A 57,671-nucleotide genomic window follows, 5' to 3' on the forward strand; every position below is an offset into this window, starting at 1 on the left:
CAACGACGCCCCAACCAAACCCGACGAAGGCCCAACGAAGGATTATTCGCCGCAGTGCAGCAATACCGCGTGCACGCACGCGTTGTGTGCCCGATTGCACACGATTGGTGATTCTCCTGATATTCGGGACCCGCGATTTCTAGTCAGATACGGCGCTGGCAAGCACCCGCGCGGACTTGCTGCCACGAGGCCTGGAGGCGCAAAGCGTACAAGTTGGCACGCTTTTCGCGACGGGTCACGCACAGGATCGGTCGACGCCCGGAACATACAAGTCCGGACCGTCAACCGAACAAGCCTGAAACTCCGCCAACCAGGCCGGAATACATGAAGAGTGCGCAGCGCGGGGCAGCGCACCAGAGATAGCTTCGCTGAGGTGAAACATGATGCTTTTCGACGATTTGAGAGACAACGAATGGGCGCTGGTCGAGTCGCTGTTCTGCGCGGAATCCGCACGGAGCGAACGACGCGGGCGGCCTCGCGTCGAAGCACGGGCAGTGGTCAATGCTGTGCTGTGGGTCCTGTCGACCGGTGAAGGCTGGTCGAAGCTGCCGGGCCGCTATCCGTCGCCACCCACCTGCCGCCGCCGGTTCGACGAGTGGCAAGCCGACGGCACGCTCGCCGAAATCGTCAAGCGCCTCGGTACGAGTGGCCGCGAAATTTCGCTACGCGGCCGCATCGGGGCGACGGCGACCAAGCCGCCCGCGCCGCCGAGCCGCGACCGCCTGCGCGGCGCGTTCTGGACCAATCCGGAGTCGTGGCGCGCGCCCGTCAAGATGGCCTGAGTTCCGGGCCACATCCATTGCAGTGTCACTGGCCGGGCGCCGCACGCGCCCGGTGATGCGTCCCGCCCCGCAGCCCGCTGCCCGAGGTGCGCTCGCGCCCTCGCCTGTCAGTTTCCCGCGCGGGTTTTCCGGGCTGACAGGCGAAACATCTCATTACCAATATTCACAACACCCGTTGGCGGCCAACGTTAGGGTGTGAGCATGTCCATCAACGTCGACAACCCGGGTTGACGGGAGGCCGCCATGAAACCCATGACGCTGCTCGCCCGGGGCATCATGGTTTCGCTGCCCACCCTCGCACTGCTTGCCTCGCTCGCGCCGTCCGGCGCGCTCGCGCAGCCGCCGCGCGCAGGCGCCGCAGGCTGGCCCATGCCCCGCGTCGCGAATCAACAACCGAACGAAGCGCATTTGCCGCGCGGCGAGAATGCGGCCGTGCCGCGTGGCAACCTGCGCGGCGATATCGTCGATAACGCGCGTCAGCGCGCCGCCACACAGCCGCGGCCGGAACCGCCGGCGCAGCGGCGCCGCTGAATCTACTCGCCTCCTCGCTGCCTCGCCTCGCTCAACGCCCAGGTTTTCCGGCATGGCTCGCCTGCCACACGTCCATCCGATCGCTCGAACGTTGCCGTGACGCAAACCCGGCGTTTTAGCCGCACAGATTGCGGGAACCACCGCGCACGGCCGCCGGTCTACCGTTAGCCATTAAGCACAGCGTGGCAGCAGTAATTCCGGTAAGCCCGTATCGTCCGATACGGGCTTTTTTTTGGTTTTTCGCAGAGAGACGCGGATCCGCCCGGCGTGGCAACAGCGTGACAGCGGCGTGGCCGCGGAGTGGTAGTGGAGCGGCTTACTGGCGGGTTTCGAGGCCGACCTGCGGCACGCGTGCAAGCGCGTAGCTGGCGACACGGTGGTCGGCCCACTGAAGCGTGCGCTCGTCGCGCGCGAGCCGCGCAAATTCGGCGCGGCCGCGGTCAGTCAAAACGGCGATGTCGACCGGTGCGTGGAAACCGGGCGCGGGTGCGACCGTGCGCTGCCTCACCGTGTCCATCAGGCCAAGATCGCGCAGGTATTGGAAGACTTCGGGACGCCGCGCCCAGGGGACCTGCCGGTACTGCACCCGCCGCAACGCTTCGAGCACTGCTTCGTTGGAATACGTGGTCATCTCACTTCTTTCTTAAAATACGGCCTTCGAACGGTTGTGCCCGACAACGCCAGCCAGCGGAGCGCGCAGCCCGCCGTGACCGGCCGTCGATATGCGTCCGCCGCGAGGCGGGCACTGCAAGCTCTCCGGGCCCCGGCAAGCGTGGTGAGCCACCCGGCTCACCACCGGCGCCGCGCCACGATTACGGTGCGTGAGCGCGTGGGACCATTCCCCGAAAACACTACGTTACCTCATTCGCATTGATTCTATTTGTTTTCTTTGTGTCATTTATTGCGCTGATCGTGCTGAAACGCCGCCCACGAACAGCGTCGCGGCGCCATGACCTGCGCCGCATTCCCCTGCTCGCGTCGGGGTGCCTGACCGCGATTCGGCGCGATCGGGACCAGCCCGCGATGTATCGCACTCCCTAAGACCATACGAATGCACGGCTTATGCTGTTCGGCCTGCAGACGGTCATCGTCGTCCTTCCGGGGCCGCGAACGCGCACGCGTAACAGCGTGTTCCGGCTCCGGCAGCGCTGAACACATCCCGTGCCCGCCGTCTCGGGCATACGTCGTGCGCAGCCTCGCTTGTGCCCGCGCCATTCCCATCTTTACAACGTCCAGACGGAACTCCGCGACTCGATCGGCATGGGCCAATTTCATGTCTACGGAATGATCGGAGGGTTCGGGAGGCCTGCCACGTCGCCACAAGCGTAACCAGATGTAACGCCGCACAGCCAGCATCACGCGTTATCATCTGGAGCGTATATTGTTCTTTGGTATGACGTGTCCATTCGGCCTGGACAGGCAACGGCTGGGTCCATAAACCGCTTCTACGGAGGTAGAGATGAAAAAAGTGCCCCTCGCAGTCCTGATTTCGCTTTGCGCCCTGACGAGCGCCGCCTATGCGCAAACAGAAGGCGGCGTCACCATGAGCACCGACCAGCAGAAAGCAGCGGATGTCTTGCAGCGCGCGCAGGATCTGCAGTCGCGGCAGTCGGCCGCTCAATCGGCGCAAATGCCGATGCAGATGCCAATGCACCAGCACCACAACATGCACAATCGCCACGGAAAGTCCGGGATGTGTTGCCATAAGGGACACCACGCGCCGCAGTAAGCGACGCGCCGCGGCGCGGTCGTCTTGACCGGCCACAATCGCAAAAAGGCCGATGCCGCAATCGCAGGCATCGGCCTTTTTTTGTCGCCGGCGCGCGCCATCGCCGCCCGGACGGACGACACCGCGCAGTATGCTAAAGTCGCGCACCTCGACCCGACCCACACACTGTGCGCCACTCGCGCGGAGAACAGAATGAGCAACATCCAGCTCGATATCGAATGGACCGAAGCGGCGTCCCGCAAGATCGAAAAATTGATGCCGCGCGGCAATCAGGACGCGTTCCTCGCCCTGCCCCCGGTCGAATGCCTGCCGATGGAAGGCGACGTGCTGTTTCTCGGCCCCCAGGGCAAGCAGCAGCCGTTCATCGTCGCCGAGCGTCAGTATCACCACGAAGGGGACGCCGACTGGACCATCATCCTGATCCTCGACGTGCCCAATACCGAGCACTGAGCCGTACACAGAACCCCGCGCGGCGCCAGTCGACGACACGCCGCCGCGCCGCCTTCACCTCGCCTTGGCGCGTCTTGCTGTCGAGGCGGCGCAGCTTCGAGGCGCGGGTGGGCCGCGTCGGCACGCGCGCCTTGCGCGTCGCGCTCACGCTGTCGATCAATTCGTCGAGGCGCGCGAGCGCAGCCGCGCGGTTCTGCTCCTGAGTGCGGTACTCCTGCGACTTGATGACGACCACGCCCTCGCGCGTGATGCGCCGGTCGGGCAGCGCGAGCAACCGCATTTTCAGCACCTCGGGCAGCGACGAGTTCCGGATGTCGAAGCGCAGATGAATCGCACTCGACACCTTGTTCACGTTCTGCCCGCCCGCGCCTTGCGCACGAACGGCGACCAGTTCGACTTCATCTGCGGCAACGGGATGGTGGGCGGTCATGACGGGCAAGCGGTTCCAGGCGGGATGCAACAGCGCATGCGCGAGTGTCGCACACGCAACGCATCGCGGATATTGCGCGAGGCACGCCCGATGCGGATCACGAAAGGGTCCGCGGCAACGCCGATTGCCGATCGTTGCTCCGTCGACCATACTTTGCGCAACCAAACAGGAGCACGCGCCCCATGAAGCTGCGCCCAGCCTTTGTCGCCGAACTGGCGGTCAATCTGCTCCTGCCCTGGGTCGCCTGGCGTCTCGCTTACCCGCATTACGGCGAGGTCGGCGGGCTGGTCGCCTCAGCGGTGCCGCCGGTCGTCTGGAGCATCGTCGAACTCGCGCGCTTCCGGCGCATCGATGCGCTTTCCGCGATCGTGCTGCTCGGTATCGTGCTCTCGCTCGGCGCGATGGCCTTAGGCGGCGGGCCGCGCATGCTGCTGATGCGCGAAAGCCTCGCCTCGGGCGCCATCGGCGTCACCTTTCTCGCATCGCTTTTCGCGCACCGGCCGCTCGTGTTCTACCTTGCGCGTGCAACCGTCGCACGCGAAACGCCCGAAGGCGCCGCGCGCTTCGAACTGCTCTGGGCCGAGCACCGCGAATTCGCTTCGGCGATGCGCATGCTGACCATCGTGTGGGGCCTCGGCCTGACCGGCGACGCGGCGCTGCGCACCTGGCTCGCCGCGACCTGGCCCATCGAGCGCTTCCTCCTCGTCTCGCCGATCTTCGGCTACGGCCTGTTCGGCGGCCTGCTCGCCTGGACCTTCTGGTATCGCACGCGCATGCGGCGCATCGGCGGCACTCGCGGACTGCTCCGCGATCCGGCCGCATAAGGCACATAAGGCGCGGCGCATTTCCCTTCCTTGCAAACCAGGCTCATCGGAGCGCCGCGAAAATCAGTTAGACTCACCGGCAGCCTGCGGCGTCCTGCCGCTCCCGAACTTCACCGGCAGTCGATGCGCTACTCGGTAGAAATACGCAAATTCCTCTATAGCCAGTACTTCTACGGCGGCCTGCGCATCGCGATCGGCATTTCGCTTCCCGCCGTCCTGTGCCTGCTCGTCTTCCACAAGAGCGACCTCGCCTTCACCATCTCGACCGGCGCGCTCGGCGCATGCGTGGTCGATATGCCCGGCCCGCTCAAGTACAAGCGCAACGAAATGCTCGCGTGCAGCGTGATCGGTTTTCTGTCCGCTTACGCCACCGGCCTCGCGACCGTCAATCCGGTCGCGCTCTGGGCCACCGTCGTGCCGCTCACCTTCGTACTCTCGCTGATCGTCGTCTACGGCAACCGCTGGCCGCAGATCAGCTTCGCGACGCTCTTCATGATGGTGATGACGCTCGACGAGCACTTCGGCCCGCATCAGGCGCTCGTCAACGCGCTGTGGATCCTCGTGGGCGGCCTGTGGTACACGGGCTGGTCCACGCTCGTGAGCCGGTTGATGCTCGATCGCATCGAGCAACAGGCGCTCGCCGAAAGCGTGTTCGCCTGCGCCGACTATCTGATTGCGCGCGCGCAGTTCTACGATCTCGACAACGATCTCGACGAGTGCTATCGCAATCTCGTCGCGAAGCAGATCGCCGCCGTCGAACGCCAGGACGCCGCGCGTGACATCGTGCTGCGCAATCTGCCGAAGCTCAGGCGCGGCAAGCTCGATGCGCGGCGTGCGATGCACTTCAACCTGTTCATCAATACGGTCGATCTGCACGAGCTGTTCGTGGGCGCGCACACCGACTATCCGCTCGTGCGCAACACCTTCGGCGGCTCCGATCTGCTTGTGTTCTACCGCGACCTGATCCGCAAGGCGGCCGCCGATCTCGAAGATATCGGCCTCGGCGTGCTGCAAAACCACGCACCGCGCGCGAGCGTCAACGTGAAAGCCGAGCTGCGCGCGATCGAATACGAACTCGAACTGCTCAAGAAAAACAATCTGCCCGCGACGGACCCCGAAGCCTATGCGGCGATTTCGGCGTCGTTCCGGCGTATCTGGAGCGCGACACGCCTGACCGAGCGCATGCGCCGCAACCTCACGAGCGAGGCGCCGATCACGCAAACCGAACTGCGCATCGACGAAGCATTGCAGCGCTTCGTGACGAGCCGCCGCGTGCCGCTCATGCAGATCTTCTCGAACCTCACGATGGACTCGCCGAGCTTTCGCCACGCGCTGCGCGTGACGGTCGCCGTGGCCGTGGGGTTCTGGCTCGGACGGCTCTTGCCGCTCACGAACGCGTACTGGATCGTGATGACGAGCATCATCATTCTGAAGCCCGGCTATTCGCTCACGCGCCAGCGCAACGCGCAGCGTATTGTCGGCACGCTGATCGGCTGCGCCGCGAGCGTCGTGCTGATCCTGCTCGTGAAGCAGCCGCTCGTGCTGATCGTTTCGATGTTCGCCGCGATGATCATGAGCTACAGCCTGCTGCTGTTCAATTACACGGCAAGCGTGGTGTTCACCTCGGCCTATGTGCTGCTGATGTTCCATCTGCTCGCGCCGGGTAATTTGCGCATCATCGGCGAGCGCGCGATCGACACCGTGGTCGGCTGCATGATCGCAATCGCCGCGAGTCATCTGTTCCCGTACTGGGAATACCGGTTCATGGGCAAGCTCGTGAACGACATGATCGCCGCGACGCGACAGTATCTCGACGCAAGCTGGTGGCGGGGAGCGGCGCGCGGCGGATCCGCCGTGGCGAGTGCACGGCCAGGCGCAACCGCGAGCGTGCGGCCGGGCCAGCCCGTGGGCGCGGTGGGCGCAAAAGTGAACGCGCAGGCGAACGCGTCGTCGCAGTCGCTCGACCGCGACATGCGCTACCGCCTTGCGCGCAAGAATGTGCATATCGCGTTCGCGAACCTCGGGCAGGCGTTCCAGCGCATGATGCTCGAACCGAAACTCGCGCAGAAATTCGTCGCCGAACTAAACGATCTGCTGATCCGCAGCCACGTGCTCGCGTCGCAGATCACGGCAAGCGCACCGCTTCTCGCCAGCGCCACGAAGCCCGGCCAGGCCGTGCCGCTCGACGCGCTCGATTCCGCGCTTTCGTGCGTGCGCGAGAACCTCGTCGCCGCCGAAGCCGGCAAGTCTGCCCCCACCGACCAGATCGACACGACCAGGCGCCTCACGCGCGAACTCGACGCGATGGTGGTCGGCGCGGAGCGCACACTCGGGCCGTCCGCGGAAGTCTCACAGGAATTGAAGTTGCTCGCGCATCAATGCAAGCAGATGATTTCGGCGTCCTGGATCATCCGCAAGGACGCGAGCGTGATCCGGCTCCCGGATGCATAACGCACATGAGGCGCGTGACGTGCATGACGCGCCGCCCGCTACTTCGCGGGCGCGCTCGCGGGTGCTGCGCTCACAGCTTCGCCGGATGTTTGCGGCGGGAAGGCTTCATCGTGTTCGCGCTTGCCTCGAATGGCATTGAAGAGCACGGTCCCGATCACGAGCACCACCACCACCACAATGAACACGACTACGCCGAACGCGGATGACGGCTTGCGCGGATCGTTCATGGCTCGCAGAAAAGAAATGGGGGGAGCGGGCATTCTACGCCGCGCAGCCTTGCAGACGGCTTGCGGCGCAGGCGCGCCGCGCTGCGCCGCCGCTCTATTCCCGCCCTATTCCGTTTGCGCGTTGCGCACCGGCAGCGCCGTCGAATACTTGAGCATTTCCATCGCGAAGCTCGAACTGACGTCGGAAAGCGGCACGGCGCGAATCAACTGCTTGTAGACGCGGTCGTAATCGTCGATATCCGCAACCACGATACGCAGCAGATAGTCCGTCTCGCCGCTCATGCGGTACGCCTCGACGATCTGTGGAATGTCCTGCACCGCGCGCGTGAAGGCCTGCGCCCACGCCTCGGTGTGCTGGTTCGTGCGCACCGTGACGAACACCGTCGTCCCCACACCGAGCTTTTTCGGATCGCACAACGCCACCTGCGCGCGGATCACGCCGGTCTCCTTCAGGCGTTGAACGCGCTTCCAGCAGGGCGTCTGCGAGAGATTCACCCGTTGCGCCAGTTCGGCGACCGGCATCGTGGCGTCCTGCTGCAGCAGCTCGATGAGCTTTATGTCGATGACATCCATTCCCGCTCTTTCCCTTGTGTAGATATTTATTCTATTCAGAGTCAGCACCGGGAAATTATAGGGAAACGCCTTCTCAAAGCAAGCCGCAAAAAAAGCCGGCGCGCAACAGCTTCGGCAGGCGCCGGACGGGCGCAATCGCTCCCACTGCCCACCACGTCCGTTTAGCCGCACAGCGCGGGGTTGGTTGCGCCCGCAACCTGGCGCGTCGCTTCACATCGCGCCACGGTGGGGTACGCGCCGCTAGCTGCGTTTCGCCGAGCCGCCCGCCGTTGGAATCTGCGGCGGCGAGGCGTCCGAGCCCGCCGTGGGCGGCGGGGCGGGCCGCGGCTCGTGCGAGGCGTCGCGCGTCGCACGCCCGTGTGTCGCGCCCCTTTTTGCCCGCTCGTGCGGCGGTGCGAGGTCGTCGGCGTGCGGCGCGGCATCCTCGCCGCGCGAAGACATGTGCACCTCCATCTGCGGCACCGGCATGTCGATGCCCGCTTCGTCCATGCGCCGTTTCAGGCGCGCGTTGAATGCGCGCGCAACGCTCCACTGCTGCAACGGCCGCGTCTTGATCTGACCTTTGAACACCATCCAGTTCGGCTCGAAGCGGTCGAGCCCCCAGACTTCGATGGGCCCGAGAATTTCGCGCCGGTAGCGAAAATCGGCAGCCAGTTCAGCGCCCGCCTCACGAATCAGCCGCGTGACCGTGTCGAGTTCCACTGAAAACGGTACGCGGGCTTCGAACACCGCAAACGCAAAGTCGCGCGAGAGGTTTTTCACGATCTTGATCTGCGAGAACGGAATCGCGTGGATCGCGCCCTGCCCGTCGCGCAGGCGCACCGTGCGGATCGACAGATGCTCGACGGTGCCCGCGTGACCGTTGTCGATATCGATCCAGTCGCCCACCGATATGGTTTCCTCAATGATGATGAAAAGGCCCGTAATGAGATCGCTCACGAGCGACTGCGCGCCGAAGCCGATCGCGAGACCGATCACGCCCGCGCCCGCGAGCAGCGGCGTCACGTTGATGCCGAGATTGGCCGCCGTGACGATTCCGGCAATCGCGAGAATCGTCACGAGCAGTGCATTGCGCATGAGCGGCAGCATGGTGCGCGCACGCGTGCTGGGCGCGCGCCCCTTGCCGCGCGGGCCGCTCGGATTAAGCGCTTCGAGAAACGCGGTATCGAGGATGATCCAGACCAGCCACGCGAGAAACACCGTCACACCGATCGCGAAGAAAGCATGCGCGATGCCGCGCGCGGCCACGCTCGCCTCGACGATGCGCGCGAGCGAAATGTCCCACAGGCGCGCGCACAACTCGAAATAGGCGAGCCAGATGAAGACCGTGGTCAGCGAGCCCGCGAAACGCAGGAGCCGCCGCAGATACGGCGAGCGCCGCCGCACGCGCGCGGGGTCCGGACGCGTGATGCGCCGCACGATTGCAGAAAGGAAGAACGCGAGCACGAGCAATAGCGCGGTGACGACCGAGATCTGCAGCACGTTCTCGCTGCTGCCGATGCCGCCGATGGTCGCGATGATCGAAGCGGTCGCGAGCAGCAGCATCGGAACGTGCCAGAGCGACGCGAGCACGTCGAAGATTTCGGTGAGCGCCCTGTGGTCGTGGCGCAGTTCGTAGCCGCGATTGCGGATCAGATGCGCGACGGGCCGCCTGAACCCGATGGCGAAGGTAGCGGTCAGCACGGCGGCGGTCATGTTCGCGGCCGTGGAGACCAGCGCGGCGAGGTTCATGCCGAGCTGACGCGCGACTTCGTAGTTGGTCGCCGCATCGCCGAGCGCGCTGAGTACGCCGATGGCGAAAAGCGGGCGCCTCGCGCGCGCGATCAGCACGCGCACGGCGGCGCGCCGGTGCCCCGAGCCGAACAGCGAGAACATGATCAGGCAGATCGACGAGAACACGGCGCCCGCGACGATCACGTAAGCGATCACGAGCCCGATCGTGCGGCCGACGGCTTCCGGCAGCGCCCGCTCGACAACCAGCGCGCCAAAAAACGCGGCGATGAACGGACCGACCCGGTGCAGCACGAAGACGGCCAGTTCGAGGGTAGTCGGATTGGGCAGCAGGCCCGTATCGACCGATAAGCGCCGCAGCGTCCGGCGCAACAGCCAGGTGAGCGCCGCAGCGCCTGCGCCCCACCCTGCCAGCATCGCGAACATGTCGAGCACGAGGTGGCCCGCGCTCTCGTCGCCCTCGCCCGCCGCAAGCGCGACAAGCTCGCCGCCTGCCGCCGTAAAGCGCCCGGCCCAGTAATGCAGCGGGCTGCTGCCGCGGCGAGCATCGGCCTCGACGGACGAGAGCCCCGAAGCAATCACGCCGAGCAGCCCCGACGTCACGGCAGCCCCGGAAGCGGGCGCAGGCGCGACGTGGTGCGAGGCTTCGCGCAGCTTTTTGAGCTGTGCCACAAGCGCTTCGCGCTGACGTTCGTTGTCGAGCGTGGCGATCACGCTGTCGAGCGAGCGGGCGAATTCAGCCTCGCTGGCGGGGTTCGGCGCGGACGCAGCCTCGGGCGCCGAGGCGCCGGAAGCCGGCGTGGGCTGACCCGTGATGATGCTCTTCAACGCGGGCAGCACAGGCACCGGCGTAATCGGCGCAGGCGGGCCAGCCTTGGCGGCCGGCGGAAGCTGGGCCACGGCGGGCGGCACGCACAACAAGGCAGCCGCCAGCCACGCAAGCGTCATCAGTACGTGGCGCACGAGCCGCCGCACCAGGCGCGCAGTGCGCTCGGCGTACTCGGTGCGCGCGGTGCGCAAGCCGGAGACGGAACCGGACGCAGGCGGTCTCGCATGCTGCTGCGTCGCGCCCGCATCGACCCGTCCGGAGCATGAATTCATGGCGAAAGGGGCGAAATCAGGACATTCCAGTTTAGCCGCACTCCGTCAGACTGCGCGCCAGGCGTGAGTAACAGAATGCAAGCGAGAATGTCGGCGGGATTGTGAGCGAAGCCGTCATTGCGCACGGCATACAAGTGTCAAACACGCTGAGGTAGACTGCCCGAGCGATCGATGTGTTCCAGCCTATCCAACCGAGGAGTCATGCGATGGCAGTCAAGAAGATTCTTTTCCTCACCGGCGACTTTGCCGAGGACTATGAAACGATGGTGCCGTTCCAGGCACTGCAGGCCGTCGGCCACCGCGTCGATGCCGTGTGCCCCGGCAAGAAAGCCGGCGAGCGCATCAAGACCGCCATTCACGATTTCGAGGGCGACCAGACTTACACCGAAAAACCCGGCCACCAGTTCACGCTCAACGCCACCTTCGACGAAATCGAACTGGCCAGCTACGACGCCCTCGCCATCGCGGGCGGCCGCGCGCCCGAGTACCTGCGGCTCGATCCGAAGGTGATCGACGTCGTGCGCCACTTCGCCCGCGCGAACAAGCCGATCGCGGCGATCTGCCATGCGGCGCAACTGCTCGCCGCCGCCGAGGTGATCCGCGGCAAGCGCATCTCCGCGTACCCGGCCTGCGCGCCCGAAGTGCGGCTGGCGGGCGGCGAGTATGCCGAGATTCCGATCGACGGCGCCGTCACCGACGCGCCCTTTGTCACCGCCCCGGCCTGGCCCGCGCATCCGGAATGGCTGCGGCAGTTTCTCGTGCTCCTCGGCACCCGCATCGAGCCGTAACGCGCACGGCGTCACAGCACGCTCGCCGATAACAGACTGTTCGGCGGCGGCTAGACGCTTTCCGGTGGTCCTCCCGTCTGCCGCAGCGCGGCGGCGGGACCAGGCGGCGGTACGGCACGTTCGGCGCGCTCATCGTCTGCCTGGTTTCCCGGCGCGCCGCCCTCCGCAGCGGCTTGCCACGTCGCTGCGCCATCTGCCGCAAGCTCCGCAGTCGCAGCAAGCTGCGCCGCCTCGCCGGGCGCGGGCGTCACGAACGCCCGCGCATCGGGCAGCGATAAATAGAATGTCGTGCCTTCCCCTTCTCGCGACTCCACCCAGACACGCCCGCCATGGCGCTCGACCACGCGCCGCACGAGCGCAAGCCCGATACCCTCGCCGGGCACGGCGTTGCCGTGCATGCGCTGAAACGCCTGAAAAAGCCGCGGCAGCGCGACTTCGGGAATGCCGAGCCCGTTGTCGCGCACGTAGAAGATCTGCAGCGACTCGACGCCGGGCGGCGAAGGCGCCGTGCCGATCTCGATGCGCCCGTCGCGCGCGGGATCCAGGTAGTTGAGCGCGTTGCCGACCAGATTCCCGAAGACCTGTTCGAGCGCAGTCGGATCGCCCCATACGTCCGGCAGCGTGCGCACGCTCACCTGCGCGCCGCGGGCGCGGATCGAGCCGTGCATCGCATCGACCACGCGCTGCACCAGTTCCTGCACGTTGACGCACTGACGCCGGTACTCGACGCGCCCCACGCGCGCGAGGCGCAGCAGCGCGTCGATGATGTGCGACGCGCGCAGCACGGCGGTCTGCAGATAATGCAGCGCCTCGCCGATGTCCTCGTTGATCAGGCGCTCGACGTGCTCGCGCGCCTGCGGCTCGAGCGACGAACGCACAACGAGGGCGCGCAGGTCATCGCAGGCGTGGTTCAGTTCGCGCGAGAAGCCCTGGAGGTTCACGAGCGGCGCGCGCAGGTCGTGCGACACGCTATGGATGAACATCTCGTTTTCCTGGGTCTGCTGGCGCAGGGTTTCGTTGATGCGCGCGAGCTGGTCCGCGCGGCGCGCAAGATCCGCCTGAAAACCGAGGCGCATGCGCTCGGCCTCGATCAGACGCTGGCTGATCCGATGCAGCGAGAGATCGAGATGCGCGATTTCGTCGTTGCCGCCGGAGAGCGGCGCAAGCGGTTCGTTGCCCGCGAGACGGCTCGCATTGTCGGAAAGCGCGTCGAGGCGGCCGCGCACGCCCCGCGTGAAAAGCCATACCGAAAGCGCGACCAGCATGATCGAGCCCACCACCGCCGCCATCACGAGTGTCTGCTGCTGGGCGCGCGCGACCTCGGCCTCCGTCACGCGCATTACATCGAGCCGCCGCTCCTCGGTCTGGAACGACGTCACCTGCGCGCGCACGCGATCGAGCACGTCGGCGGCCGTAAGCTCGCGAAAGTACTCGGTCAGATCGCCGTGCCGCCGCGAATGCAGCAGATCCTGAATACGGTCCGACCATTGCCGGTAGTTCTGCACTGCCTGGCGGATCTGCACGGCGCGTTCGACCTGGCCAGGATTGTCTGCGACGAGTTCGACGAGACGGTCGATGCGCCGGTCGACCTCCATCCACGTGGAAACCGGCGTCGTGAACGCGGTGTCGCCCGCCGCCACCGCCCCGCGCAGCCGCACCGATTCGGTGAGGACCGGATCGAGCACGCGCGCCGCCTGCGCGAGCACGTTCTGGCTGTGCTGACTCCAGCGATCCGCGGCTTCCGCATCCGCTTCGGCCTTCACGATGCCCGATAGCAGCGTCAGCTCGAATACAGCGGGAATCGCGATCAGCAGGAATCCTTTTGTCGTGAGTCGCATGCCATGAGCCGGTTTGGAGCTTCCGGACGACGGGAAGACTGGGTTCGTCCATTATGTCGGCGTTTGCACCCCATGTGCATTCGGCGCGGCCCACACATTCCGTGCGCTTTACGTTCGCATCGGTCGTCATCACCCGCGCCGCGACGCGAATATTGCGATTTCCCGACAATCGGCCCATCGAGAAAGGGAAATGGAATAGATCGCCCCGATCTGGCGCATGACCTCCCCATCTTCGATCGTCGGCACTGGAATTGTGCCGACGCGCGCCGCACACGGCAGCCGCTGCGCACCAGGCTGGAATCCGGCGCGGTGCACGCGCGCACCGCTGTAATACCATGCACCACGGGCCAATTCACCGGATTCACCGCTTTGGCACAGACCTGGCCCACATCTTGCTCAGAATGCGCTCTTTTTGGGCAACCGCAGGACGCAAGGATGGACAATCTCAAGAATGGCGCCGACACGCTCTTTCTGCTGCTCGGCGCCGCCATGGTGTTCGCGATGCACGCGGGTTTCGCGTTCCTCGAACTCGGCACCGTGCGCAAGAAGAACCAGGTCAACGCACTCGTGAAGATCCTCGTCGATTTTTCGGTTTCGACGATTGCCTACTTCTTCATCGGCTACACGATCGCCTACGGTGTGCAGTTCTTCGCGCATGCGAACGTGCTCGCCGCGCATAACGGCTACGCCCTCGTGCGGTTCTTCTTCCTGCTCACCTTCGCGGCGGCCATTCCCGCGATCGTCTCGGGCGGCATCGCCGAACGCTCGAAGTTCAATCCGCAGCTTTTCGCGACTTTCGTGATCGTCGGATTCATTTATCCGTTCTTCGAGGGCATCGTCTGGAACGGACGGTTCGGCGTGCAGGATATGCTCGCGCATCTGTTCGGCGAGCAGTTTCACGATTTCGCCGGATCGGTGGTCGTGCATGCGTTCGGCGGCTGGGTGGCCTTGCCGGCCGTGATCATGCTCGGCGCGCGCCACGGACGCTATACGCGCGACGGACGCATCGCCGCGCACCCGCCTTCAAATATCCCGTTTCTCGCGCTCGGCGCGTGGGTGCTCACGGTGGGCTGGTTTGGCTTCAACGTGATGAGTTCCCAGAGCATCGACAAGATCAGCGGGCTCGTCGCCGTCAATTCGCTCATGGCGATGGTGGGCGGCACGCTCGCCGCGTGGATGGCGGGCCGCAACGATCCGGGCTTCACCTACAACGGGCCGCTCGCGGGGCTCGTGGCCGTCTGCGCCGGTTCGGACCTCATGCATCCGTTGGGGGCGCTCGCCACGGGCGCGGTTGCGGGCGTGCTGTTCGTCTACATGTTCACGTGCGTGCAGAACCGCTGGCGCATCGACGACGTGCTCGGCGTGTGGCCGCTGCACGGGCTGTGCGGCGCATGGGGCGGCATTGCGGCGGGAATCTTCGGCAAGCACTGGCTCGGCGGCATGGGCGGCGTGTCGTTCTGGGCCCAGGTGGTGGGAACGGTCGGCGGGATCGTCGTGGCGACGCTCGGCGGCACGATCGTCTATGGCGCGCTCAAGCGGACGGTCGGGCTGCGCATCGATCGCGAAGAGGAGTTCAGCGGCACCGATCTGTCCATCCACAAGATCACGGCGACGCCGGAGCGCGAATCCGTTTTCTGACGTAGCAGTCACCGGCATGCGGGTGAACCGCCGCGGCACGGCGCGGCGGTTCGCTGTTCTCGCACTTCATCGCGCATCTCACCGTGCATCTCACTGCGCTTTTGCCCCGCGCTTTTCACCTCGCCTCACCTCGCGGTGCGTCCATTACGCACCGGGCACCGGATTGCCCGCCGCCCTGATTCCGCGCCCGTTTTCCTGCCCCACCGTTTTGATCGCGCTTTTATTGCGTTTTTGTTGCGCGCTTATTGCGTTCCTATTGCGCGTTTGTTTCACGCTTGTTGCATGTCTATTACATATCTGTCGCTTCCGGATCTCGTTTTCGAATATGACCAGAATCAACGGCGGTGCTTTTGATAATCCTTGCATCGCGCGTGCAAAATGACGGCAATTAGGACAGCAAGATCAGGAAATAAGCGCCACTTAGACTACCTTGGGCACGACAGGGAATAAAAAAAGCGTCACGCGTTAGCGTGACGCACCTAAAAGTTCTAGCCATTCCGAGGGCCGTGCTAGAACCTGAGAGACGATATTCGGCGCCCGCCCGGCCATGCTCCGCTCAATGCAGTCGTTCGATCCCCAGCATCAATCGATGCGAATTGCATACCTCGCGGCACATTAAAACCCCGCGTGTTGCGGGGCTTCGCCGAAATAATATTCCATTTTTTACTGATCGACGGACCAAGTCAAGCGGATTCTCGCCTGATGGCACGATCTATGAAGCGCGATCAGCCCGTTACAATTGCCTGACGAAATACCTCACAATATGACTCACCTTTCATCGGCGCCCGCCGTCTCGCCCACTGTCTCGCCCGCAGGCCGGACCGGGCAGCGAGATTGCAAATCGAAACGCCGTTTCAAAAAAACGCAGGCTCACCTGGCATGACTTCCCATATCGCCCCGCAAGCGCGCACCGAAACGATGCGCGACAAAGACAATGCAGCCGACGAAGTCACAGCGCTTGCGCGCGGCCTCGCCGTGATGCGCTGCATTGCCGCCGCCGACGCACCGCTCAGCAACCGCGAGCTGACCGAACTGACCGGCATCCCCAAACCCACGCTCTCGCGCCTCACCGGCACGCTCGTGAGTACAGGCTTTCTCGCGCGGCTGCCCGACAGCGAGCGCTTCGTGCTCGCCGCCGCCGTGCTTGAGCTGAGCAACGGTTTCCTGCGCAATTCCGACATCCGCAGCCGCGCGCGACCCTTCCTCACCCAATTCGCCGAACGCACCGCGCTGTCCGTGCACCTCACCGTGCGCGACCGGCTCGACATGGTCGTCATCGACGCGGTCCGGCCGCGTTCCGCCGTGCTCGTCTCGCGGCTCGAAGTCGGCTCGCGCATCGACATGAGCCGCACTGCCGTTGGCCGCGCGTACCTCGCGTCGCTGCCCCCCCGCGAGCGCGACGCGCTGATCGCCGCCCTACAGGCCGCAGCCGGCAACGACTGGGGGTTCTTCGGCAGCCGTCTCGACGCGGCCGTCGCCGAAACGGCCGCGCAGGGCTACAGCATCGCCATCGGCGAGTGGTACGAAGGTCTGAGCGCAATCGCGTGCACCTTCACAGGGCCGGACGGCGAGCGCTACGCGGTCAATTGCGTCGGCGCTTCGCAGCAGTGTCCGCGCGAGTGGCTCGTCACCCACGCCGTGCCGACGATGCAGGAGTGCATTGCCCGCATCGTCGCCGAAATCGGCGGCTCGGCATCCCCGGCATCCCCGCTATCCCCGCTATCCGTTATGGATCGAGCCTGACGAACCTCCCCTTACACTGCGGCTACAACAGGTGTAACCGCCGTAACGTCCTGAAAGATAGGCGACTGGACGCTGAAGGAGGCGCCGACTAGCATCATGCTTTTACAGCGCGGCCACCCCGGCCCGCGCACCGCCTGCCCCCCACTGCGGTTGCCTTTCGTCCGCCACGCGAGGCGCGCGCATCAAGTGCCCTTCAAGCGCGCGTCATCGCCGCCGCGCCTGACATTAACCTTACGCGCACTTCGCGTAGCATCGGCACACCGCAGCGGCGCATGCATGTGCGGCGCCGCACAAAACACCCGCTCAACCCGTCTGCACCGTACCGACCTGCCCGATGGATCACCAAGACAAGCACCCGGAACCGCCCCGTCGAGAAACGCCGTCCCCGTCAACTACCGCCTCTCCCGCCCCCCGCGGCCGTCGCGGCAAGCTCATCGTGATCGCCGTCGCCCTCGTCGTCGCCGGAATCGTGCTGGTGCGCTGGCAGCCGTGGAACAAGGCGCCGTCCGGCGCGGGCGGGGGCGCGGCCAGCAGCGCGCGCACGCGCCACGGCGGACCAGGCGCGATGGCGAACATGGCGCAGCCCGTGAGCGTGGCGAGCGCCGCGAACGGCGATATGCCGATCGTCATCACGGCGCTCGGCACGGTCACGCCGCTCGCGGGCATCACGGTGCGCACCCAGCTTTCCGGCACGCTGCAAGCCGTGAACTTCCAGGAAGGCCAGATGGTGAAACAGGGCGACGTGCTCGCCCAGATCGACCCGCGCCCGTACCAGATCTCGCTCGCGAACGCCGAAGGCCAGCTCGCGCGCGACCAGGCGCTGCTCGCCACCGCGAGGCTCGACCTGAAGCGCTATCAGACCCTGCTCGCGCAGGACTCGATCGCGAGCCAGCAGGTCGATACCCAGGCGTCGCTCGTGAAGCAGTACGAAGGCACCGTCAAGTCCGATCAGGCGAACATCGACACCTTCAAGCTCGATCTCACCTACGCACGCATCATCGCGCCGACGTCGGGCCGCGTCGGTCTGCGTCAGGTCGATGCGGGCAACTACGTGACGCCCGGCGACACGAACGGCATCGTCGTTCTCACGCAACTGCAGCCGATCAGCGTGATCTTCACGACCTCGGAAGACAACCTGCCGTCCATCCTCAAACAGCTCCACGCGGGCAAGAAGATGCCGGTCACCGCGTACGACCGCAGCAACACGACGCAGCTCGAAAACGGCTATCTGCAAACCATCGACAACCAGATCGACACCACCACGGGCACGGTCAAGCTGCGCGCGAATTTCCAGAACCCGGACCAGATGCTGTTTCCGAACCAGTTCGTGAACGCGCGCCTGCTCGTCGACACGATCCACAACGCGGTGATCGTGCCGACCTCGGCGGTGCTCAACGGCTCGCAGGGGCGCTACGTGTTCGTCGTGAAGCCCGATAACACCGTGACCGTGCGCGTCGTGAAGGTCGGCCCAGTCGACGGCGAGCGCACCAGCATCGCGTCGGGGCTCGCAGCGGGCGAGCGCATCGTGACGGACGGCTCGGACCGCCTGCGCGAAGGCTCGAAGATCACGATTCCCGCCGAGCATCCGAAGCATGCGAGCGGCGCGAGTGGTGCAAGCGGCGCGAAGGGCGCGTCCGGAGCAGCCGAAACCACCGCCGCCTCGGGCGCACACCGCGGCGACCACGCATCGCAAGCACAGGCGCAGTAAGCAAGCATGAATCCTTCCCGCGCCTTTATCCTGCGCCCGGTCGGCACCGCCCTCCTGATGGCGGCGATCATGCTGGTCGGCCTCGTCGCGCTGCGTTTTCTGCCGCTGTCCGCCCTGCCCGAAGTCGACTACCCGACGATCCAGGTGCAGACCTTCTACCCGGGCGCGAGTCCCGAAGTGATGACTTCGTCGGTGACCGCGCCGCTCGAGCGGCAATTCGGGCAGATGCCGTCGCTCAACCAGATGTCGTCGCAGAGTTCGGCGGGCTCGTCGGTGATCACGCTGCAGTTCAGCCTTGATCTGCCGCTCGACATCGCCGAGCAGGAAGTGCAGGCCGCCATCAACGCAGCCGGCAACCTGCTGCCCTCCGACCTGCCCGCGCCGCCGATCTACGCGAAAGTGAATCCCGCCGACGCGCCGATCCTCACGCTCGCGATCACCTCGAAAACATTGCCGCTCACCGGGATCCAGGATCTCGCCGATACGCGCCTCGCGCAGAAGATTTCGCAGGTGGCGGGCGTGGGCCTCGTGAGCCTCTCGGGCGGCCAGCGCCCGGCCGTGCGCATCCAGGCGAATCCGCGCGCGCTCGCGGCCTACGGCCTGAATCTCGACGATCTGCGCACGTCCATCTCGAACCTGAACGTCAACACGCCGAAGGGCAATTTCGACGGCCCGACGCGCGCCTACACGATCAACGCGAACGACCAGCTCACCGACGCCAACGCCTACCAGAACGCCGTCATCGCCTACCGCAACGGCCGCCCCGTCATGCTCACGGATGTCGCGAAGATCGTGCCGGGCGCGGAAAACACGAAGCTCGGCGCCTGGGTCAACAGCACGCCCGCGATCATCCTGAACGTGCAGCGCCAGCCGGGCGCGAACGTGATCCAGGTCGTGGACAACATCAAGGCGATCCTGCCGCAACTGCAGGAATCGCTGCCCGCGGCGCTCGACGTGCAGATCGTCACCGACCGTACGACGACCATTCGCGCCTCCGTGCGCGACGTGCAGTTCGAGCTGCTGATGTCCGTCGTGCTGGTAGTGCTCGTGATGTACCTGTTCCTCGCGACCATCTACGCGACCGTGATTCCGAGCCTCTCGGTGCCGCTCTCGCTGATCGGCACGCTCGCGGTGATGTATCTGTTCGGCTTCTCGCTCGATAACCTGTCGCTCATGGCGCTCACGATCGCGACCGGCTTCGTCGTCGACGACGCCATCGTCATGATCGAGAACATCGCGCGCTACGTGGAGGAAGGCGACAGCCCGCTCGAAGCGGCGCTGAAGGGTTCGAAGCAGATCGGCTTCACGATCATCTCGCTGACGGTTTCGCTGATCGCGGTGCTGATCCCGCTGCTCTTCATGGGCGACGTGGTGGGACGCCTGTTCCACGAATTCGCGATCACGCTCGCGGTGACCATCGTGATTTCGGCCATCGTGTCGCTCACGCTCGTGCCGATGCTGTGCGCGAAGATGCTGCGCCACACGCCGCCAGGAGAAACCCGCCGCTTCGAGGCGGGCGTGCACCGTTTCTTCGATTACGTGATCGGCCGCTACGGCGTCGCGCTTCAATGGGTGCTGAACCACCAGCGCATGACGCTCGTGGTCGCCGTGTTCACGCTCGTGCTCACGGCGCTGCTCTATGTCGTCGTGCCGAAGGGCTTTTTCCCCGTGCAGGACACCGGCGTGATCCAGGCGATCACACAGGCGCCGCAGTCGGTCTCGTACGCCTCGATGGCCGGGCGCCAGCAGGCGCTCGCCGCCGAGATCCTCAAAGACGACAACGTGGAGAGCCTCACCTCGTTCATCGGCGTGGACGGCACGAACATCACGCTCAACGGCGGGCGCATGCTGATCAACCTGAAGCCGCGCGACGACCGCAGCGAGACGGCCAGCGAAATCATCCGCACGCTGCAGGCGCGCGTGGCGCACATTCCGGGCGCGACGCTCTACATGCAGCCGGTGCAGGATCTCACGATCGACTCGACGGTGAGCCCGACGCAGTATCAGTTCATGCTCACCACGCCGAATATCGCCGACTTCACGACGTGGGTGCCGAAGCTCGTGCGCCGCCTCCAGCAGGTGCCCGAACTCGCCGACGTCGCGACCGACCTGCAGGACCAGGGCCAGTCGGTGTTCATCGAAATCGACCGTGCGAGCGCGGCGCGCTACGGCATCACGCCCGCCACCGTCGACAACGCGCTCTACGATGCGTTCGGCCAGCGCATCATTTCGACGATCTTCACGCAGTCGAACCAGTACCGCGTGATCCTCGAAGCCGATCCGCAATTGCAGCACTACACCGACGCGCTCAACGCGATCTATCTGCCCTCCTCGACCTCGACCACGGGCCAGGTGCCGCTCTCGGCCATCGCGAAGTTCCACGAGCGTTCCGCGCCGCTGCTCGTCACGCATCTCTCGCAGTTCCCGGCCACGACGATATCGTTCAACCTCGCGCCCGGCGCCTCGCTCGGCGCGGCCGTGAAGGCGATCCAGCAGGCCGAGCAGGACATCGGCCTGCCGGCCTCGTTCCAGACGCGCTTCCAGGGCGCGGCGCTCGCCTTCCAGGCATCGCTGTCGAACGAACTGTTCCTGATTCTCGCGGCCATCGTGACGATGTACATCGTGCTCGGCGTGCTGTACGAGAGCTTCATCCATCCGATCACGATTCTCTCGACGCTGCCCTCGGCCGGCATCGGCGCGCTGCTCGCGCTGATCCTCACGGGCCACGATCTCGACATCATCGGGATCATCGGCATCGTGCTGCTGATCGGCATCGTGAAGAAGAACGCGATCATGATGATCGACTTCGCACTCGAAGCCGAACGCCAGGAAGGCAAGCCGCCGCGCGAGGCGATCTATCAGGCGTGTCTGTTGCGCTTTCGCCCGATCATGATGACGACGATGGCGGCGCTCCTCGGCGCGCTGCCGCTCATCATCGGCAGCGGCGCGGGCTCGGAGCTGCGCCGGCCGCTCGGCATCGCGATTGCGGGCGGCCTGATCGTGAGCCAGGCGCTCACGCTCTTCACGACGCCCGTGATCTACCTCGCGTTCGACTCGATCGCTCGGCGCCTGCGGAACCGCTTCGGCGGCTCATCGGGGTCGCACGGGTCGCCAGCAGCGCCGCCGTCCTCGCCCGCGGAGCAATGACGCGATGAACCTGTCCCGCCCGTTCATCGCCCGCCCCGTCGCGACGACGCTGCTCGCGCTCGGCATCGCGCTCGCCGGCATCTTCGCGTTCACGAAGCTGCCCGTCGCGCCGCTGCCGCAGGTGGACTTCCCGACCATCTCCGTGCAGGCCGCGCTGCCCGGCGCGAGTCCCGAGACCGTGGCGACGAGCGTGGCGAGCCCGCTCGAGCGCCACCTCGGCAGCATCGCCGACGTCAGCGAAATGACCTCGCAGAGTTCGGTCGGCAACACCCGCATCACGTTGCAGTTCGGCCTGAACCGCGACATCGACGGCGCCGCGCGCGACGTGCAGGCCGCCATCAACGCGGCGCGCGCGGACCTGCCGACGAGCCTGCGGCAGAACCCGACCTACCACAAGGTCAATCCGGCCGACGCGCCGATCCTGATTCTCGCGCTCACTTCGCCCACGCTCTCGGCGGGCCAGCTCTACGATTCGGCGGCGACGGTGCTGCAGCAGTCGCTCTCGCAGGTCGACGGCGTGGGCGAAGTCGACGTGAGCGGCTCGGCGAATCCGGCCGTGCGCGTCGAACTGGAGCCGCACGCGCTGTTTCACTACGGCATCGGCCTCGAAGACGTGCGCGCGGCGCTCGCCTCGGCCAACGCGAACAGCCCGAAGGGCGACATCGAATTCGGCCCGCAGCGCTTCCAGCTCTACACCAACGATCAGGCGAGCAAGGCGGACCAGTACAAGGATCTCGTGATCGCCTACCGCAACGGCGCGGGCGTCAAGCTCGCGGACGTGGGCGAAGTGGTCGACTCCGTGGAAGACCTGCGCAACATCGGCCTTGCCAACGGCAAGCGCTCCGTGCTCGTGATCCTGTACCGCCAGCCCGGCGCGAACATCATCCAGACGGTGGACCGCGTGATCGCGCTGCTGCCGCGGCTGAAGGCGTCGCTGCCCGCCGATGTCGACGTGACGCCCACTTCGGACCGCTCGGTGACGATCCGCGCCTCGCTCAAGGACACGGAGCGCACGCTGATCATCGCCGTGGCGCTCGTCGTCATGGTCGTGTTCCTGTTCCTGCGCAACTGGCGCGCCACGCTCATTCCGAGCGTGGCCGTGCCGATCTCGATCATCGGCACCTTCGCGGCGATGTACCTCATGGGGTTCTCGCTCGACAATCTTTCGCTGATGGCGCTCACCATCGCGACCGGCTTCGTGGTCGACGACGCGATCGTTGTGCTCGAAAACATCTCGCGGCACATCGAGAACGGCGTGCCGCGCATGCAGGCCGCCCTGCTCGGCGCGCGCGAAGTGGGCTTCACGGTGCTGTCGATCAGCGTTTCGCTCGTCGCCGTGTTCCTGCCGATTCTGCTCATGGGCGGCATCGTCGGTCGGCTCTTTCGCGAGTTCGCACTCACGCTGTCGCTCGCCATCGCCGTCTCGCTCGCCGTCTCGCTCACGCTCACGCCGATGATGTGCTCGCGCCTGCTCGCACAGCCGCACGAACGGCAGGCCGAAGGGCGCTTCGCACAGTGGCTCGACCGCGGCTTCACGCGCATGCAGCGCGGCTACGAGCGCACGCTCGGCTGGGCGCTCGCGCATCCGTTCGTGATCCTGCTCACGCTGATCGCGACCATCGCGCTGAACGTCGCGCTCTACGTGATCGTGCCGAAGGGCTTTTTCCCGCAACAGGATACGGGGCGTCTGATTGGCGGCATCCAGGCCGATCAGTCCACGTCGTTCCAGGCGATGAAAGTGAAGTTCGCGGAAATGATGCGCATCGTGCAGGCCAATCCGGCCGTTGATTCGGTGGCGGGTTTTTCGGGCGGACGCGCCACCAACTCCGGCTTCATGTTCGTTTCGCTCAAGCCGAAGAGCGAGCGCAAGCTCTCCGCCGATCAGGTGATCGCGCAACTACGCGGCCCGCTCTCGCACGTGGCCGGCGCACGCACGTTCCTGCAGGCGGTGCAGGACATCCGCGTGGGCGGCCGGGCCTCGAACGCGCAATACCAGTTCACGCTGCTCTCCGACAATACGGCGGACCTCTACAAGTGGGGGCCGAAGCTCACCGAGGCACTGCAGGCGCGCCCCGAACTCGCCGACGTCAATTCGGACCAGCAGCAGGGCGGCCTCGAATCGCAGGTGAACATCGACCGCGCGAGCGCCGCGCGCCTGAAGATTACGCCCTCGCAGATCGACAACACGCTCTACGACGCGTTCGGCCAGCGCCAGGTCTCGACGATCTACAACCCGCTCAACCAGTACCACGTCGTGATGGAAGTCGCGCCGAAATACTGGCAGAGCCCGGACATGCTCAACGACATCTGGATCAGCACGGCCGGGGGCTCGGCGAGCGGCGCGCAGAGCACCAACGCGACGGCGGGCACGGTGAGCGGCCCGGTCACGAGCGCGCGCAGCGGCGGCACGGCGGCCACCACAGCGGCGAGCGCGGCCAGCATCGCCGCCGATTCCGCGCGCAATCTCGCGATCAATTCGATTGCGGCGAGCGGCAAGTCGAGTGCATCGTCGGGCTCGGCCGTCTCGACGGCGAAGGAAACGATGGTTCCGCTTTCGGCGATTGCCTCGTTCGGGCCCGGCACGACGCCGCTCTCCGTGAATCACCAGAGCCAGTTCGTCGCCTCGACGATCTCGTTCAACCTGCCGCCCGGCAAATCCCTCTCGGACGCAACCAAGGTCGTCTACGACACGATGGCGCAGATTGGTGTGCCGCCAACCATCCACGGCAGTTTCCAGGGCACCGCGCAGGCGTTCCAGCAGTCGCTCGATAACCAGCCGCTGCTGATCCTCGCCGCGCTCGCCGCCGTGTATATCGTGCTCGGCATCCTCTACGAGAGTTACATCCACCCGCTCACGATCCTCTCGACGCTGCCCTCGGCGGGCGTGGGCGCTCTGCTCGCGCTGCTGCTCTTCAATACCGAGTTCAGCATCATCGCGCTGATCGGCGTGATTCTGCTGATCGGCATCGTCAAGAAGAACGCGATCATGATGGTCGACTTCGCCATCGAGGCGTCGCGCCAGGGCCTCAATTCGCGCGACGCGATCTATCAGGCGTGCTCGCTGCGCTTTCGCCCGATCATGATGACGACCTGCGCGGCCCTGCTCGGCGCGCTGCCGCTCGCGTTCGGACGCGGCGAAGGCGCGGAGCTGCGCGCGCCGCTCGGCATCTCGATCGTCGGCGGGCTGATCGTGAGCCAGATGCTCACGCTCTATACGACGCCGGTCGTCTATCTATATATGGACCGGCTGCGGGTCTGGTGGGATCAGAAGCGCGGACGGCCCGCGCCTGCAGTGGCGAAGTAAGCGTCTGCGGCAGTCGGCTCGACAGTCTGCTGCATACGGAAAGGGCGGCCCGCGGGCCGCCAGGCTTACTGCTGCGAATGTTGCGCGCTCCACTCCTTCAAGGCGCGCAGGGTGTTCGCCACGTGCTGGTCGGGCGCGAGGCTCGTGTATTCATAGATGATCTTGCCGTCCGGCGCGATCACATAGGACACGCGGTTGGCCATGGCTGCGTGCATCGGCATCGAGGCGTCGTACGACTTGATGATCTTCGAGTCTTCGTCGGCGGCCACCGGGAACTTGCTGCGGCACTCGCTAACCGAGAACCTCGTCAGCGTCCCGATGTCGTCATGCGACACGCCAATTACCGTCGCGCCGTACTTCTTGTACTCGTCGACGGCTTCCGCGAATTCGTGTGCTTCGATCGTGCAACCCTTTGTAAAGGCCGCCGGATAGAAGTACAGCACCACCGGTCCTTTTTTCAATTCCGACGCGAGCGAATACGTGTAAGTCTTACCGCCTAATGAAGCCTGGGCCGTGAAGTCCGGCGCCGGGTCGCCAGGCTTCAGCGTGGCCTCGGCGCTGAGCGCATACAACCCGACCCCTGCGCTCATGAGCACTGCTGCACCTATCGCGATGAATCTGGATTTCATGTCGGTCATCCTTTCCATATGTCGTCAACTTCGCGCATGGCGCGTGCCCGCGCAGCCGACGATGGCGTCATTGGATCACACAATGATCGAACTCGCAGAAGGGCGCCACGCCGTCGCGCCACGCACCGGCATCGCCCGCATCGATGAAAATACCGGCGACCCAATGCCTCACCCGAGCGTCGCCTGCGTCCGCACGCCGCAGCCGTGCCCATGGCGCATTGCACGCCACGTCAGCGCGCCGCGCGGCGCTGCGCCGCCCCGCGCAAATCCGCATGAGCGTGCGCCACGCGGCACGCCCGAACGGTACGGCAGTGTTTTTCTTGCCATGCGCTAAAGATTTTCGTTTCGTGGTCGATAACTCGTTCTGATATGCGGTTTCAGCCAGATGTAAAATGCCCCGCGAGGTTCCCGGGGCGCCCGGCGAGCGACGCACGCGACAGACAGGCTGCATGGAATAAGGGTTGTCAGCGACAGACATGGAAGCAAACAGGATTACGGCATCCCGTCCGGGCCGGATGCGCACGGTCGTCGATCGGCTTCGCGCACTGGCCCGTCGCTCTGCCAGCGACCCGCTTGCACCCGTAGCCACCACCGCCCCGCCGCCCATGCACGAGCCGGCGAGTCCGCAGGCGCACGCGTATCCGGATGCCGCCTCGCGCGCATTCGAGGACACCGCAAGCGCGGTCGATTTCCTCGTTCATCTGGACCGCAACCTCCGCTTCCTCTACGTCTCCGATTCGAGCCTGCGCTTCGCCGGGTATCACCGCGAATATCTGCTCGGCGCCACCCTGCACGACATCGTCGCACCGGAGCACCAGTTGCGCCTCGACGCGCTGTTCGACCGCGCGACCATGACGGGCGCCGTCGAAAGAGACACGGTGCATCTCGTGAAAGCGCTCACCTACCCGCTCGCGGTCGAGTTGCGCGTACAACGAGCGTCCTACGCGGACAAGGACGGTTTCGCGGTCGCGGGTTTCGACGTGTCGACCTGGCAACGGGCCGAGCAGCGCCTCACGCATGCGCTGCACCACGATCTGCTGACCGGCCTGCCGAACCAGACGGCGCTCGGGCCCATACTCGAGCGCCTGCAAACCGAAGCCGACCTGCATGGCGCGCCTGTGGCGCTGCTCTTGCTCGACATCGACGATTATCAGCGCGTGAACCGCGCGCTCGGCTACGAAGCGGGCGACGAACTGCTGCGCGAAACGGCGCGGCGGCTCGGCCACCTCGCGCTACAGGGCGAGTTGATCGCACGCACGGGCAGCGACGAATTCGCGATCGTGATCGCGCCGCAGCCGCATACGGACCCGAGCGACGCGCGCGACGATGCCGAAACGCTCGCACGGCGGCTGCTCACCTCGATCCTGCAGCCGTACACGTTCCGCACCCAGCCGGTGCACTTGTCGGCCAGCATCGGCATTGCGTTCCATCCAGCCCTGCGCACGGTCGGCGACGACGCCGCGCAAACCGACAACACACCGTTGATCCGGCGCGCGGACCAGGCGCTGCAGCAGGCCAAGGCCGCGGGCGGCAACACGCTGATGCTGCATGTCCCCGACAACGATCCCACCGACGCCCAGCGCCTGAAGCTCGAATCCGATCTCTACGACGGCGTGCGCAACGGCGAGTTCTCGCTGCACTTCCAGCCCATTACGAGCAGCATGACCCTCGGCGTCGTGGGCGTGGAGGCGCTGATCCGCTGGCAGCATCCGTTGCACGGGCTCGTGCCGCCTTCGAAATTTATTCCGCTTGCCGAATCGGTCGGTCTGATTAATTATCTCGGCAACTGGGTGCTCAAGGCGGCCTGCATGCAATTGAAGCAGTGGGACGCGCAGGGCATTTCATTGCAGTACGTGGCGGTCAACGTGTCGCCGCAGCAGTTCCGCAACCCGCGATTCAAGGAAAGCGTGCAAGAAGCAATCGAGCTGTCCGGAGTCGAGCCCGACCGGCTCGTGTTCGAGATCACCGAAAGCCTGCTCATGCACGATCCCCTGCGCGCCAAGGCGCTGCTTGAAGAAATCACGGCGCTCGGCATCCGCTTCGCCGTCGACGATTTCGGCACCGGGTATTCGAGTCTTGCGTATCTGCAGCGCTTCCCGTTGTCGAAACTGAAAATCGATCGCAGCTTCGTCGAGAACCTGCTCACCTCGCGCAACGATCAGGCGATCGTCAACGCCGTGGTGGGCCTCGCGCGTACGCTCAATCTCGAACTCGTCGCCGAGGGCGTCGAAACCGAGGCGCAGCGCGATCTGCTCACGAAGATGGGCTGCGATCACATTCAGGGATGGCTTGTGTGCAAGGCGCTCCCCTCCGAGGAACTGGCGAAGCGCTTCGAAATGCGTACGCTCCATGTCCACGAGGTGCATTGATGGCAGTACACAACAAGACTGGGCTTTAGCGGAATTGACATGGTTCAGATGGTAAAGGCAGTCCTGCTCGACCGGCTGTGGGCGCGCATCAATGAGCGTGGCGACTTCCCCATGCTTTCGCAGTCGCTACGCACCACAGTCGCCGCAATGTCCAACGACGACTTCGACTTCAATGCGCTCGTGGGCGTCGTACTCTCCGACTTCGCACTGACGCAAAAGGTGCTGCGACTCGCGAATTCGGCCATGTACATGGCGTTCGGCGGCAACATCACGACGATCACGCGCGCGCTGATGGTGCTCGGCATGGATGCGGTCGGCCACCTCGTGGTGGGCCTGAAAATCGTCGACCACTTCCATCACAGCGCGCCGCGCCGCATCGACGCAAAGCTCGAACTGAACCGCACCGTGCTCTCGGGCTGCGTGGCGCGCAAGCTCACGGAAAACGGCGACATGCGCGCGGGCGAAGAAGCAGTGGTCTGCACGCTGATGCGCCAGGTGGGCAAGCTGCTCGCCGTGTTCTACCTCGAAGCCGAGTGGGACCAGATCCGCCACCAGTGCGACCAGGGCGCAACCGAGGACGACGCGTGCCTCGAGGTGCTCGGCGTCACGTTCGACGAACTCGGCCGCGAGGCCGCGACGCGCTGGCGCCTGCCCGAAATGATCCGCGAAGGCATGGGCGACTACGATCCCCAGGAAAACGAATCGCGCCAGGGGCAGTGGCTGCGCGCGATCACGAACTATTCGAGCGAGGTTGCGCGCGTGCTCACCACGGCGCACCTCACCGAAGAAGAGCGGGAATCCAACATTACCGATCTCGCGCAGGTCTACGGCCGCGCACTGTCCACCGATGCCGACTTGCTCGCGCAGATGAGCCTCGCTCTCGCGAAGGAAGAGGCCAACGGCGGCGTCATGCACGAAATCAACGAATTGCACGCGAACGCCGACGCCATCGCGCGCGAATCGCTCAACGTCGAAGCGCGCATTGCGGCAGGCGTGGTCGACTTGCGCGCGTTGCCGCCCGACAGCCCGTTCAGCACGGCGCTCACGCTCGCGAACGAGACGGTGCTGGCCGGACTCGGTTTTGCGCGCACGGTCGTGTTCGTGCGCCAGGGCGCAGACGTGTTCGCGGCGCAACGCGGCTTCGGCCCCGGCATCGAAAGCATGCTGCCGAAACTGCGCTTCAGCGCCGCATTCCAGCCCGACGTGTTCCATCTGGCAATCGCCAATTCGGTCGGTATCTTCATCGAGGACGCGCATGCGCCGAAGATGATCTCCCGGCTGCCGGGCTGGTACCGCTCGACGTTCGACGATGCTCGCGCGTTCGTGCTGTTGCCGGTCGGCGTGCGGGGCGAACGGCCGGTGGCCCTCCTCTACGGCGACTGGCTCGACACGCAGGAACCGCGGCGGATTTCACAGACCGAAATGAACGCGCTCAATGAGCTCGCCTACGAACTCGCGCGCTTTCTCGCACGCAGTTCGGCCGACACGGCCTGAGCCGTTCAATCGTAAAGAGGCGGCCGCGAGCGCGCGTCCGCCTGCCGAAAAAAAGCGGCGCCGTGCGCCGCCCTTCCTCTTGCCGCTGCTGCCGTGTCCACGGCCTTCCAGCCTCAATCCTCGATGCGTTCGAGTCCCTGGGATTCGGCGTCGCGATCGGCCATGCCCGCCCACTCGGCTGCCGTGAGTGCGATTGCCGCCGCCTCGCTCGGAGCGAACGGCGCGAGCGGCGCGCACGCTGCGTCGAGACGCGCCCAGTCGCCGCGCTCGAGCGCCTCCATCACGTTCAGCAACTGACCGAGCGAGCCCTCCCGGTTCACGATGGCTGCGCGAATCGGGCGCGCAATCGACAGCAGGTCGATGGTTTCGTCGATCGGGCCGCCGAACACGGCATCGACGCACGAGAATACGCCCGCGAGAAAAGCCGCTTCCTGCTCGGCAATCCGCGCTTTTGGCAAGCGCATCGCCGCGATTTCCAGGAACCGCGCGCGCGTGGCCGCGAGTTGCAGCAGTGGATCGTCTTCGAGCGACACCTTGCGGCCGTCGGCATAAAGCAGCAACTGCGTCCAGCGTTGCAGGCGGTCCGTGCCCGTCGCGTTGATTGCCTCGCGCAGTGTGGTCACTTTATGTCCGATGCCGAAGCTCGTCGAATTCGCGAGCCGCATGATGTGCATCACGAGTATCGGATTGAGCTTCAACTCGGTTTCGAGTTGCGCGACAGTCGGATCGGATGCGAGCAGTTGCAGCAGACTCAGGAGCGCGTGGCGCGGCGCGCTCACGCGGCGTGCGCCTGCGTGCGATTGCGCGAAGAAATAGCCCTGGAAGCGGTCGAAGCCGAGCGCGCGCGCGCGCTCGAAGTCCTCCAGGCTTTCCACGCCCATCGCGACGAGCAGCTTGCCCGCCGCCTTCATCACGCCCGCCAGCTTCGGCAGCATGTCCGGCGCGATCCCGTGGAGATCGATCTTGACCGCCTCGACGTACGGCAGCAGCTTCGCGAACGAGTCGTCCGGCTCCGTGACGTGATCGAGCAAAAAACGGAAGCGGCGCCCGTGCAGCTGGACGAGGCGCGCGATGAGCGCCGGATCGCATTCGAGATCGCACGGCAGCTCGAACATCACGCGATCGGGACGCAGGAGCAGCAGCCCATCGTCGAAAAGAATTTCGCGCGTGACGTCCAGCCAGCCGCGATGCCCGGTCAACGCCGCGCGCACGGGCTGCGCCGCAAACGCCTTGGCCAGCGCCGCGCCCGGACGGCCCGGTTTGTCCTGGTTTTCGCGCGGGTCGCGCGGGTCGCGCAGATCGATTACGCGCGGCACCATCTCGAAGGCACACAAGATGCCGTCGCGATCCAGCACGGGTTGACGACCGAAATAGACTTCGTACTGCGGTGCCGGCGGCTTTTCTCCCGCAGCGCCTGGCATGGGCGGCCGATCTGCGTCGTTGTTGCTCATGGGATCCCCCGCGACACGCCGCACATTTGCCGGCGCATGGTTCTCGAATTCGTTTGCACCGCGCCCACGCTCCATGCACGCCGGCGGACACTCATTCTCTGGATTCTATCCTGACGCATTGTACGGGCATAGGCGGATCAAGGCGGGAGGGTGTCAGTTCTGGACAACTTTCAGGCGCGTGCGTTTGCGCAAATTGTTGCGTAAATGCCAGGCCGATCCGTGCACCGCTGCACACTCGATAGCGAGAAATCCGGCCTGCTTGATTCGGCATCCGAAAGGCCGCATGTGTGCCGCGCGGCGCAAACCACCCGAAAGCATGCACGCGCAACGAACAAAAATCGTGCGCGACAATGTCACGGCATGCGGAATGTGTATCGGAACGGCGCGCCGCGACAGCGCGCCGAGTTGCGTCAGGCAAGTGCGGCCAGCGTCTCGTCGCTCGTTTCGACAACGAGCAGACCCGCGCGCAATCCGGGCTTCACGGTGGGATTGGGAAACACGATGCGCTCTTCGTCGTGGCCGACCACGTAGCGATAGTCGCCGTCGTTCGCGAGCACGGTGCCGCGTGCGAACGGCGTGAAATTCGGCACGTCGGCGGCGACGTGCAATTCGAACGCATCGCTGCGCTTCGTGATCTGGCCGATTACCGTGAACACGCGCGGCATGGGTGCGCGCGCATCGGGCGCCACACCCGCGACGAGACGGCGGACCGCGGCGTCCGCAGCCGCGAAGCGCGCGAGGTCGTTGTGGCCGAACGGCTGCACCTTGCCGAGTTCGAGCGTGCACGACGTGGCGCCGCACCGGTCGGCCGTCAACGATGAATACGTTGGGCCCTGTTCCGTGTGGATCAGCACGCAGGGGATGCGCGCGTCGGCCAGCCACGCGAACAACGCACGCGACGGCGGCTCGCCCGTGTACGGCACGAGCGCGAACTGCTCGAACGCCGAGGCGCGGATGGCCGTGTGCAAGTCGAGATGCCAGCGCACGTGCGGCTCCTTCGATGCCGCCGCGAAAAAGCGCTGCGCGTGGGCTTCGAGCGCAGCGGCCCGCTGCCCTTCCCGGCTGCAGCCCGCACTCGCATGGCGGCCGCCGAACAGGCGGTTCAGATCGTCGTCGAGATAGCGCCGCGCCGCGCGCATCGCGTCCACGTTGCCGAGCACCACGAGCAGGCGGCAAGCGAGCGCCGCGCGTCCCGCCGCGAGATCGGCGACATGTTGCGACAGCAGTTCGATCGGCGCCGTTTCGTCGCCGTGGATGCCCGCCGAGAGCAGCACGCTGCGCGTTCCTGCATCCACATGCGCAGGCTCGATCAGCAGCACGCCATCATCGATCCATTGCCAGCGTGCGCCATTCGCACATGTGCCCTGTGCGGCGTCCACGCTCGCAGGCCGCGAGCCCGCCAGCGTATAGCCGAGGAAATCCGCGAGTAACACGTCAGCGCTGGAAGTCATAAAGCGAGCCGAGACCGAGAATCTGTGTGAGTTCGTCGAGCGCCGTGCGCGACTCGACCAGCAGCATCGGGTCGGTCAGATCCTGCGGCGCAAGACGGTCGCGATAGTGCTTTTCGACCCACGCGTCGAGACGCGTGAAAAGCGCGTCGTTGATCCATACGCCGGGCAGCACAGCCGCACGCTCGGCATCGCTGAGCACGACGCGCAGACGCAGGCACGCGGGACCGCCGCCATTCTTCATGCTCTCGCGCAGATCGAACACCAGCACTTCGTCAATCGGTCCGCGCTTCGCAGCCAGTTCGTCGAGGTACGCCGCCACGCGCGGATTTTCGCGGCATTCGCCCGGCACGACCAGAATCTGCGAGCCATCCGCGCGGCTCAGCAACTGGCTGTTGAAGAGATACGACGTCACGGCATCCGCCACGCTCACCTGCGCATCGGGCACCTCGATCACGTCCAGCAGCGCGCCGTGCTTCGCCAGCTTCGCGTGCAGTTCGTCATACACGCTTTTCCGATCGACGAATGCGCGCTCGTGGCAGAACAGCGTGCTGCGATTGCCCACCGCGATCACATCGTTATGGAACACGCCCGCGTCGATCACGTCCGGGCTCTGCTGCGCGAACACCATCGCGTTTTCGGCGAGGCCGTGGCGCTGCGCCACCGCGCGGCTCGCCTCGAATGTCTGTCGCGCGGGGAAGCGCTTCGGCTCCGGTCCGCGGCGATACTCGCTACGTCCGTAGACGAAGAATTCCACGCCGCGCTCGCCGTACTGCGAGCAAAAACGCGTGTGATTCGCCGCCCCCTCGTCGCCGAGCGCAGGCGTGCCCGGCAGCGCGTCATGCACCGCGAAATGCGCCGGATCCGCGAATATCGCGCCCAGCGTGCGGTGGGTCGCCTCGTGCTCGATGGCGCGATGCAGCTTGCTGCACAGATTCGCGGGCGTGAAGTGGACGCGGTGATCGGGCGTGTCGGCGGACGGGCTCACGGTCGCCGCATTCGCGGTCCACATCGCCGATGCCGAACTCGCCGCCGCGAGCAATTCGGGCGCCTCTTTCGCGGCCTTCGCGATGGCTTCGGCATCCTTGCCGCCAAAGCCAAGCTCGCGCAGGAGCCGCATCGAGGGGCGCTCCTGCGGCGGCAGCACGCCCTGGGCGAAGCCGAGGTCGGCGAGCCGCTTCATCTTCAGCAGTCCCTGGCGCGCCGCCGCTTTCGGATTCGCGACGGACCGCTCGTTGTTCTGCGACGCCACGTTGCCGAACGAAAGACCGGCGTAGTTGTGCGTCGGGCCGACGAGTCCGTCGAAGTTCGCTTCAAGGGTTTGCATCATCGATCCTCAGAAGTGAAGGCCCGGCGAAACGCTCGCGGGCATCTGCAGTTGTGCGCTCTCCACCGACGCCATCGGGTACGCGCAATAGTCGGCGGCGTAATACGCGCTCGGACGGTGATTGCCGGAGCGGCCGGTGCCGCCGAACGGCGCGCCGCTCGACGCGCCATTGGTCGGGCGGTTCCAGTTCACGATGCCCGCCCGGATCTCGCGCGTAAAGCGCTTCCAGAGCGCTTCGTCGTCGGCGAGCAGGCCCGCCGAAAGACCGTATGCCGTGTCGTTGGCTTGCGCGATTGCATCGCCAAAGCCTGCGTAGCGGATCACCTGTGCGAGCGGCCCGAAGTGCTCTTCGTCGGGCCGGTCGGCCACGCCGGTGACATCGAGAATAGCGGGGCTCACGAAACCGAGCAAAGGGTCGCGCTGCGTCATCGGCAGCAGCGCGCGCGCGCCGCGTTCGAGCAGCAACGACTGCGCCGTGACGAGCTTCGCCGCCGCACGCGACGAAATCACGGCGCCCATGAACGGCTGCGGATCGGCGTCGTATTCGCCCACGGCAATGCGCGCGCTGACCTCGACGAAGCGTTCGAGAAAGCGGTCGCCGAACGGGCCGGTCGGCACGAGGATGCGGCGCGCGCAGGTACAGCGCTGCCCCGCCGAAAGAAACGCCGACTGGATCGCGTGATGCACGGCAGCATCGATATCTTCGAGTTCGGCGACGACGAGCGGGTTATTCCCGCCCATCTCGAGCGCGAGCACGATCTCGGGACGGCCGCCGAACTGGCGATGCAGCAGCGTGCCCGTATCCGAGCTGCCCGTGAAAAACAGGCCGTCGATCTGGCGGTGGTTCGCGAGCGCAATGCCGGTGTCGCGCTCGCCTTGCACGAGGTTCAGCACCCCGGCGGGCAAACCGGCTTCGCGCCAGATCTCGACGGTTACGCGCGCAACGTCCGGCGCGAGTTCGGATGGCTTGAACACGACGGTGTTACCGGCGATCAGCGCGGGCACGATGTGCCCGTTCGGCAGATGCCCCGGAAAGTTGTACGGCCCGAACACGGCGACGACGCCATGCGGACGATGGCGCAGCACGGCGACGCCGTCCGCCATCGGCGTGCGCTTTTCGCCCGTGCGCTCGCCATACGCGGCGATCGAGATGCCGACCTTCGCGGCCATCGACGCCGCTTCAGTGCGCGCTTCCCAGAGCGGCTTGCCAGTTTCGCGGCCGATCGCCTGCGCGAGCCGCTCCTTGCGTTCGGTCACGAGCGCCGCGAAACGGCGGACGATTTCGCAGCGCGTTTCGAACGGCGTCTGCGACCATTCGCCGAACGCGCGGCGCGCGGCCTCTACGGCGCGCTCGACATCGCCCGCCGACGCGGCATTGCCGCTCCACACCACCGCGCCCGTGCCGGGATTGCGCGAGGCAAACGCGGGACCCGTGGCCGCACACCACTGCCCGTCGATAAAAAGCTCGTTCATGGTCATCCTTGTCGATTCACGGTGCACGCGCAGTGCCCACTTCAGCGCCTGCCGCGCTCACCTGTCGGTTGCTATCGGTTGCTATTGATGTTTGTGTGCGGCGCCGAGCACGCGCACGGGTTCGCCCGCCGCGACATTCAGGGCCGCCGCCTCCTGGGCGTTCAGTACGAACACGCCGTCATGCACGACGCCCGCTGCGGCACCCACGCGGAAGTCGCCGAGCGACGTGTTCGAAACGAGCGAGCGCACACTGGACGCCGTATCGTGCGCGCCGATCTCCACCGGCACGACGACGCTCTCGCGCACGGTGCGCAAATCGGCGATGTGGCATTCGAGCACCGGACCTGCGTCGAAGATATCGACGTGATTCTCATAGCGCAGACCCTCCGCTTCGAGCATCCTGCGCGCCGGAATCGTGTCGGCGTGCGTGAGGCCCACGCAGGCCTGCGCCTCCTCGGGCAGCAACTCCACGTACACCGGATGGCGCGGCATCAGTTCCGCGAGAAACGCTTTGCGGCCATGCGAACTCAGATAATCGGCGGCGTTGAAGTCGATTTGATAGAAATGCGAACCGACCGCGCGCCAGAACGGCGACGTGCCTTCCGCGTCGAAGTGACCGCGCAGCTCCGCGCAGAGGCGCTCGGGAAAGTGATCGCGAAACTGCGCGATAAACATGAAGCGCGAGCGCGACAGCAACCCGCCCACGCCCGACGTGCGATAGCGCGGCGAGAGGAACAGCGAGCACACCTCCGCGTAACCCGTGAGATCGTGCGAGATGTTCAGCGCGCGCATGCGCGTCCAGATGCCGAGATCCTGGCTCGCGTGGACCACCGTGCTCACGCGATAGTTGTAGAACGGCTGCTGCAGGCCCACCGCTGTTTCGATGCCGCACACGCCCGCCACGTCGCCCGTCGCGGTGTCTTCCATCACGAACAGATAACCCGCCTCATGCGGCGCGGCCTCGCCCGCGAGCGTGCGCCGCGTTCGCGCGATGCGCGCCATCAGCGCGTCGCGATCCGGCTTGAACGTGGTGAGGCCGGGACCGGTTTCCTGGGCGAGCGCGACTAGCGCGTCCACATCGCCCGTCTGCACGACGCGAACCACGATCATTGCGTTTCTCCCATCGACTGATCTTCTGTTTCCGGCGTCTCGCGCCGCAGCGGCGCACAGCGCACGAGGTCGCCGTCCTGCACGTCGAGCGCCGCACGCGCGGCGCTGTCGAGCGGCGCCACGCCGCGCGCGGCGTGGTGAGGCGCGCCGTGATGATGGCCGCCTTCAGGCAGCGGCGGCAAAGTCGTGAGCACGCAGCGGAATTCGCCGCCGCGCTGGCTCGCCACCATGTACGACGCGCCCCCTGCTGCGCTCGCCGAAGTGCCCACGGCCTCGCGCACCACGCGGCTCTCGTTGGCCGCCACCGAGGTCGTGCGATCGACCTGCGCGGTCAGCACGGGACCCGCATCGAAGATATCGACATAACGATCCGGCTCGAAGCCCTCTTCCAGATGGATATCGTAGGCAAGCAGCGCACTTGTGTCCGGCTCCCCCAGCACGCGCTGCGCGGACTCGGGCAAGAGCGGCACGTAGATCGGATACGCGGGCATCACTTCGGCGATGAACGTGCGGCTGCGCCCGCCCGACGCCATTTCGATGTCCTTGAAATCGCGCCCGAAGAACTTGCGCCCCACCGCTTCCCAGAATGGCGACACGCCCGCCTCGTCGGTGACGCCGAGCAACAGCGTAAACACGTCGGGCGTGAAGCGCCGCCGGTTCATCGCCACGTACATCATGCGGGCGCGCGATACGAGGTGCGCGGCAGCGTCGCCGCGCAACGACGGGTCGATATAGAAGCCCGCGAGGCGGCTCTTGCCGGTCAGTTCGTGCGACATCTGCAATGCGTGAATCTTGCGGTTCACGTGCAGCTCGCGCGACGCGTGAATCAGCGCATCGTTGCGAAACGCGTAGAACGGCTCAGCGTAGCCCGCCGCCGCGATAAGGCTCGATGTGCCGACGAGCCGTCCCGTCGCCGCGTCTTCGAGCACGAAGAGATAGAACTCTTCGCCCGGAAAATCGACTTCGGCGCGAAACGAGTCCTCGGACAGCGCGATGCGCGCTTCCAGCGCCGCGCGGTCATGCGGGAGCGAATGCAGCACGGGCTGCGCGGTGCGCGCCATGTGCGCGATGGCATCGAGATCGGCCAGCCTGGCCGGGCGAACGAAAAGCATCGTCGGTCCTCGGTCTTGAGCTGTCATGCGCGCGCGGCCGCGGCGCCGATCACGTCCTCGAACGCCTGTTCGAGGCGCGCGAAACCCTCGGCCAGATCGGCTTCGGGGATGATGAGCGAAGGCGCGAAACGCAGCACGTCCGGGCCCGCGATCAGCATCATCACGCCGCGGTTCGCCGCAGCCGAGAGAAAGTCCTTCGCACGGCCTGCAAAGCGCGGCGTCAGTTCCGCGCCGATCAGAAGACCTTTGCCGCGCACGTCGCTGAACACGTCGAAGCGTTCGTGCAGCTTCGCGAGCTTCGCGCGGATAATCTCGCCGCGCGCACGCACGCCCGCCAACACCGCCGGATCGCTCACGAGATCGACCACCTTGCCCGCAATCGCCGCGCCGAGCGGATTGCCGCCGTACGTCGTGCCGTGCACACCGACCTTGAAATGCGCGGCGATGGGTTCGGTCGTGAGCATCACGCCAATCGGAAAGCCGTTGCCGAGCGCCTTCGCGGAGGTCAGGATATCGGGCGTCACACCCGTGTCCTGGTAGGCGTAGAAGTGGCCCGTGCGGCCCACGCCCGTTTGCACTTCATCGAAAATCAGCAGCGCGCCGTGCGCATCGCACGCTTCGCGCAGCGCGCGCAGGAACGCCGGATCGGCGGGGATCACGCCGCCCTCGCCCTGCACCGGCTCGACGATCACCGCGCAGGTTTGCGCGCCGATCGCGGCGCGCGCAGCCTCGATATCGTTGTACGGCAGATGGCGGATGCCGCCGGGCACCGGGCCGAAGCCTTCCGAATACTTCGGCTGGCCGCCCACGCTCACCGTGAACAGCGTGCGGCCATGGAACGACTGCGCGAAGGAAATGATTTCATACTTCTGCTCACCGAACCGCTCGACGGCGGCGCGGCGCGCGAGCTTGAGCGCGGCCTCGTTGGCCTCGGCACCGGAGTTCGCGAAGAACGCGCGGTCGGCGAACGTCAGTGCTTCGAGCTTCTTCGCGAGGCGCAGCACCGGCTCGTTCGTGTAGCCGTTGCCGATGTGCCAGAGCTGGCTGCCCTGCTCATTGAGTACGCGCAAGAGTTCCGGATGTGCGTGACCGAGCGCCGTCACGGCGATGCCGCCCGCGAAGTCGATGTAATCGCGGCCTTCGGTGTCCCACACGCGCGAGCCGAGGCCGCGGCTGGGCACGAACGGCGCTGGCGCGAAGCACGGCACCATCACTTCGTCGAAAGTCTGGCGGGTCACACTCTGCTCGTTCATGACGGATCCTCTCTGGCTCGGAATTTGGACGGTGCGCACACGGGCGAGCGCCCGGCGCGTGGATGACAGGTGCAGTGTAGGCAACTGCGCGGCAAACGTCTTGCGTGTGCGCGACGCGTTCTTTCGCTGTATGCACCTGCCGGGGGCGCAGATTGCGCAAATCCGGCGAGTTTGGTGAATTGGGCGAGTTTCGCTAACTGGCGCTTACTGGCGCTTACTCGTGCCTCTTCGGGCTCACTCGCGCTCCGGCGGCTGCGCAGGTCCATCCGCGCGCGGCCCGCAAGCCGCGCCGCCGTGCTGGCGCTCGATCCAGTTGCGGCGGTCCTCGCGCGGCGTCACGCCGAAGCGCTCGCGATACGCATTCGAAAAGTGCGCCGCCGATGCAAACCCGCACGCAAGGCTGATCTGCACGACGGACTTGCTCGTGCGCTGCAGTTGCGAGCGCGCTTTGGCGAGGCGCAGGCCGAGGTAGTACTTCGACGGCATCGCGCCGAGATACTGGCGAAACAGCCGCTCGAGTTGCCGCCGCGAGACGCCGACGAGGCCCGCGATTTCATCGGAGGTAAGCGGGTCCTCGATGTTCGCTTCCATGAGCTGCAACGCATCGTTCAGGCGCGGGTTGCGCTCGCCCGGCGCGGTCACGAACGGAATGCGCTGACGCTCGTCGCCGCTTCTGAGCGTGCTTGCGCCGAGTGCGTCGGCGATGCGCTCGGCGAGTTCCGGGCCCTGCTCGCGGCCGATCATCGCGAGCATGGAATCGAGCGTCGACTGGCCGCCCGCGCAGGTCGCGCGATCACGATCGATTTCGTAAATGTGTTGCGTGACGATCGTGCGTTCAAACTGCTCGGCGAACTGTTGATAGGTCTCCCAGTTCGCGGCCACGCGATAGCCGTGCAGCAAGCCCGCCATCGCGAGCCACCAGATGCCGTGATGGATGCCGGTGACGAGCGGCGTGCACTGACCCACGCGCGCAAGGTTCGCGAGAAAGAGGCGGGAATCGTCGAACGGCTGAAAGCGCTCCGTGACGACGATCAGCCAGTCGCACGCGAGCGTGTCGTCGAATGCGCTTTCGGCGGGCCATTGCGCGCCGCCTGAAAGCGGCACCGGGCGCGCGTTCCACGAGACCATGCGCCAGCGGTAGAGTGCGCGGCCATCGATCTCGTTGGCGAGATTGAGCGCATCGACAATCGGCCCCACGCCCGACATCGAAACCGGCGACAGCGCCACAATCGCGACTTCGGCGGTGCGCTCCGCGCGTGCGGGAGCATCGGAAGCAGCGGCAGAAGCAGTATCAGAAGCGGCGGTACGCGCGGCCTCTGCGGGCGCACTGGAACGGGTGGGACGTGTCATCGGCGACGAAAGGGCCTTGGGGCGCAGCAGCGGCGCGCTTATTTGAGGCTGCCCGAGAGGTGCGACGGATACTGCTTCTCCGCGCACGACGCAGCTCCGAACGCGTCTACTCGATGCCGAGTTGGGCGCGAATCGCGGGCAGCATGTACTGCACGGCCGCACGCCCTTCCGCGATGGCGGGCTCCGCACGGTGGAAATCGAATATCCCCATGCCGCCAAGGCGCGGCTGAATCAGCACGTCGGCAGGCTCGCCCGCAAGGCGGCTGCGCGTGATACGCACCTGCATGATGTCGATGCTCTGCGCGATCGAACTGAGCATCGACGGCACGCGTGCGCTCGGCGGCGGCGCCACGCGCACGTCGGTGCTCGCCTGCCCTGCAGGCTGGAGCCAGCGCGGAAAGCGCTTGCCGTTGCGGCGCAGCAGCGGCTGCGGTTCATCGGGCGTGGAGGATGCCGCCGATTCGGCGGATTCCGGGGGTTCCCCCGGCGCGGAGCGTGAGGAGAACGCTGCGCCCTCTGGCGCCTCGCGCAACACGGTGTCGATGGTGCCGCCCAGGTCGCGGCCATTCAGGATGTCGTGATTGAGGTCGACGGCGATCACGCAATCGGCGCGCATCGCCCGCGCGGCGGAAACCGGCACCGGGTTGCTGAGGCCGCCATCCACGAGCCACACGCCGTCGTGCCAGATCGGCGTAAACAACCCCGGAATCGCAATCGACGCGCGCACCGCGTCCACCACGCCGCCTTCGCTGAGCCAGATTTCGCGGCCCGTATCGAGTTCGGTGGCGACCGCCGTGAACGGCAGCTGCAGCTCGTTGATGCCGCGTCCGTTGAACTGGTTCGCGAACACATCGATCACCTTGCGCCCGCCGAGCAACCCGCCCGAGAGACGCACGTCGAGCAGCCGCACGACGGTCTGCCAGGTGAGGTGGCCGACCCACTCTTCGAGCCAGTCGAGGTCGCCGTTCGCATACACGGCCCCAACGAGCGCGCCAATCGAGGTGCCGCACACGACGTCGGGTTTGATCCCGGCCTCTTCGAGCGCGCGGATCGCGCCGATGTGCGCCCAGCCGCGCGCCGCACCGCCGCCGAGCACGAGACCGATGCGCCGGTTACGCCGCCGGTTCATCATGCGCGCCTCCCGCTTGTCTGTGAGTCAGTGACCGCGCATCACGTCCGAGCGGGAAGTCGTGGTGACCCGCCCGTCCGGTCCGAAATGCACGTTGAAATACGCTTCCTGTTCGACGCCGCCTTCGCGCCACTTCCAGCTCCACACCGTTTCCTTCTTGAGCCGGAAGGCGGCCACCTCGCCCGGCTTGCCGAGCAGTTGCCGCACTTCGTCCTGACTCATGCCGATGGTGATCCTCGCGAAGTTCTCGGCGGTGAGCACCTGGGTGATCGCGACGAGCCGGCCGTTCGAGCCGATATCCACCATGTAGGTATTGAGGCCCGCCGGGCCGCGCGGATATTCGAGGCGGCGCGAGCCGTCGTCGAAGATGCGCTCGGTCTCGGGTTTGCCCATCTGCCTGCGCACGTCGTCGAGCGTCGAAATGCCAGGCTTCATGCCCTTGAACAGGAGCACGTCGGGTTTGACGGAATCGAAGAAAGCCTTGAGGGTCTGCCACATGGAATCGATCTGGCGGTCGTCGCAGCCGGAAAGCGCGAACGCCGCGAGCATTGCCGCGACGGCCGCGAAAACCCGCGCCTTGTGCAATTCAAGCTTCATGGTCCGAACCGCATTCACCGTGAATCACCTGGGCTCATGCCGGGGATGGGGCGTCCGCCCCGCCTGTATCCCCCAATGTACCCGCTATTACACGTTCTCGTGATGGCCGGACCGTGCGGTATCGCGCTCATGGGCGATTCTCACCGACGCGGGCACGGGCACCGGCGCGGGCGCAAGCGGCTTGCCCGTGCGTATGGACCAACGCGTGCGCGCAATTTCCACGCCTTGCCAGGAAACCAGCGCGACACAGCCGAACACGACCTCGCGCATCCGTTTGACGAGCGCGAGCGACAGCGCAACTTCGTGACCCACGCCGAATAGCTGTGCGAGCAGCACGACGGTCGCCTCCTGGATGCCGAGGCCCGCGGGAACCATGAAGGCCGCGTGGCGCACGGCCTGGGTCAGCGCCTCGATGGCGAGCGCGCCCTCGATCGAAACCGGGAATCCGAGCAGGCGCAGCGCCCACCAGGTCTCGAACGCGCCGACCATGTAGCCCGCGAGCTGCCAGCAGAAGGCGCGGAACATGAGCCCGGTGCGCGACATCAGCGCGTTGAGATCGCGGTCGAGCTGGTGGCCGTCGATGCCGAGCACGATCGGATTGTTCGCGCCGAACATGCGCGATGCCCAACGTTCGATTGTGTGAAAAATGCCGCCGCGCCGCAACAGCACGAACGTCACGACCGGTATCGGCAGCGAGAGAACGAGTGCGAGCCCGATTGTCGTGATCGTGCGCAGCGAACTGCCGTCGCCGGTCGCCGCGACGATCAGCACGAGGCCGAGCGCCGAGAACGCGTACTGGACGGCCATCGTGATGAGCACTTCGACGATCACCGATGCGGTGACGAAGCTGCCGTCGCGCAGCCGCCAGCGCGCGAGGCGGATGCCGACGATTTCCCCGCCCACGCCCATCACGGGCAGGAGCCGGCCAACGCCCTCGCGCACGGCGGCGACCCACAACAGGAAGCCGAGCGGCAGGCGTTTCGCGAGCAACAGGCGCCAGGCGTGGGCATCGAGCAGCAGCGGCAGCGCATGGAACGGCACGAGCCAGAGCAGCACGGGACCCGCCGTGCCGATGATGTGCATGACGTCATGCGCGCCGTCGCGGATGACGAGCGCGATCAGGATGGCGATCCCGACCGGCAGGCCCAGCCATTGCAGCCACTTCATGAAGGTCGAACCTCGCTTGCCAGCGCGTTCGCGCCGGGTCGGGCCGGACCGCCGAAAAATACGTCGGCGAAACCGCCGTGGCGCACGCGCGCCGCCGCAAGTGCCGCTGCGACGCGCGGCGAGACGAGCGCATCGAGTTCGTCGGTGTGGCGATAGGCCTGCATCGACGGCGTGATGGCTTCGACACCCGCCTCGGCCGGATGGCAGTAGATCTCGCCGACGCCCTGCGCCGGCAGATTCGCGATGGCGTCGAGCAGCACGGCCTCGTCCATCGCGCCCGTGTTCGCGATGCCCACCACGAAGTCGTTGTACGCGATGCCCGCGCGCGCGAGTCGCGCGCGCACGAGATGAAGCCAGGGCTTGAGCGCGAGCGGTGCACCCGCTTCGAGCGGCAGACGCATTGCACGCAGCCCGTACTCACGGCCAATCCGGATGATCAGCGAGAGCACCGTGGGGTGCAGATGGAAATGCTTGTGGGTATTGACGTGATCGAGTTCGAGCCCGGTCGCGGCGAACGCCTCGAACTGCGCGCGAATCTCCTTCGCGAGCTGCGCGCGCACGTGCGGCAAAAAGAAGAAACGTACGCCGTCGCGCACCATGTTGTCGCCGAAGCGGCCCTGCGCGTCGACCAGTGCGGGAATCTGCGCGCGCGGCAGCATCGACGCGCCGTCGGCCAGCACAAGGTGCAGGCCGACGCGCAAACCCGGTAGGCGCCGGGCGCGCGCTACGGCATCGGCAGCCGCGTTCGCGGCCACCATCAGACTTGCTGCATTGAGCACACCCTCGCGGTGCGCGCGCTCGACCGCGGCGTTGACTCGCTCGTGCAGGCCAAAGTCGTCGGCGGTGAAAATCAGCGCGCGCGTTTCGCGAGACTGCCGTTCCATCATGCCTCGTGGGCGCGCAGGAAGCGGAAGAACTCCACACCTTCGCGCAGACGGCGCTTCATCATGTCCCAGCTCGTGAGCATCTCGCGCAGGATTTCCCAGATCTTCGAAGGCCGGAAATAGAACTCGCGATAGAACTTCTCGAGGTTGTGATAGATCTCTTCGCGCGAGAGGTGCGGATAGCCGATCGCAGCAAGCTGCACACCTTCCTTGGAGACGAGGTTGACCACCTTGTTCTCTTCGAGCCAGCCGTTGTCGACGGCCTGCCTGTAGAGCGCCGTGCCCGGATACGGCGCGGCGAGCGACACCTGGATCGTGTGCGGATTGATTTCCTTCGCGTACTCGATCGTCTTCTTGATGGTTTCCTGCGTCTCGCCCGGCAGGCCCAGGATGAAGGTGCCGTGGATCTTGATGCCGAGCTTGCGGCAATCCTCGTTGAAGCGGCGCGCGATATCGGTGCGCAGACCCTTCTTGATGTTCAGCAGGATCTGGTCGTCGCCGGATTCATAGCCCACGAGCAACAGGCGCAGACCGTTTTCCTTCATGATCTTGAGCGTCGAATACGGCACATTCGCCTTCGCGTTGCACGACCACGTCACGCCGAGCTTGCCGAGGCCGCGTGCGATCTCTTCGACGCGCGGCTTGAAGTCGGTGAAGGTGTCGTCGTCGAACATGATCTCCTTGACTTCGGGCATGTTGTCCTGAATCCACTTCACTTCTTCGAGCACGTTCTCGACCGAACGCGTGCGGTAGCGGTGCCCGCCCACCGTCTGCGGCCACAGGCAGAACGTGCACTTCGAACGGCAGCCGCGGCCCGTATAGATCGAGACGTACGGATAGTTCAGATAGCCGATGAAGTAGTTGTCGATCTTCAGATCGCGCTTGTAGACCGGCGCCACGAACGGCAGCTCGTCCATGTTCTCGATCATCGGGCGCGCTTCGTTGTGCTCGATCGAACCGTCCTTCCCGCGGTAGCTCAGGCCCTTGATGTCGGCGAACGGCAGGCCATCGGCTACGTCCTTGCAGGTGTAGTCGAATTCCTCGCGGCAGACGAAGTCGATTGCCGGCGTTGCGGTAAGCGAATTGTGCGGATCGACCGCGACCTTCGCGCCCACCATGCCGATCAGAACCGACGGCTTGCGCTTTTTCAGGTCCTGCGCGAAGAGCGCATCGGTCGGGAACGACGGCGTGCTCGTGTGGATGATGACGAGGTCGTAGCCGTCGGCGATCTTGAGCGTGTCTTCGACGGAAAGGCCGTCGGCGGGCGCGTCGAGCACACGGCTGCCGGGCACGAGCGCCGCGGGTTGTGCGAGCCATGTCGGATACCAGAACGAGCGGATCTCGCGCTTCGCCTGGTAACGCGAACCGGCGCCACCGTCAAAGCCGTCATAGGACGGGGCCTGCAAAAACAGCGTTTTCATGAGATGAGTGCTCCGGCAACCCGGGGATAACGGGCAAAAATTGGAATGACAAAAATTAAACGTAGCGCGCGCCGCTCATGCAGCACGCGCGATTAAATCTGCGGATTAACGGCCGTCGGACACCTCGACCGCTGCACGCCGCGCCGGCGCGGTAACGCCTGCGTCCGCCGTCTCGGGGTTCGCCACCGGCACGCGCACGCCGCGCCATACGACATGCGAGCCGAACGCGGCCGACAGCCATTGCAGCGCGAGCAAGGTGTCGCGCAGCGGCACGAGCGGCAAATCGTGCCAGAAGGTGCGCCAGTTGGCGCTGCTGCGTGCATGCAGCACGACACGCGCGATGATACCGCCAGCAGTGCTCGCGCCGAGCACGAACAACGCCGCCGATGTGGTGCCGCTGCCGGCAAGCGCCGTGGTGATGCCCTGGTTGCCCGCGATGAGCAGGAGGCTGAGCAGCGCGCCGAGCACGAGCCACGGCGACGTGAACGTGATGAAGAGCGAGGCGAAGCCCCCCGGATTCACCGAGCGGATCGTGCGCAGCCAGCGCGTCTCGCGCAGCCACAAAGAGCGGAACGTCGGCTCGATGACGTCGGTTGCGACTACGACAGGCGCGAGCACGGTTGCAAGCCCGTGATCGCGCGCGAAACGCGCGAGCAGATAGTCGTCGGCGAGGCAGTCCTTGAGCGACGTGAAGCCGCCGATGCGTTCCAGCGTCGTGCGCGACAGCGCGAGCGTGGCGCCGAATCCGAATGCGCGCGAGCCCGTGCTGTGCGCGACGCGCACCGAGGGCGCGAACCATTCGTTGATGAAGAGCGCGCCGACGCGCGGCCAGAAACCGCCGACGCTGCGCGCATAGTAAAGGCAGGTCACAACGCCCACCGACGAATCGGCGAGCGGCGCGGTGACGATGTCCAGATAGTCGGGCTCGACGGCGATGTCGCTATCGGCGACGACGAGCGCGTCGTAGCGCGCGTGCGCCGCGAGATTGATCAGGTTGCTGACCTTCAGGTTGCTGCCGTAGACGCGCTTGTCGATGACGAGCTCGATATCGTGATCGGGATAGGCGGCCTGCAACTGGCGCACGACGGCAATGGCCGGATCGGACGGCGACGACACGCCGAACAGCAACTGGAAACGCGGATGGAGCTGCTCGCAGAAGGTTGCGAGATTTTCGTAGAGACGCGGCTCTGCGCCGCACAGCGGCTTGAGCACGCTCACCGGAATGGCGCGTCGCGCACGGGCGCGCCGGGCGGCCTCGCGCACCTGCGCGGCCGAGCCGAGGCGCGGCATCGTGAGCGCGGCGAAGATCGCGTAGAACGCCGCCACACAGCATCCCGCGATTACCAGCCACCAGGCCGATGGCAACTGCACCGTCATGCCAACACTCCCGGCCGCCCGATCCGCACGGAGCGGCCCTGCTGGAGCGCAGGACCGATATCCATACCGGTCAGATCAAGCGAATCGCTTCGTACCATTTGCACAACCCTGAAATCCGGAAAAAAGCCCAACGCGCATCCTAGCCACAAAGCACGTTCCTTGCAGGAAACCGGCCGCGAGACGGAGGCGTTTTAGCCAATGCAACGTGAATTAATGAACGACTTAAGGACGCAATAGGCGAAATCCACACTGTTGCGGACTGCTCGGGATTGCTCGCGCCCCGATTCGACGCCGAAAATTGTAGCAGTAACCACCCGGTCACGCCTTAGCGCTGGCAGCAAAACTGCTTCCTGCCGTTGCAATTTCGATGAATTTTTCAGCCCGCGGACGATTCGCCTTCAACGTTCACAGGCTTTTGGCGCTCAAGAAAGGCATTTGAAACCCATATTCTTCGCAAGGGCGATAGTCGCCCGGCCGGATGAATTAACCCCACGCGCAGATATAAACGATTCTCGATTTCGTTTGGACTCGTGTGCGCCCGGTTTCGCTCGTGCGCGCTCATTCAAGCTTCTTTGCGCTCATTTGCATATTGGCTCGCCATCAGCAAGCACCGGAGCGCTCCTGCACAATGCAACATACTTCGCGTCCGCTTTGCCGGGCCGCGCCTCACGAAATGCGAAACACCAGGCACCAGGCACGAAACACCAAGCGCAAAACACCAAAAGCCATGATCCCCTTCTCCGTCCTCGATCTCTCGCCGATTCCCGCTGGCTCGAACGCCGGCGCCGCCCTGCGCAATACGCTCGATCTCGCGCAGCACGCCGAACGCTGGGGCTACCATCGCTACTGGCTCGCCGAGCACCACAACATGACCGGCATCGCCAGCGCCGCGACATCGGTTGTGATCGGCTACGTCGCGGGCGGCACGCGCACGATTCGCGTCGGCGCAGGCGGCATCATGCTGCCGAACCACGCGCCGCTCGTGATCGCCGAGCAGTTCGGCACGCTCGAATCGCTTTACCCCGGCCGTATCGATCTCGGACTCGGCCGCGCCCCCGGCACCGACCAGACGACGGCGCGCGCGCTGCGGCGCGATCTGCAGTCGAGCGCCGATGCGTTCCCCGACGACGTCACCGAACTCCAGCGCTATTTCGCGCCGCCCGTCGAAGGCCAGCGCGTGCGCGCCGTGCCGGGCGCGGGGCTGTCCGTGCCGCTCTATATCCTCGGATCGAGCCTCTTTGGCGCGCAGATGGCAGCCGCCATGGGTCTGCCGTTCGCATTCGCTTCGCATTTCGCACCGGACCACCTGTTGACGGCGCTGCGAATCTATCGCTCGCAGTTCCGGCCGTCTGCCGCGCTGGCGAAGCCTCATGCGATCGTGGGCGTCAATGTCTTCGCTGCTGGCTCCGATGACGAAGCACGCTTTCTCTTCACTTCGTTGCAGCAGCAATTTCTGAATCTGCGGCGCGGCACGCCCGGCCAGTTGCCGCCGCCCGTCGAAAAGCCCGACGCGGACGCATTCGAACTCGCGGGTGTGGAAAATGCGCTCGCCTGCTCGGTGGTCGGTGCGCGCGAAACGGTGCGCGCAGGGCTCGCGTCGGTAATCGAGCAGACCGGCGCCGACGAGCTGATCGTCACCGCGCAGATCTACGATCATGCCGCGCGGCTACGCTCGTTCGAGATCACCGCTGAAGTGCGCGAGGCGTTGGCCGCCGGGAAATGAGCGCGGCAGCGTGGGATTCGCGGCGCGCCGCATTCCAGGCTGCGTGGGCTGCGCCGCATGAAACGCCTGCGCAGACACTTGACGAGCGTTTCGCCATTCGGGTTTTGGCGAGGCGTCGCACGCAGCCGCCTTCGCCCGATTCGCTGGACGACATGTATGGAAGCCAGTCCGGCAGCGAGTTGAAGCCGCCGATCCGTTGCCGCACGATGTCGGGCGAAACGGGAATCCCGATGGATGCACTGGCCCGAGCCATTTCTCTCTCCTCAGGCGTTGGCCGGCAGCGGCGCGTTCGCCGCCACGAGACCTTGCTCGCGCAACTCGCGCCAGAAGTCCGCGGGAATGACCTCCTTGACGGCCGCGTGGTCTTCCGCGATGCGGGCCGGCTTGCTTGCGCCCGGAATCACCGCCGCGACGACCGGGTTGGCCAGCACGAACTGCAGCGCCGCGGCCTTGACGCTCACGTTGTGGCGAGCGGCGACGGCCCTGATGCGTTCGACCTTCGCGAGAATCTCCGGCGACGCCTTCTGGTATTCGAAGTTCGCGCCGCCCGCCAGCACGCCGGAACTGTACGGACCGCCTGCGACGATCTCGACGTTCCGCGCGGCGGCAGCCGGTATCAGGCGCTGCAACGCACGCTCGTGATCGAGCAGCGAGTAACGGCCAGCGAGCAGGAAGCCGTCCGGCTTCGACTCGGAGAGGTCGAGCAGCAGTTCGCACGGTTCGACGCGGTTCACGCCAAGTCCCCAGGCCTTGATGACGCCTTCGTCACGCAGCCGCGTCAGCGCACGGAACGCGCCCGTACGCGCCGATTCGAAGACCGCGAGCCATTCGTCGCCGTAGAAGTCCTGTGCGACGTCATGTACCCAGACGATATCCAGGCGGTCGGTGTTCAGGCGCTTCAGGCTGTCTTCGACCGAGCGCAACGTGGCGTCGGCCGAATAGTCGTTGACGATCTTGTTAGGAAGGCCGAATTCGAACACGCCGCCTTTCTCGCCCAGATCGCGCGCGCCTGCATCCTCGATTTCATCGAGAATCACACGGCCGACTTTCGTGCTCAGCACGTATTCGTCGCGCCGATAGCCGGCAAGTGCTTTCCCGAGGCGGATTTCGGACAGGCCCGCGCCGTACAGGGGGGCCGTGTCGAAATAACGGACGCCCTGATCCCACGCCGCCTTGACGGTCGCCAGTGCTTCGTCTTCCGGAATGTTCCGGAACATGTTGCCAAGCGGGGCTGTGCCAAAACCGAGCCGCGTACCGGCCGGCAACTTATCCTTGATACTCATCGATCTGCTCCTTGTGTTGAGTCGGTAGCGAGAGTCTAGGTTGCCAGGCTAAGTCCGTCCAAGACATAATTAGACAGACTTGAGTCCCATGAGGTCTTATATGCTGGACATCCGCCAGTTGCATTATTTCGTGGCTGTCGCCGAAGAAGAGCACGTCGGCCGGGCTGCAGAACGGTTGCATATTTCGCAGTCGCCGCTCAGCCGCCAGATCGCCCAGCTCGAGGAACACCTCGGCTTGACGCTGTTCGAGCGCTCGCAGCAGCGCATTCGTCTGACGACCGATGGACGGACATTTCTCGCCGAAACGCAGGCGTTTCTCACCCACGCGAAGCGCCTCGAAGCGCTCGCGCGGCGGCTGGGGCGCGGCGACGAAGGCGGTCTGTGTATCGGCTATCTGGAGAACGCGATGCACTCCGGCGTCCTGCCCAACGCGCTGCGGCAACTCCGCGAGGACAAGCCCGATGTGCACATCGCGCTCTACAACTACCGCTCGACCGAACAGCTCACGGGCCTGCGTCAGCGCAGCCTCGACATTGCCCTCGTCTGCGATCCGCCACCGTCCGACGACCCGGATCTCGAAGCCGCACAGGTGCTTGACGACCCGATGCTGCTCGCGATTCCGGAGGGCCATCCGCTCGCCGACGCAAAACACTTCACCCCTGAAGACCTGGCGGCGCAGAAGTGGATTGGCGTGATGCACACGGAAGGCGCGCTGCGGCACGACAACTTCATTGCGGCATGCGCGAAGGCGGGCTTCACGCCCGATATCGCGATGGAAGCGACCGAGCCGCTGGCCGCGCTCGGGCTCGTCGCCGCCGGCCTCGGGCTCACCATGATCCAGCAAAGCCTGCGCCATCAGGCGCCGGCCGGCGTTGTGCTGCGCGAGCTGTCATGGTTCAGCTACCGCACGGCTCTTTGGGCCGCATGGCACAGGGTCAACCTGAGACCACTCGTCGAACGCTTCCGCATGACATTGCTACATTCCAGCGGCACGCTGCGGACATGAGCAGACAGTTCATGCCGGTCGAGACGTGGATATTCGTAGATCCAATCCGGTGGAGCGCTTCCGGTGTCGGGACACAGCTTCCAGGCCGGGGACCGGTGATTCGAGTCCCGCCTGCCGCACCAGAAACCATCCGTTTGGCACAAGGGTTACCAGACCCCGTGCTACTCTTGGCGACGATCCGACACCCTTCGACGGAGAATGCACGATCCAGACGTTGCGAACCCGAACCACGCTTCATCTGATGGCCGCCGTGCTGCTTTCCACGAGCGTGTGCACGGCGCATGCGGCTAATCTCGGCTTTTTGCGCGACACGCCGGTCGCGGCGATGACGCAACAGGACAACGCCGCGCTGCTGAAAGTGCTGCGCGAGTCGCTGGACCATAAGGCGGACGGAGAATCGACGCAGTGGTCGTCCGAAGGGGTGAGTCGCGGCATTCGGGTCGACGCGACGGTCACGCCGGACCGCACCACACATGACGGCCCCCGTACCTGTCGCGAAACCAGCGTCGTTCTGCAATCCCGGGGCCAGTCGATGACATTGCACCCGCGTTTCTGTCGCGAGGGCGGCGGCGAATGGGTCTTTCAACGGACGCATTGAGCGAACCGCCGGTTTCGCCTGGTCGCGCGCAACGCAGGAACAGGCGTCGCGACTGAAAACTGCTTGATCGCTCAACGGTTTTCCGGCGCCGCTGCCAGCCAGGCCAGCAGCGCCTTGTGAAACGCCTGCGGATCCTGAATCTGCGGCGCATGGCCAAGCTCGGGAAACTCGATGAGCGTCGCGTGCGGAATCGCCCGCTGCGCGGCCTTCGCGAGTTCCGGGTAATGGCCGAGCTTCGCGCGCACTTCGGGCGGCGCGGCATCCTTGCCGATTGCGGTCGTGTCCTTGTCGCCGATCAGCAGCAGCGTCGGCATCCGCAGCTGGCCGAATTCATAAATAACGGGCTGCGTGTAGATCATGTCGTAGAGCAGCGCCGAATCCCACGCCACCTGTTTCTTGCCGGGCCCGCGATACATCCCCGCCAGCATCTGCACCCACGGCTCGTACGAAGGCCGCCACTGCCCCGCGTAATACGTGGCCTGCTCGTAGCGGCGAATGCCGTCCGCGCTCGTCTTCAGTTCGCGCGCATACCAGTCGTCGACGGATAACGACGGCACGCCCAATGCCTTCCAGTCTTCGAGGCCGATCGGGTCCGCGAGCACGAGTTGCTCCGTGTCCTGCGGATACATCAGCGCATAGCGAACGGCAAGCATGCCGCCCGTCGAATGGCCGATCATCGTCGCGCGCACGATGCCGAGCGACGCAAGCAGCGCATGGGTGTTGCGCGCGAGCTGCTGGAAGCTGAACTGATAAGCGGCAGGCTTGCTCGACTTGCAAAAACCGATCTGGTCCGGCGCGATCACGCGGTAGCCCGCCGATGCCAGTTCGCCGATCGTCTGCTCCCAGGTCGCGGCGCAGAAATTCTTGCCGTGCAGCAGGACGACCGTGCGGCCGTTGGGCTTCGTCGGCTGGACATCCATGTACGCCATCTGCAGCGACTGCCCCTGCGATGTGAACGCGAATTCCTGAACCGTGTGCGGATAGCTGAACCCTTCGAGTTCGGGACCGTACGCAGGGCCATCGTCGGCCACGACGGTGTGACTGAACGCAGCGGCGCAGCACACGGCAGCGAGGGCGGAAAGTTTGCGGATCAAGGTCATGAGCGGGGAAGCGTGTTGTTCGTCCGGTTCGTCCGGTTCGTCGCCGGGTTGGTCGCCAAATGCGGATAGCGGGTGCGGCGAGGTACGCAGCACGCACCGCCAGCGATTCTAGCGGCGCGGCACAGCGCCTGCGCCCGGACGCACAGATCCGCTCCGGCCCGAACGCGCGGCAAGCGCTTCGCTGCGGGCCGATACGTCCCCGCAAGAGGCCGTCGCAACACACCACCGCGGTACGCAACTTCAATGCGTACCGCCAATTCGCATGACGTGCCATTCGGTGCTAGAACAATCTATACAAGCCAACAAAAAAGCGTCAGCGAGCATCGGCGGCGCGCGGACAAAACGCGCACGAACACGCACCAACGCGCACCAACGCGCCAGTCAATCCGGGGGCACAACAAGGAGACAGGAGACATCCATGGAAGCTCCGGCAAGCCTCAACGATCTGCAACGCACGACGCTCGCGATCGTGCTCGCGGGCGGGCGCGGCACGCGGCTCGGCCCGCTCACCGACAAGCGCGTCAAACCCGCCGTCTACTTCGGCGGCAAGTTCCGCATCATCGACTTCGCGCTGTCGAACTGCCTGAATTCGGGCATCCGCCGCATCGCCGTCGTCACGCAGTACAAGGCGCATTCGCTGTTGCGCCATCTGCAGCGCGGCTGGGGTTTCCTGCGCGGCGAATTCAACGAGTTCCTCGACTTGTGGCCCGCGCAGCAGCGCGTCGAAGGCGCGCACTGGTATCGCGGCACCGCCGACGCCGTCTACCAGAATCTCGACATCATCCGCTCCATCGCACCGAAATACGTGGTCGTGCTGGCAGGCGATCACGTCTACAAGATGGATTACACGCGCATGGTCGGCGACCACGCCGCAAGCGGCGCGGACTGCACCGTGGGCTGCATCGAGGTGCCGCGGCTCGAAGCGCGCGCGTTCGGCGTCATGGCCGTCGACGAGTCGCGCCGCGTGACGGGCTTCGTCGAAAAACCCGACGACCCGCCCGCCATGCCCGGGCACCCCGACACGGCGCTCGCGAGCATGGGCATTTACGTGTTCAACACGGGCTACCTCATCAAGCTGCTCGAAGAGAACATCGCGATGTCGGCGACCGATCACGACTTCGGCAAGGACATCATTCCGCGCGTCGTCACCGAAGGCCATGCGATCGCGCATCCGTTCAGCCTCTCGTGCGTCAGTTCGGACCCGAGCGCCGAGCCGTACTGGCGCGACGTCGGCACCATCGACGCCTACTGGTCCGCGAATCTCGACCTCGCCTCGACGATCCCGGCACTCGATCTCTACGACCGCACCTGGCCGATCTGGACCTACCAGGAGCAGTTGCCGCCCGCGAAATTCGTCCGCGACCTGAACGGCCTGCAAGGCTCGGGCACGAACCTCATCGTCTGCGGCGGCTGTGTGATCTCCGGGTCGCAGATTTCGCGCTCGGTGCTTTCGTCGAATGTCGTCGTGAAGTCGTTTTGCAACATTGCCGAGGCAGTCTTGTTGCCGCAGGTCACGGTGGGCGCGAGCAGCCGGCTGCGCAAGGTCGTGGTCGACCGCGGCTGCACGATCCCGGACGGCACCGTGATCGGCGAGGATCCGGTACGCGATGCGGAACGGTTCTATCGCACCGAAAGCGGCGTCGTGCTGGTCACGCAGGACGCGCTCACGCGCGCGCAGGGCGGAACATAGCGGCAAGCCTGCCCGCGCGCCGTGCGAGCCCTGAGCACGCAGTGCGAACCTTGAACGCGCCGTGCGAGCCGTTCACCCGCCGTGCAGCAGCGAGCGCGCAGCAGCCCTGAAACCGCCCCGAATGACGTAGCAGAGCACCGAGAGGACACCCGCCCGATGACTATCCGCGTCCTGCACGTAGCCAGCGAACTCTATCCACTCCTGAAGACCGGCGGACTGGCCGACGTCACCGCCGCCCTGCCCGCCGCGCTGATCGAACAGGGCGCGGACGCCCGTCTGCTGCTGCCCGGATTCGCGGGCATCGCAGACGGTCTTGCCGATCTGCGCCCCATCGCACGGCTCGAACGCAGCTTCGGCGCGCGCGAGGCGTCGCTCGAACTCGGCCGCGTGCCGGGCAGCGATCTGCCGGTCTACATGATTCGCGCGGACAGTTTTTACGCGCGCCCCGGCAACCCTTATCTCGACGCCGAGCACGTGCCCTATGGCGACAACGCCCAACGCTTCGCGTTGCTCGGCTGGACGGCGGCGCAGCTCGCGCAGCACATCGACCGCGCGTGGGCGCCACAGATCGTGCAGGCGCACGACTGGCATGCGGGCCTCGCGCCCGCCTACCTGCGCGCGGCGGCGCGCGAGCATGGCCTGCCGGCCGGACACGCGCACGCGCGCTCGGTCTTCACGATCCACAACCTCGCCTACCAGGGCATCTTTCCCGCGCAGCAGTTCGGCAGCCTCGGCCTGCCCGCCGATTTTTTCGACATGCACGGCGTCGAGTTTTACGGCCAGCTTTCGTTTCTGAAAGCCGGTCTTTACTTCGCCGACAAAATCACGACCGTGAGCCCGACGTACGCGCACGAGATTCAGACCGTCGCCCAGGGCGGCGGGCTCGAAGCCCTGCTGCGGGGCCGCACGCACGATCTCATCGGGATTCTCAACGGCGTCGATTACGGCGTGTGGAACCCGGCCACCGACGAAACGATCGCCGCGCGCTATAGCGCCGATCACATGAGCGGCAAGCTGCGCTGCAAGACCGAGCTTCAGGCGCGCCTGAAGCTCGCCCAGAAACACGATGCGCCGCTGTTCGGCGTGGTGAGCCGCCTCACGGAACAAAAAGGCCTCGACCTGCTGCTCGCCGCGCTGCCCGAGATCGTCTCGCGCGGCGGCCAGTGCGTCGTGCTCGGCACCGGCGACGCGAGCCTCGAACAGGGCTTCGCGCGCGCGGCGCGCCAGCATCCCGAATCGGTTGCGGTCGAACTCGGTTTCGACGAGGCGCTCGCTCACGCGATCATCGCGGGCGCCGATGTGATCGCCGTGCCCTCGCGCTTCGAGCCCTGCGGGCTCACGCAGATGTACGCGCTCGCGTACGGCGCGCTGCCGCTCGTGCATCGCGTGGGCGGCCTCGCGGACACGGTCGTGGACGCATCCCTCGAAAATCTCGCCGACGCGCTCGCCACCGGTTTCGTGTTCGAGCGCTTCGAACCCGACGCGCTCACAGCCGCCATTCGCCGCGCCTTCGCGCTCTACGCGCGCAGCCGCGACTGGCGCGATACGCGCGAGCGCGCGATGCGCAAGGATTTCGGCTGGGCCGTATCGGCGCAGCGCTACATGGCGCTCTATCGCGAGCTCGTCTGACGCACGCGCGCATCACCCGCACATCGCCTCGACGACGGCTTCGGCGCAACAGCATCCGCATAAGCCGGTCGACTGCTTGTGCCCAATTCGGTTATCGTTGCTGCAATGCACTCTGCGTGCGACGCGCACGACGCGCTTGCTGCCGCCGTTGCTCGCCGCCGCAATAGCGCTGCAAACTCGCTGCATGTCGCTGAAATAGCGCTGCCATGTTGCTGAAATAGCGCTACCAGCGGGCCCGAATCCAACGGATCCACCATGAACAATGTCCTGAGCATCCAGTCCCACGTCGTATTCGGCCACGCGGGCAACAGCGCCGCCGTGTTCCCGATGCGGCGACTCGGCGTCAACGTCTGGCCGCTCAACACCGTGCAGTTCTCCAATCACACGCAATACGGCCACTGGACCGGCAGCGCGATCGACGCGGACCAGTTGGCCAGCCTCGTCGACGGCATTGGCGCAATCGGCGTGCTGCCGCGTTGCGACGCCGTGCTCTCGGGCTACCTCGGCGCGCCCGACCAGGCGCAGGCCGTGATCGACATCGTGCGCGCGGTGAAAGCGGCCAACCCCCACGCGCAGTATTTCTGCGACCCGGTGATGGGCACGGCGAACGGCTGCAAGGTGCAGCCCGGCATCGAGGAATTTCTCGTCTCGCACATGCCCGAAGTCGCCGACGCGTTGATGCCGAACCACAGCGAGCTGCAGCGCCTCGTGGGCCGCGAGATCGAGACCGCCGAGGAAGCCGTGGCCGCATGCCGCGAACTGCTGCGGCGCGGCCCGAAAGTGATCCTCGTGAAGCAGCTGCTCGACCGCAACAGTCCCGCCAACCGTTTCAACATGCTCGTCGTGACCGAGCGCGAAGCATGGCTCGCGCAGCGTCCGTTCTATCCGTTCGCGCGCCAGCCGGTCGGCGTCGGCGATGTGACGTGCGCCGTGTTCGTCGCGCGGCTCATGCTCGGCGACGCGCTGCGCCCGGCGTTCGAGCATACGGTCGCGGCCGTGAACGCCGTGGTCAAGGCGACGTGGGATGCGGGCCGCTACGAGCTGGAGATCGTCGCCGCGCAGGACCAGATCGCACGGCCGCGCGAGTGGTTCGACGCGTGGGCCGCCGATGGGGCGTGAGGTCCGTGACATGCGCGCGTGACATGCGCGCGGGATCGTGTGACGTCGCGTGGCACGGCACGGCCTATAATGCGGGCCGCGCACGGTGCGCACCTTGATTGAAGATTGAAGAGATTGACCGATGTCCGACCCGATCCGCAGCGAACAGGAAGAGTATTTCGAGCAGCTTTGCCTTGCCGTCGACGCAGGCGAAACCCACGAACAGGAAGCGATCGAATACTTCGAGACGCAAAGCCACGAGAACGATTTCGACGCCGCGCAATGGCTCGATATCGCGCTTTATCACGCGCCTGAAGTTGCGCGCGGCATCATCGATTTCGTCGACGGGAGCGACCGCGCGCGCAGCGCGATTGCGCAGACGATCGCGGACAACCTCGACATCGCGTACGGCGACGACGACTGCGAACGCTTTGCCGCGACGCTGCGCTTCGCGCTCGCCAACGGCGTGCCGGTCGATCTCGACGTGGTGCTCGACGGCTGCAACCGCGCACTCGACGATCTCGAAGACTGGGCCAACGAAGACACGAAAGCGCCGCTCGTGCAGCTTCGCGAAGCCGTGCTGGAGATGCAGGCGGGCTAATCGGTCGAGCCAGCCGGTCGCCCGCCCTGCGCGCGCACGACGATCTGCGCGTGCGTATCGCGCTGGATGCGCACGAGCGCATCGCGCATCTGCGCGAATTCCGCAGCCGAGCACATCTGATGGCCGAAGTGCGCCTTGAGGTGGCGCACGATCTGCACCGTGCGCGAGAGCGGATCGAACACGTAACGCGCCGCGTACGCGAGCGCACCGCCTGCCTCGCCCCCCTTCTCTTCCCCGCCCTGAACGCTCACATCGTGCGGCACATCGGTTACCCGCACGTTCGCTGGCAGCTGCATTTGCGCGGATTCGTCGTAATCGCCGCTCACGCAGGCCCACGGCTGCGTGCGGTGCGGCTGC

General features: G+C 65.7%; 46 protein-coding genes (1 of these 46 only partly in view). 22 read left to right on the plus strand and 24 right to left on the minus strand.

What is annotated here, in order from left to right; all coding sequences use genetic code 11:
- Window positions 1–380 precede the first annotated feature (380 nt).
- Both ACFPTO_RS05600 and ACFPTO_RS05605 read left to right on the plus strand, forming a co-directional pair.
- Window positions 381–782 carry a transposase gene (locus ACFPTO_RS05600; protein WP_377710032.1) on the plus strand — a complete coding sequence of 134 codons (402 nt, stop codon included), beginning with the start codon at window positions 381–383 and terminating at the stop codon, window positions 780–782.
- Between the two features lie 243 nt (window positions 783–1,025).
- A complete protein-coding gene (locus tag ACFPTO_RS05605; protein ID WP_377710033.1) occupies window positions 1,026–1,313 on the plus strand; it encodes a hypothetical protein in 288 nt (95 codons plus the stop codon).
- Between the two features lie 316 nt (window positions 1,314–1,629).
- On the opposite strand, the gene ACFPTO_RS05610 is transcribed toward ACFPTO_RS05605, so the two are convergent.
- The gene (locus ACFPTO_RS05610; protein WP_377710034.1) at window positions 1,630–1,944 is read right to left on the minus strand and encodes a hypothetical protein; all 315 of its coding nucleotides are present in this window, start codon (window positions 1,942–1,944) and stop codon (window positions 1,630–1,632) included.
- Between the two features lie 828 nt (window positions 1,945–2,772).
- Between ACFPTO_RS05610 and ACFPTO_RS05615 the strand changes: the two genes are divergently transcribed.
- Together ACFPTO_RS05615 and ACFPTO_RS05620 are read left to right on the plus strand one after the other, a co-directional pair.
- Entirely contained in the window at window positions 2,773–3,042 is a 270-nt protein-coding gene (locus ACFPTO_RS05615; protein ID WP_377710035.1) for a hypothetical protein, read from the plus strand.
- Window positions 3,043–3,234: 192 nt separating this feature from the next.
- Entirely contained in the window at window positions 3,235–3,492 is a 258-nt protein-coding gene (locus ACFPTO_RS05620) for a DNA-binding protein (RefSeq protein WP_296658189.1), read from the plus strand.
- Here ACFPTO_RS05620 and arfB read toward each other — a convergent pair.
- On the minus strand, window positions 3,455–3,922 hold the full coding sequence (gene arfB / locus ACFPTO_RS05625) for an alternative ribosome rescue aminoacyl-tRNA hydrolase ArfB (RefSeq protein WP_377710036.1): 468 nt from the start codon (window positions 3,920–3,922) through the stop codon (window positions 3,455–3,457). The two genes, ACFPTO_RS05620 and arfB, sit on opposite strands and share 38 nt — an antisense overlap.
- Window positions 3,923–4,104: 182 nt before the next feature.
- Between arfB and ACFPTO_RS05630 the strand changes: the two genes are divergently transcribed.
- Together ACFPTO_RS05630 and ACFPTO_RS05635 are read left to right on the plus strand one after the other, a co-directional pair.
- Window positions 4,105–4,746: a VC0807 family protein gene (locus ACFPTO_RS05630; protein WP_377710037.1), complete on the plus strand. Its 642-nt coding sequence runs from the start codon at window positions 4,105–4,107 to the stop codon at window positions 4,744–4,746.
- A 123-nt stretch (window positions 4,747–4,869) separates the two neighbouring features.
- The gene (locus tag ACFPTO_RS05635; protein ID WP_377710039.1) at window positions 4,870–7,197 is read left to right on the plus strand and encodes an FUSC family protein; all 2,328 of its coding nucleotides are present in this window, start codon (window positions 4,870–4,872) and stop codon (window positions 7,195–7,197) included.
- Between the two features lie 38 nt (window positions 7,198–7,235).
- Here ACFPTO_RS05635 and ACFPTO_RS05640 read toward each other — a convergent pair whose 3' ends face one another.
- From ACFPTO_RS05640 to ACFPTO_RS05650, 3 genes are all read right to left on the minus strand, one after another.
- Complete coding sequence (locus ACFPTO_RS05640) at window positions 7,236–7,424, minus strand: hypothetical protein (RefSeq protein ID WP_377710040.1); 189 nt, start codon at window positions 7,422–7,424, stop codon at window positions 7,236–7,238.
- A 105-nt stretch (window positions 7,425–7,529) separates the two neighbouring features.
- The gene (locus ACFPTO_RS05645) at window positions 7,530–7,997 is read right to left on the minus strand and encodes an Lrp/AsnC family transcriptional regulator (RefSeq protein WP_296658174.1); all 468 of its coding nucleotides are present in this window, start codon (window positions 7,995–7,997) and stop codon (window positions 7,530–7,532) included.
- A gap of 240 nt (window positions 7,998–8,237) precedes the next feature.
- The gene (locus ACFPTO_RS05650; RefSeq protein ID WP_377710041.1) at window positions 8,238–10,829 is read right to left on the minus strand and encodes a mechanosensitive ion channel family protein; all 2,592 of its coding nucleotides are present in this window, start codon (window positions 10,827–10,829) and stop codon (window positions 8,238–8,240) included.
- A gap of 206 nt (window positions 10,830–11,035) precedes the next feature.
- Here ACFPTO_RS05650 and ACFPTO_RS05655 point away from each other — a divergent pair, with 206 nt between their 5' ends.
- Window positions 11,036–11,617 (plus strand): DJ-1/PfpI family protein, encoded by a 582-nt coding sequence (locus tag ACFPTO_RS05655; protein ID WP_377710042.1) that lies wholly within the window; start codon window positions 11,036–11,038, stop codon window positions 11,615–11,617.
- Between the two features lie 50 nt (window positions 11,618–11,667).
- On the opposite strand, the gene ACFPTO_RS05660 is transcribed toward ACFPTO_RS05655, so the two are convergent.
- A complete protein-coding gene (locus tag ACFPTO_RS05660; protein ID WP_377710043.1) occupies window positions 11,668–13,455 on the minus strand; it encodes a sensor histidine kinase in 1,788 nt (595 codons plus the stop codon).
- Between the two features lie 435 nt (window positions 13,456–13,890).
- Here ACFPTO_RS05660 and ACFPTO_RS05665 point away from each other — a divergent pair, with 435 nt between their 5' ends.
- The 5 genes from ACFPTO_RS05665 (at window position 13,891) to ACFPTO_RS05685 (ending at window position 24,995) form a co-directional block, all read left to right on the plus strand.
- The gene (locus tag ACFPTO_RS05665; protein ID WP_377710044.1) at window positions 13,891–15,093 is read left to right on the plus strand and encodes an ammonium transporter; all 1,203 of its coding nucleotides are present in this window, start codon (window positions 13,891–13,893) and stop codon (window positions 15,091–15,093) included.
- 879 nt (window positions 15,094–15,972) lie between these two features.
- Entirely contained in the window at window positions 15,973–16,836 is an 864-nt protein-coding gene (locus ACFPTO_RS05670; RefSeq protein WP_377710045.1) for an IclR family transcriptional regulator, read from the plus strand.
- A gap of 334 nt (window positions 16,837–17,170) precedes the next feature.
- The gene (locus tag ACFPTO_RS05675; protein ID WP_377710047.1) at window positions 17,171–18,544 is read left to right on the plus strand and encodes an MdtA/MuxA family multidrug efflux RND transporter periplasmic adaptor subunit; all 1,374 of its coding nucleotides are present in this window, start codon (window positions 17,171–17,173) and stop codon (window positions 18,542–18,544) included.
- 6 nt (window positions 18,545–18,550) lie between these two features.
- Entirely contained in the window at window positions 18,551–21,691 is a 3,141-nt protein-coding gene (locus ACFPTO_RS05680; protein ID WP_377710049.1) for an MdtB/MuxB family multidrug efflux RND transporter permease subunit, read from the plus strand.
- A gap of 4 nt (window positions 21,692–21,695) precedes the next feature.
- Window positions 21,696–24,995: an efflux RND transporter permease subunit gene (locus tag ACFPTO_RS05685; protein WP_377710051.1), complete on the plus strand. Its 3,300-nt coding sequence runs from the start codon at window positions 21,696–21,698 to the stop codon at window positions 24,993–24,995.
- Between the two features lie 65 nt (window positions 24,996–25,060).
- On the opposite strand, the gene ACFPTO_RS05690 is transcribed toward ACFPTO_RS05685, so the two are convergent.
- Window positions 25,061–25,624, minus strand: a complete 564-nt coding sequence (locus ACFPTO_RS05690; protein WP_377710053.1) for a peroxiredoxin — start codon at window positions 25,622–25,624, stop codon at window positions 25,061–25,063.
- On the opposite strand from ACFPTO_RS05690, the gene ACFPTO_RS05695 reads away from it, so the two are divergent.
- The 3 genes from ACFPTO_RS05695 (at window position 25,608) to ACFPTO_RS05705 (ending at window position 29,487) form a co-directional block, all read left to right on the plus strand.
- A complete protein-coding gene (locus ACFPTO_RS05695) occupies window positions 25,608–25,958 on the plus strand; it encodes a hypothetical protein (protein ID WP_377710054.1) in 351 nt (116 codons plus the stop codon). The genes ACFPTO_RS05690 and ACFPTO_RS05695 overlap by 17 nt on opposite strands.
- Before the next feature lie 142 nt (window positions 25,959–26,100).
- Complete coding sequence (locus tag ACFPTO_RS05700; RefSeq protein ID WP_377710056.1) at window positions 26,101–27,993, plus strand: putative bifunctional diguanylate cyclase/phosphodiesterase; 1,893 nt, start codon at window positions 26,101–26,103, stop codon at window positions 27,991–27,993.
- 48 nt (window positions 27,994–28,041) lie between these two features.
- On the plus strand, window positions 28,042–29,487 hold the full coding sequence (locus ACFPTO_RS05705; RefSeq protein ID WP_377710100.1) for an HDOD domain-containing protein: 1,446 nt from the start codon (window positions 28,042–28,044) through the stop codon (window positions 29,485–29,487).
- A 113-nt stretch (window positions 29,488–29,600) separates the two neighbouring features.
- On the opposite strand, the gene ACFPTO_RS05710 is transcribed toward ACFPTO_RS05705, so the two are convergent.
- From ACFPTO_RS05710 to hpnI, 14 genes are all read right to left on the minus strand, one after another.
- The gene (locus tag ACFPTO_RS05710) at window positions 29,601–30,938 is read right to left on the minus strand and encodes an EAL and HDOD domain-containing protein (protein WP_377710057.1); all 1,338 of its coding nucleotides are present in this window, start codon (window positions 30,936–30,938) and stop codon (window positions 29,601–29,603) included.
- A gap of 410 nt (window positions 30,939–31,348) precedes the next feature.
- Complete coding sequence (gene astE, locus ACFPTO_RS05715) at window positions 31,349–32,389, minus strand: succinylglutamate desuccinylase (RefSeq protein ID WP_377710058.1); 1,041 nt, start codon at window positions 32,387–32,389, stop codon at window positions 31,349–31,351.
- Window positions 32,373–33,713, minus strand: coding sequence for an N-succinylarginine dihydrolase (gene astB / locus ACFPTO_RS05720; protein WP_377710101.1), 1,341 nt, complete (start codon window positions 33,711–33,713; stop codon window positions 32,373–32,375). The genes astE and astB overlap by 17 nt, the downstream gene beginning before the upstream one ends.
- Window positions 33,714–33,722: 9 nt before the next feature.
- Window positions 33,723–35,186: a succinylglutamate-semialdehyde dehydrogenase gene (gene astD / locus ACFPTO_RS05725; protein ID WP_377710060.1), complete on the minus strand. Its 1,464-nt coding sequence runs from the start codon at window positions 35,184–35,186 to the stop codon at window positions 33,723–33,725.
- Window positions 35,187–35,267: 81 nt separating this feature from the next.
- Window positions 35,268–36,296, minus strand: a complete 1,029-nt coding sequence (astA, locus tag ACFPTO_RS05730) for an arginine N-succinyltransferase (RefSeq protein ID WP_377710061.1) — start codon at window positions 36,294–36,296, stop codon at window positions 35,268–35,270.
- A complete protein-coding gene (aruF, locus tag ACFPTO_RS05735; protein ID WP_377710062.1) occupies window positions 36,293–37,408 on the minus strand; it encodes an arginine/ornithine succinyltransferase subunit alpha in 1,116 nt (371 codons plus the stop codon). The genes astA and aruF overlap by 4 nt, the downstream gene beginning before the upstream one ends.
- 23 nt (window positions 37,409–37,431) lie before the next feature.
- Window positions 37,432–38,661: an aspartate aminotransferase family protein gene (locus ACFPTO_RS05740; RefSeq protein ID WP_377710064.1), complete on the minus strand. Its 1,230-nt coding sequence runs from the start codon at window positions 38,659–38,661 to the stop codon at window positions 37,432–37,434.
- A gap of 234 nt (window positions 38,662–38,895) precedes the next feature.
- Window positions 38,896–40,011: a GlxA family transcriptional regulator gene (locus ACFPTO_RS05745; RefSeq protein ID WP_377710065.1), complete on the minus strand. Its 1,116-nt coding sequence runs from the start codon at window positions 40,009–40,011 to the stop codon at window positions 38,896–38,898.
- A 106-nt stretch (window positions 40,012–40,117) separates the two neighbouring features.
- Window positions 40,118–41,143: a patatin-like phospholipase family protein gene (locus tag ACFPTO_RS05750; RefSeq protein WP_377710067.1), complete on the minus strand. Its 1,026-nt coding sequence runs from the start codon at window positions 41,141–41,143 to the stop codon at window positions 40,118–40,120.
- A gap of 24 nt (window positions 41,144–41,167) precedes the next feature.
- A complete protein-coding gene (gene bamE, locus ACFPTO_RS05755) occupies window positions 41,168–41,737 on the minus strand; it encodes an outer membrane protein assembly factor BamE domain-containing protein (protein ID WP_377710069.1) in 570 nt (189 codons plus the stop codon).
- 87 nt (window positions 41,738–41,824) lie between these two features.
- Window positions 41,825–42,904: a lysylphosphatidylglycerol synthase domain-containing protein gene (locus ACFPTO_RS05760; RefSeq protein WP_377710070.1), complete on the minus strand. Its 1,080-nt coding sequence runs from the start codon at window positions 42,902–42,904 to the stop codon at window positions 41,825–41,827.
- Entirely contained in the window at window positions 42,901–43,788 is an 888-nt protein-coding gene (gene hpnK, locus ACFPTO_RS05765; RefSeq protein ID WP_377710072.1) for a hopanoid biosynthesis-associated protein HpnK, read from the minus strand. Before hpnK ends, ACFPTO_RS05760 begins: the two co-directional genes overlap by 4 nt.
- Window positions 43,788–45,209 carry a hopanoid biosynthesis associated radical SAM protein HpnJ gene (hpnJ, locus tag ACFPTO_RS05770; RefSeq protein ID WP_377710074.1) on the minus strand — a complete coding sequence of 474 codons (1,422 nt, stop codon included), beginning with the start codon at window positions 45,207–45,209 and terminating at the stop codon, window positions 43,788–43,790. Before hpnJ ends, hpnK begins: the two co-directional genes overlap by 1 nt.
- A gap of 105 nt (window positions 45,210–45,314) precedes the next feature.
- Window positions 45,315–46,586 carry a bacteriohopanetetrol glucosamine biosynthesis glycosyltransferase HpnI gene (hpnI, locus tag ACFPTO_RS05775; RefSeq protein ID WP_377710075.1) on the minus strand — a complete coding sequence of 424 codons (1,272 nt, stop codon included), beginning with the start codon at window positions 46,584–46,586 and terminating at the stop codon, window positions 45,315–45,317.
- Window positions 46,587–47,313: 727 nt separating this feature from the next.
- Here hpnI and ACFPTO_RS05780 point away from each other — a divergent pair.
- Complete coding sequence (locus ACFPTO_RS05780) at window positions 47,314–48,309, plus strand: LLM class flavin-dependent oxidoreductase (RefSeq protein WP_377710076.1); 996 nt, start codon at window positions 47,314–47,316, stop codon at window positions 48,307–48,309.
- A gap of 263 nt (window positions 48,310–48,572) precedes the next feature.
- Here ACFPTO_RS05780 and ACFPTO_RS05785 read toward each other — a convergent pair whose 3' ends face one another.
- Complete coding sequence (locus ACFPTO_RS05785) at window positions 48,573–49,592, minus strand: aldo/keto reductase (RefSeq protein ID WP_377710078.1); 1,020 nt, start codon at window positions 49,590–49,592, stop codon at window positions 48,573–48,575.
- Between the two features lie 100 nt (window positions 49,593–49,692).
- On the opposite strand from ACFPTO_RS05785, the gene ACFPTO_RS05790 reads away from it, so the two are divergent.
- Both ACFPTO_RS05790 and ACFPTO_RS05795 read left to right on the plus strand, forming a co-directional pair.
- Window positions 49,693–50,598 (plus strand): LysR substrate-binding domain-containing protein, encoded by a 906-nt coding sequence (locus tag ACFPTO_RS05790; protein ID WP_377710079.1) that lies wholly within the window; start codon window positions 49,693–49,695, stop codon window positions 50,596–50,598.
- A 241-nt stretch (window positions 50,599–50,839) separates the two neighbouring features.
- Window positions 50,840–51,196 (plus strand): hypothetical protein, encoded by a 357-nt coding sequence (locus tag ACFPTO_RS05795; protein WP_377710081.1) that lies wholly within the window; start codon window positions 50,840–50,842, stop codon window positions 51,194–51,196.
- Window positions 51,197–51,267: 71 nt separating this feature from the next.
- Here the strand turns inward: ACFPTO_RS05795 and ACFPTO_RS05800 are convergent, their stop codons facing one another.
- Entirely contained in the window at window positions 51,268–52,296 is a 1,029-nt protein-coding gene (locus tag ACFPTO_RS05800; protein ID WP_377710082.1) for an alpha/beta fold hydrolase, read from the minus strand.
- Between the two features lie 418 nt (window positions 52,297–52,714).
- Between ACFPTO_RS05800 and glgC the strand changes: the two genes are divergently transcribed.
- From glgC to ACFPTO_RS05820, 4 genes are all read left to right on the plus strand, one after another.
- Window positions 52,715–53,986 carry a glucose-1-phosphate adenylyltransferase gene (glgC, locus tag ACFPTO_RS05805; RefSeq protein ID WP_377710083.1) on the plus strand — a complete coding sequence of 424 codons (1,272 nt, stop codon included), beginning with the start codon at window positions 52,715–52,717 and terminating at the stop codon, window positions 53,984–53,986.
- 156 nt (window positions 53,987–54,142) lie between these two features.
- Window positions 54,143–55,615, plus strand: coding sequence for a glycogen synthase GlgA (gene glgA, locus ACFPTO_RS05810; protein ID WP_377710084.1), 1,473 nt, complete (start codon window positions 54,143–54,145; stop codon window positions 55,613–55,615).
- Window positions 55,616–55,870: 255 nt separating this feature from the next.
- Window positions 55,871–56,734: a pyridoxal kinase PdxY gene (gene pdxY / locus ACFPTO_RS05815; RefSeq protein ID WP_377710085.1), complete on the plus strand. Its 864-nt coding sequence runs from the start codon at window positions 55,871–55,873 to the stop codon at window positions 56,732–56,734.
- Window positions 56,735–56,855: 121 nt separating this feature from the next.
- On the plus strand, window positions 56,856–57,314 hold the full coding sequence (locus ACFPTO_RS05820) for a hypothetical protein (RefSeq protein WP_377710087.1): 459 nt from the start codon (window positions 56,856–56,858) through the stop codon (window positions 57,312–57,314).
- Here ACFPTO_RS05820 and ACFPTO_RS05825 read toward each other — a convergent pair.
- Window positions 57,311–57,671: the final stretch of a DUF3857 domain-containing transglutaminase family protein gene (locus ACFPTO_RS05825; RefSeq protein ID WP_377710088.1), read on the minus strand. It continues 1,643 nt past the right edge of the window; 361 of the gene's 2,004 nt are visible here — the last part of the coding sequence; its start codon lies off the right edge, out of view; its stop codon occupies window positions 57,311–57,313. The two genes, ACFPTO_RS05820 and ACFPTO_RS05825, sit on opposite strands and share 4 nt — an antisense overlap.

This window comes from Paraburkholderia denitrificans (genome assembly GCF_042655705.1).
GTDB lineage: Bacteria > Pseudomonadota > Gammaproteobacteria > Burkholderiales > Burkholderiaceae > Paraburkholderia > Paraburkholderia denitrificans.

Coding starts and splice junctions, on each gene's coding strand:
- ACFPTO_RS05600 (WP_377710032.1), top strand. CDS start 381: ATGATGCTTTTCGACGATTTGAGAGACAACGAATGGGCGCTGGTCGAG.
- ACFPTO_RS05605 (WP_377710033.1), top strand. CDS start 1,026: ATGAAACCCATGACGCTGCTCGCCCGGGGCATCATGGTTTCGCTGCCC.
- ACFPTO_RS05610 (WP_377710034.1), bottom strand. CDS start 1,944: ATGACCACGTATTCCAACGAAGCAGTGCTCGAAGCGTTGCGGCGGGTG.
- ACFPTO_RS05615 (WP_377710035.1), top strand. CDS start 2,773: ATGAAAAAAGTGCCCCTCGCAGTCCTGATTTCGCTTTGCGCCCTGACG.
- ACFPTO_RS05620 (WP_296658189.1), top strand. CDS start 3,235: ATGAGCAACATCCAGCTCGATATCGAATGGACCGAAGCGGCGTCCCGC.
- arfB (WP_377710036.1), bottom strand. CDS start 3,922: ATGACCGCCCACCATCCCGTTGCCGCAGATGAAGTCGAACTGGTCGCC.
- ACFPTO_RS05630 (WP_377710037.1), top strand. CDS start 4,105: ATGAAGCTGCGCCCAGCCTTTGTCGCCGAACTGGCGGTCAATCTGCTC.
- ACFPTO_RS05635 (WP_377710039.1), top strand. CDS start 4,870: ATGCGCTACTCGGTAGAAATACGCAAATTCCTCTATAGCCAGTACTTC.
- ACFPTO_RS05640 (WP_377710040.1), bottom strand. CDS start 7,424: ATGAACGATCCGCGCAAGCCGTCATCCGCGTTCGGCGTAGTCGTGTTC.
- ACFPTO_RS05645 (WP_296658174.1), bottom strand. CDS start 7,997: ATGGATGTCATCGACATAAAGCTCATCGAGCTGCTGCAGCAGGACGCC.
- ACFPTO_RS05650 (WP_377710041.1), bottom strand. CDS start 10,829: ATGAATTCATGCTCCGGACGGGTCGATGCGGGCGCGACGCAGCAGCAT.
- ACFPTO_RS05655 (WP_377710042.1), top strand. CDS start 11,036: ATGGCAGTCAAGAAGATTCTTTTCCTCACCGGCGACTTTGCCGAGGAC.
- ACFPTO_RS05660 (WP_377710043.1), bottom strand. CDS start 13,455: ATGCGACTCACGACAAAAGGATTCCTGCTGATCGCGATTCCCGCTGTA.
- ACFPTO_RS05665 (WP_377710044.1), top strand. CDS start 13,891: ATGGACAATCTCAAGAATGGCGCCGACACGCTCTTTCTGCTGCTCGGC.
- ACFPTO_RS05670 (WP_377710045.1), top strand. CDS start 15,973: ATGACTTCCCATATCGCCCCGCAAGCGCGCACCGAAACGATGCGCGAC.
- ACFPTO_RS05675 (WP_377710047.1), top strand. CDS start 17,171: ATGGATCACCAAGACAAGCACCCGGAACCGCCCCGTCGAGAAACGCCG.
- ACFPTO_RS05680 (WP_377710049.1), top strand. CDS start 18,551: ATGAATCCTTCCCGCGCCTTTATCCTGCGCCCGGTCGGCACCGCCCTC.
- ACFPTO_RS05685 (WP_377710051.1), top strand. CDS start 21,696: ATGAACCTGTCCCGCCCGTTCATCGCCCGCCCCGTCGCGACGACGCTG.
- ACFPTO_RS05695 (WP_377710054.1), top strand. CDS start 25,608: ATGAATCTGGATTTCATGTCGGTCATCCTTTCCATATGTCGTCAACTT.
- ACFPTO_RS05690 (WP_377710053.1), bottom strand. CDS start 25,624: ATGAAATCCAGATTCATCGCGATAGGTGCAGCAGTGCTCATGAGCGCA.
- ACFPTO_RS05700 (WP_377710056.1), top strand. CDS start 26,101: ATGGAAGCAAACAGGATTACGGCATCCCGTCCGGGCCGGATGCGCACG.
- ACFPTO_RS05705 (WP_377710100.1), top strand. CDS start 28,042: ATGGTAAAGGCAGTCCTGCTCGACCGGCTGTGGGCGCGCATCAATGAG.
- ACFPTO_RS05710 (WP_377710057.1), bottom strand. CDS start 30,938: ATGAGCAACAACGACGCAGATCGGCCGCCCATGCCAGGCGCTGCGGGA.
- astE (WP_377710058.1), bottom strand. CDS start 32,389: ATGACTTCCAGCGCTGACGTGTTACTCGCGGATTTCCTCGGCTATACG.
- astB (WP_377710101.1), bottom strand. CDS start 33,713: ATGCAAACCCTTGAAGCGAACTTCGACGGACTCGTCGGCCCGACGCAC.
- astD (WP_377710060.1), bottom strand. CDS start 35,186: ATGAACGAGCTTTTTATCGACGGGCAGTGGTGTGCGGCCACGGGTCCC.
- astA (WP_377710061.1), bottom strand. CDS start 36,296: ATGATCGTGGTTCGCGTCGTGCAGACGGGCGATGTGGACGCGCTAGTC.
- aruF (WP_377710062.1), bottom strand. CDS start 37,408: ATGCTTTTCGTTCGCCCGGCCAGGCTGGCCGATCTCGATGCCATCGCG.
- ACFPTO_RS05740 (WP_377710064.1), bottom strand. CDS start 38,661: ATGAACGAGCAGAGTGTGACCCGCCAGACTTTCGACGAAGTGATGGTG.
- ACFPTO_RS05745 (WP_377710065.1), bottom strand. CDS start 40,011: ATGACACGTCCCACCCGTTCCAGTGCGCCCGCAGAGGCCGCGCGTACC.
- ACFPTO_RS05750 (WP_377710067.1), bottom strand. CDS start 41,143: ATGATGAACCGGCGGCGTAACCGGCGCATCGGTCTCGTGCTCGGCGGC.
- bamE (WP_377710069.1), bottom strand. CDS start 41,737: ATGAAGCTTGAATTGCACAAGGCGCGGGTTTTCGCGGCCGTCGCGGCA.
- ACFPTO_RS05760 (WP_377710070.1), bottom strand. CDS start 42,904: ATGAAGTGGCTGCAATGGCTGGGCCTGCCGGTCGGGATCGCCATCCTG.
- hpnK (WP_377710072.1), bottom strand. CDS start 43,788: ATGGAACGGCAGTCTCGCGAAACGCGCGCGCTGATTTTCACCGCCGAC.
- hpnJ (WP_377710074.1), bottom strand. CDS start 45,209: ATGAAAACGCTGTTTTTGCAGGCCCCGTCCTATGACGGCTTTGACGGT.
- hpnI (WP_377710075.1), bottom strand. CDS start 46,586: ATGACGGTGCAGTTGCCATCGGCCTGGTGGCTGGTAATCGCGGGATGC.
- ACFPTO_RS05780 (WP_377710076.1), top strand. CDS start 47,314: ATGATCCCCTTCTCCGTCCTCGATCTCTCGCCGATTCCCGCTGGCTCG.
- ACFPTO_RS05785 (WP_377710078.1), bottom strand. CDS start 49,592: ATGAGTATCAAGGATAAGTTGCCGGCCGGTACGCGGCTCGGTTTTGGC.
- ACFPTO_RS05790 (WP_377710079.1), top strand. CDS start 49,693: ATGCTGGACATCCGCCAGTTGCATTATTTCGTGGCTGTCGCCGAAGAA.
- ACFPTO_RS05795 (WP_377710081.1), top strand. CDS start 50,840: ATGGCCGCCGTGCTGCTTTCCACGAGCGTGTGCACGGCGCATGCGGCT.
- ACFPTO_RS05800 (WP_377710082.1), bottom strand. CDS start 52,296: ATGACCTTGATCCGCAAACTTTCCGCCCTCGCTGCCGTGTGCTGCGCC.
- glgC (WP_377710083.1), top strand. CDS start 52,715: ATGGAAGCTCCGGCAAGCCTCAACGATCTGCAACGCACGACGCTCGCG.
- glgA (WP_377710084.1), top strand. CDS start 54,143: ATGACTATCCGCGTCCTGCACGTAGCCAGCGAACTCTATCCACTCCTG.
- pdxY (WP_377710085.1), top strand. CDS start 55,871: ATGAACAATGTCCTGAGCATCCAGTCCCACGTCGTATTCGGCCACGCG.
- ACFPTO_RS05820 (WP_377710087.1), top strand. CDS start 56,856: ATGTCCGACCCGATCCGCAGCGAACAGGAAGAGTATTTCGAGCAGCTT.